The organism is Nocardia flavorosea, assembly GCF_015477805.1.
GTDB classification, from domain to species: domain Bacteria; phylum Actinomycetota; class Actinomycetes; order Mycobacteriales; family Mycobacteriaceae; genus Nocardia; species Nocardia flavorosea_A.
This window is the reverse complement of record NZ_JADLQL010000005.1, coordinates 284,826-340,266: the sequence shown is the minus strand read 5'-3', so window position 1 is coordinate 340,266 and position 55,441 is coordinate 284,826. Positions and strand designations below refer to the sequence as shown.

Here is a 55,441-nt window from a genome sequence, read left to right as displayed (position 1 = left end):
TAATTGCCATAATCGTTGGGTCCACGTGCCGGTACATCATCAGCAGCGTCGATCAGTTCATCCAGGTCGGTGTCGTCAGGGAAAGTGCTCTTTTGCCCGGTCGCAGCGCTTCCGCCTTCCACATGTTTTCCTCGGACGTATGTTTCGGATGCGTCGGTGAGTCCTCCGAGTGGAATCTCCGGGGCTGCCGGTAGATCTTCGTATCGGGTCTCACTGGTTTGGCCGCCGATCGGTTCGCCATCGATGTTCGCCCGACTGAGGATGATCGCAGCGAGGCTGGTGGTGATCTGGTTGAGGTCAGGAAGTGCATCGAAGGCAGTGATAGCGGTGGCCGCTGCCGCGAGGCCCAGCAGACTCCAGAGTCTGCTGGCACGGTAGATACGGCTGATCGCCAGGGCGGTATCACCGGCGAGCGCGACGACGCCGCCCGCGCCGGCTGCCAGGCTACCGCCGACGGTGAGCCAGGAAACAGCGACCGCGGCGGCGATGATGATGCCCGACTCGACCAGGAAGGTTGTGGTTTCGCTGCTTATCTGTCGACTGGTTGCCTCGGTGTTGGTGCGGTATTCACCGATGGGTGCGGCCATCACCTGTGCAGCGCCCGTGAGGCTCTCGGCGGCTGTTTTCATTATGGCGAAGTCGTTGGCGATGCCTTGCCTGGTCAGCGGTTCGTCTATGTTGGTGAGCAGGTCCGCGATGGCGGAGATGCGGGCGGCGGCGCCGGTAACGGCTTCATGGTTGCCGAATGTCTTCCATGCGGTTTCAGCGGCGGCGAGTTTGCCGAGGTCGCCGTTGGGAAGTTTCCCGAACTCGGCGGTCACCTTGTCGAGGAGACTGTCGAAGAATTCTGCGGCTCCGCCCTCGTGTCCCAGTCCGTTGCCGTTGTCGGCGACCGAACTGGGGATTCGCACCGAGTGGACCGTGACATCGGCGAGGTGGGGCCGGTCGGGGTTGCTTTTGTTGGCGATGCCGTGGTTGTAGCCGGTGGCGTAGAGCAGGTAGCCGAAGTTGGTGAGGGCGTCGGCGAGGTTGGTGCAGGTTTGCAGGACCGTGCGGGCGTGCTCGTCGTAGGTTTCGCCCCATTGTTTGCAGCCGGGGGCGTCGCCGGCCATGCCGGCGCATTGCCCTTTGATGGCATCGTGGACGGGTTTGTCGGCGGTTCGGAGTTCAGCGGCGAGGTCGTGGCATTTCTTGGCGGCGTCGTAGTAGGTCTGCCAGTTCACGTACACAGTGATCTCACCTGTTGCCGAACATCGTGCGGTTCAACTCGATCGCGCGGGTGTAACGGTCGTGGGCGGCGCGCGCCGCGTCGCTGATGTCGGCGAGTCCGGTGCCGAATTCGCGGGCGCCTACGGCCCAGAGTCGGTGGGCGTCGCGGTAGGCGTTCGCAGCTAGTGTTTCCCACGTTCCGTCGAGGGTGGCGACCTTGTCGTCGATGAGGTCGAGTTGTTCGGTGAGGTAGCCGGCCAGGTTCGACAGACGAGCGACCAGTTGGTCGAGGCGTTCGAGGTCTACGGTGAATTCGGGATTGTTCACAGGTTCAAGCTCGGGAACTGCTGGGAGTTGTTGTCGTCGGTGGTTTCGTAGGTGCCGGCCTGTACTCCGAGTTCGGCGGCCATGCCTTCGAGGGCTTGGAGGATTTTGATGCCACCGTCACGAAGTTCGGTCCAGCCGCCGCTGAATTCGTCGGAGGCGTCGCCGCGCCACCCGTCGCTGAGCAGGGCGTCGACTTCGCCGCTGGTCGAATCGAGACCTGATCGCAGGTTCCGAGCGATATCGGCTACGAACTGTCCGACCGCCCGGACTTCGTCGGGTATCACCGTGACGTTGGCTGGTTGGCTCGGATTTCCCCCGGAATCGACCATGCGTGGAAGATTACCAGCGCCGTCTGCCGTGCCCAACAGTCTCGGCTGACGCCTCCTGGCTCGACCACGAACGCAGCCAGTTCTTCTGGCTGATCCCCACGCGGAGTTGGTCCGGGTCGACATCGACCGGCCGGATACGCGCTGTACTGCCGAAGGGAGGGGCTGCCGCATGGATAGGTGACACTGTCACCCGACCGTGCAGCGGCCCCCTTGCGGACGGAGAGGGTGTGATGATCGACCAGAGTGGCATGACCGAGGCTAATGGGAACTGTAGTCCTGTGTACCACGTCTGCCTTCCGCTCAGCGACGGAAATCCTCTTTACCTGGGAAGGCTGCTCCATGTTTTGGCGATCGAGGGGTACTTGGGCCTTTTCGCTTCCAGTACCAGAGAACGTGCCGTCGACTTCCGAAACTGGGATACCTTCGGCCGAATTCCGATCCCTTATCCGTCTCTAACCGAGCAGAATGAGGTCGCGGAGTGGATCCGGCAGGTTCCGGGGGTAAAAGTGCGCACAGTGCGTTTCAATGACCTGGCGAACGAACGTCGCCAAGCCCTAATCACCGCTGCCGTTACCGGCCAGTTCGACGTCTCCACAGCTTCAGGCAGAAACACCACCCAGGGGGTATGACCACAATGAGCCCGGTCCACCACGAGAACGTCTTCGGCGACGCCATTGTCGCCTCCATGCTGGAATCCGGCTGGCGGCAGGGTAACCCGCACGAGTACCGCGCGGAGCTCGGCGTGGACGCGGGCGAATTGTTCGCCTTCATCGGCGCGACCCAGTTGCCGGCGTGGACGGATCTGTGCACCTATTACGGCGGGGACCTCAGCGTCGAATACGACGACGACAACCAGAGCGATGCCCAGCGCGGCTTCCTGAAGGTTCTCGAGCAGCAGCTCAACGGCAAGGGGCTCATCGAGGTGTTGCGGTCGGGCGTGAAGGATCACGGCGTTCGGATCCACCTCGCCTACTTTAAACCGAACCTGGTCACCTCCGAGGAAGCTCTCACCGACTACCGCGCCAACCGCCTCACCGTGGTCCGTGAACTCCCGTACGCCACCAAGCACACTGATCAGCGCCACCGTCTCGATCTTGCCCTGCTGCTCAACGGGATCCCCGTCGCCACCGCCGAACTCAAGAACCCGCTGACCGGCCAGACCGTCGAGCACGCCAAGAAGCAGTACCGCGAAGAACGCGACCCCACCGAACTCATCTTCCGTAACCGGGTGGTCGCCAATTTCGCCGTCGACCCGAATCTCGTCTTCGTCACCACCCAACTGCGCGGCAAGAACACCCGGTTCCTCCCGCTCAACACCGGTTCGGAAGGTCCGGGCCGGCCCGGCGGCGCCGGCAACCCGCCAGCCACCGGCGAGCACACCTACGCCACGTCCTACCTGTGGGAGCAGATCTGGCATCCGGACAACTGGCTGGACATGCTGGAACGCTTCATTCACACGAGCACAATCAAGGGTCCGTCGGGCAAATCCACCCGCAGCACGATCTTCCCCCGCTACCACCAGTGGGATGCCGTCAAGAAGCTCACGGCGCACGCCGCGACGCACGGCGCGGGCCACAACTATCTCGTAATGGCCTCGGCCGGTTCGGGTAAGTCGAACACCATCGGCTGGCTCGCGCACCGCCTCACCGATCTGCACACCCCCACCGACCCGGACGAACTCGACCCGGCCGCCCGCGAAGCGGGATTGCAGCCGGGAACACCGGTGTTCGACAAGGTCATCATCATCACCGACCGTCGCAACTTGAACTCCCAGCTCAGCGATACCGTCGGCGGTTTCGAGCGGGTGCACGGTCTGGTGGTGGATATCGACGAGAAGCGCGGTTCGAAATCCGCCCAGCTCGCCGAGGCCCTGTCCAAACACCAGGGCAAGATCATTCCGATCACCTTGCAGACCTTCCCGGCGCTCATCGACTTCCTGCGGAAGAACCCCGCCGAACTGCTGGGTGGCCGGTTCGCCATCATCGTCGACGAAGCGCATTCCTCACAGTCCGGCGATGCCGCGACCGCCGTCCGGGCGGTGCTGCGCGATTTCGGCCTGGACTCCGATGACGAGGAGGGCGGCGCGGTCGAACTCACCCTCGACCAGCGGCTCGAACGCAAAGCCGAGGCCCGGGGGCACGCGAAGAACCTCTCCTATTTCGCGTTCACCGCGACCCCGAAAGCGAAAACCCTGGAAGCGTTCGGTACCCGCGAAGGCGACCGCTACGTCCCCTTCCACACCTACTCCATGCGGCAGGCCATCGAGGAAGGCTTCATCCTCGACCCGCTGCGCAACTACGTCACCTACAAGACCTACTGGCGGCTCGTGAACGAGAACCCCGACGACCGGGAAGTTCCCGAAACGAAGGCCCGGGGGCTGCTCGCCCGGTTCGCGGTGACCCACCCCGCGACGGTCAAACAGCAAGCCGAGGTGATCACCGAGCATTTCGTCGGGCACACTCGTCCGCTGCTGGGTGGTCGTGCGAAAGCCATGGTCGTCACCGACTCCCGGCGCAGCGCCGTCGCCATGGCACGGGCCATCCGGGAACATCTCGAGATCAGCGGGTACGCCGACACGTATCCGGATGTCGGCGTGCTCGTGGCATTCTCGGGAACCCTCGACTACGAGGGCGAGGAGACCAGCGAGGAGAAGGAGAACGGGCTCAGCGAAGCCGAACTGCCCGCGGCCTTCGCCTATACCCGCGCCGACGATATCGCGACCCGCTCCGGCGGGAAGGGGCAGCGGGAGTACCGGATCCTGGTGGTCGCGGAGAAATACCAGACCGGGTTCGACCAGCCGCTGCTCACCACCATGTATGTGAACAAGAAGCTGAAGGGCATCGCCGCCGTCCAGACCCTGTCGCGGCTCAACCGCACCCATGAGCGCAAGGGGCAGGACGATCTGGTGGTTCTGGACTTCGTCAACGACGGCGAAGACATCCAGAACTCGTTCCGGCCGTACTACGAACTGGCCGAGGCGATGCCCACGGATCCCAACCTGCTTTACCTCGCCCAGGATCGGGTACTGGCCGCGCCGATCCTGCTCTCCCACGAAATGCGGTCCTTCGCCGACGCCTACACCCAGGCCGAGGAGAAAGCCGCCGGCTCCGCCACCGCCTGGCAGAAGCTGCACGCCGACCTCTACCGGCACCTCGAACCCGCCAAAACGCGGTTCGCCACGCTCCTGCACAGCGATAACCCCGACGACCACGACACCGCCGAGGAATTCCGCTCGAACCTGCGCGATTACGTGCGCAAATACGGGTTCCTCGCGCAGATCGTGCCGTACCGGGACGTCGAACTCGAAATGCTGCACCTGTTCGGCAAGCATCTGCTGAACGTGCTGCCGCGGCTGGCGGACGGCGGCGTCGATATCGGGGAGATCGACCTCAGCTTTCTGCGGGTGCAGAAAATGGGTGAACAGGACATCAGCCTGGCAGCCGAGGGCGCCCAGACCCTGCCCGGCTTCGGGGACGGCTCCGGCGGGGTGCAGGAACCCGAAAAATCGCTGCTGTCGGAACTCATCTCGGCGTTCAACGACCGGTTCGGCACCGAATTCACCGAAGCGGACGTGGCCAAACAGTTCCAGGAGACCGTCGAGGACGAGGGTGTTCAGCTGGCCGCCGTCGGGAACGAGAACCAGGAGGATTTCCAGGGAAAGTTCGCCGAGGTCTTCAAGAAGAAGATGATCGAGAACTACACCACCCAGCAGAAACTCGGCAACCGCTACTTCAGCAAATCCGATCCCGAGTTCAAGGAAACCTTGAACAAACAACTCGGCCGCGCTGCATGGCGGCTGCTGCGGAAGCAACATGGCATCGGCGGAGCAGCCTGAACCACGAACGGACCGCGCTCGCACAGTGCGGTGAACGACAGCAGGGGACGATATGGGGAAACTGATCGCCGAACGGTACGAGCTGACCCAGCCGATCAGCTCCGGCGGCATGGGTTCGGTCTGGCGCGGCTACGACAGCGTGCTCGACCGGCCGGTCGCGATCAAACGCATCCGGGTCGACCAGGTGGACACCGGCGAAGAAGCAGAAGAATTCGCCGAACGCTTCCGCCGGGAAGCCAGGGTAACCGCACGGATACGCCACCACGGGGTGCCGCAGGTATTCGACGCCGGACTCGACGCCTCATTCGAGCACGTCTTCCTCGTGATGGAACTGATCGACGGTGTTCCGCTGCTCGACTACATCGAGCCGGGATCCGGGCTGCCGATATCGTGGGTAGCCTCGGTCGCGGCCCAGATCGCGACCGTCCTCTCCCACGCGCACTCCCTCCCCGTGGTTCACCGCGACCTCAAACCCGCCAATGTGCTCATCACCCGCGACGGCTCGGTGAAAGTCATCGACTTCGGCATCGCCGCGATCCTCGACCGCAACGCCCGCAAGCTCACCCAAACCGGCGCGGCGATCGGCACCCTGCGCTACATGTCGCCGGAAGCGATGCACGGCCACGTGGTGACCCCGCGCGCCGACCTCTACGCCCTCGGCTGCCTGATCCACGAGATGATCAGTGGCACGCCGGTATTCGACAACGATTCGCCCTACCTCGTGCAACAGGCGCATATGGACGAGCCGCCCACTCCCCTGCGTGAACTCCGTCCCGAGGTGCCGCCCGAATTCGAGCGGCTGATCCTCGACCTGCTCGAGAAGGAGCCCCAGCGGCGGCCGGCCGACGCCTACACCGTGTACGAACGTCTCCTGCCGTTCCTGCCGCTTCCGGGAGCCGATCTCGAACCTGCCGCGACATACCTGCCGGGGCTACCCGATCCGACGCGGATATTCCGCCGCCCCAACGCCCCGTTGGAAACGGCGCAGGTCGAACCAACCCGGACCCATACGCTCGACGTTCCGCCCACCGCCCCGCTCACCGCGGCACACCTCGACACCGCGGTAGCCAAAGCCCGCAACCGCTACTCGGAGCTCTTCGAACTCCAACGCTTCGCCCAGGCCGCCGACGCGCTCGCCGCGGTCCTCGAACAGGCCGCCGAAGCGCGCGGTGTGGACAACGCCGATGTCCTGGAACTGCGCCGTCAAATGGCCGCCGCCTGGGCGCTCGGCGGCGAGTACCGGCGAGCCCGCACCGAACTGGAGGCGCTGGCCGAGGCATACCGCCGGGTCGAGGGCAGATTCAGCGAGTCGGCATGGGAGGCGCGGGCCGCGGCCGTGCAATGCCAGATGCAGCTCGGCGATATCGACGGCGGGCTCACCGCCATGCGTACCCTCATCGCCGAAGTCGCCGCAGCCGACAGCGACAGCAGCGAACTCGCCCTGGACCTCCGCTTCGACCTCGCCGAACTTCTCGCCGCCACCGGCGACGCTGCCGGCGCGCTCGAGCTCCTCGAACCGTTGTACTCCGACCTCTGCGTCCTCCGTGGCACAGACGACGAACTGACCAAGGGCGTCGCCGAACGGATCGGCGAGCTGCGGAACCCCTACCCGGATGATGGTCGCGCTGCAATAGCGGACTGACAGACACATCCCTACCGCGAACCTGCGGGCAGAAGGGCCCTGGAATCCAAGCGCAGTTCCGGGGCCCTTCCCATGCGCAGAGCGCTATTTCTCCTGTGGCTTCAATCTGCCGCTCGGAACGGGTGCTTCCTCCTCTTCGGCAACCACACGATCTCGATATCGAACAGCTTCGGAGCAGCGCCACAGCCAGCGATCAGTCTCCGTGCCTGCTCCTCGAGCTCTCGCTCGGTCTCCACGAACCGCGTCACACCGAATCCGGGAACGCCGATCATGAACGACGACTCACCGTAAGGCGTAACCCTGACTTCGAACAGCGTCATCGTGTGTCCCCTCGTTGCTGAGCCGCCCATACCTGGAGCGACGCGAGGTACCTGGTCAACAGCTCCAACGGCAACGGCTCAGCCTCCTCGGCGGTGGCGGCTGACAACGGGTTTGCGAGTAGCGCTGCCCCGGGCCTCCGCTTCTCCAGCTGCCCAGGTCCGAACCTGTGAACCCCCCCACTACATGTATGTCCGATCCGTTCGCGTGCATCTGAACCCCTGCTCCTGGTGAGGCTTGGCAAGCGCCCGGTGCAGGGTGTACGACCTGTGGCGTCAACAACCATGTCCGTTGGACTGAAAAGGTTTACGACCACCAGACCTCGGTTTCGGTCCGGCCTCGGTGCGCCTGGCCGGGGCTGTATGGTCGCTGATTCTCGCCGCCCGGTGCGTAGCCAGTGCTGGACCGAAACACGCCGCTCAGGCCGGGATGCCCAGTGAATCGGCGAGGAACGGCCAGGAGTGGTGGAGGTCGTCCTCCCAGTAACCCCAGGAGTGGGTGCCTACCGGCCGATCGTGCAGAATCACGGGGATGTTCAGTTCTTGCAGCCGGTTGGTGAGGTTCATCGTGCAGTGGTAGATCGCCGCTTCGATCGGCCCGCCGAAGGCGATCTGGACCGGCAGCGGGATGCGGCCCTCCTGGACCCGTTTGTCGGCGGGAGTGTCGTGGGGCGCCGCCGGGATACCGGTGCCCGTGCTCAGGTAGATGGCGGTGCCGCGCAGCCGCTCGGCGTTCACGAGTGGATCGTTGGCACGCCACAGCGGGCCGTTGCGCGGGCCCCACATGTTTTCGACGCTCTGGCCGCCGCCCCAGTTCTCGACGGTGATCCGGACGAATTCCTGGCCGATCGGGTCCGAGGTCTGTGCGCAGCCGCTGTAGGACGCCACACTTTTCCAGAAGCCGGGTTTCGCGATCGCGAGGTTCAGTACCGAGGTGCCGCTCATCGATACGCCTGCCAGGGCCCGGTTTCCGTCGGCGCCCAGGAATTCCTCGATCACCGGGGGCAGTTCTTCGTTGAGGAAGGTCTGCCATTTGTTGCGGCCCAGGGCGGCGTCGTCGCGGATCCAGTCGGTGTAGTACGAGCTGGCGCCGCCGAACGGGGTGACGACGTTGACGTTCTTGCCGCGCAGGAATTCGACGGCGTCGGTTTGCACATCCCAGCCGCTGCCGTTCGGCCCGCCCTGCGAACCGTTGAGCAGATAGAGCGTGGGCTGCGGGCGGGAGCCGTCCGCGGCGCGGATGACCTGCAACTGGATCGGCCGGTTCATCGCCGGGGAGAACACCGAAACCAGTTGCTGCCGGTCATTGACCTGCTGCACCGAGACCACGGCCGCCGCGGGGGCCGCTGTCGCGGTGCCGCCGGTGCCGATCAGGCAAGCGGTGGTCAGGGCGGCGGCGAGGGCGCAGCGGACGGCGGTGGTTCGGGGGGATCGCGGTGTTTTCAAGGTCGGCCTTTCGTCTGCCTCGCACGGTTACGGTCCGGACGACGCCGGGCGGCCGCCGTATTCGCCGGCGGTCCGGATCGGCATCGGAAGGGTTTCGTGTTGCCACGGCCGCCGGTTTGGTGCCGGGGGACAGCGAATGCGGTGATACGGCGAGAGCGCGGCGCAGCGGCACCGGCCGGTGCCGCCAGGCGACGGTAGCGTCGGCGAGGGCGGCCGGTGGTGATGCCGCGCCGCCTCAACGGCAACGGAGACAACGAGCAAACCCAACTCGCGCGGGCGTTGGCCGAGATCGCCCGGGGATATGCCGGGCTGTGCCACCCTATCGAAAGCACTGCTGCTGCAACCGGCTACAACGGTGCACCGAACAGCGCCTTCGAATCAGGTCCGGCCGCACTGCTGGACGGGTTCACTGAGCGGGCAGCGCGGGAATTCCCGCCGCACACGACCGCTGATCCGGCCGCACCGCCGGGCGGCGCGAGGCCGGTTCAGCGAAGAACGCGTGCTCATGGACGCAGGGCGGATCCGAACTCGCGGACGCAGATCGGCCGACAGGCATCCGGCGGACGCGGCACGGTGGCCGGCCGGCGCGGAAGTAATCCAGGCGAGCCGGGGGCGTTCACTCCCGGAAGAGCGCTATGGTCAATCCGACCAGCCCGGCGACGAGCCCGGCGAGGGCGAGATTCGCGGCCATGGCTACGCGGCCTCAGGCGGTGAGCCGGTGGCGCAGGAAATCACAGGCGACGCCGGCGGCTCGATCGAATTGTTCTTCGTAGACGGCGAAATGACCACCGGGTACCAGCGCTAGTTGTTTCGGTTCGAGGGCTTCGGCGTAACTGCGAAGGGCGACCTCGGTGGGAGTCAGGGTGTCCTGTTCGGCGACGATCATGAGCAGCGGAGTCGGGGATACCCGGGATACGAACGCTTCGGGCGCGTAGGACTGGAATTTGTCCACACTGGACAGAGTGACTTCGTTACGCCAGGTCCGTGCTTTCGGGCCGTTGGCCATCAGCCATTCGTAGACCTCGAGGCCGGGCATGGCCGCCAGTTCGGTGGGATCGTCGGAGGCGGCTTTGATCATCGTGTGCGGTTTTCCGGCCAGCCGGGCGGCGCGGTCCTCGGCGATGGCCGCGTGGAGAGTGGGCAGCATGACCGAGGGGACCAGGCGGGTGACCGTCGCCCAGCCGGCGGTCAACGGCACCTGGGATACGGCGGCGCGGACCCGCCGGTCGGTGGCGGCCACGACCAGGACGTGCGCGCCCGCGTAGCTCGTTCCCCAGACGGCTATCCGGTCCGGATCGATACCGTCCAAGGTCTGGGCGAAGGTTACCGCGTCGCGATATCCCTCGATCTGGGCGGTGGGGTCCACTTCGAACCGGGGGGCGCCGTCGGAGGTGCCGAATCCGGGATGGTCGTAGACCAGACAGGCCAGCCCGGCGGCCCGGAACACCTCGGCGAACGGCGCCACCCACTCCTTGACTCCGGCGAAACCGTGCGTCATCACCACCAGTGGGGCCGTATCGGTGGATACGTCGGGACGGTACAGCCAGCCGCGCAATGTGACGCCGTTACTGGCGAATTCGATATCGGTCCGCATGTCGACTCCTGGATTACGTTACAGAATGTAATCAATCTAGGGTGGTCTAAACGTGACGTCAACCATAAAAATTAGGGCGCGGTATAACTCGGTTCAATGCCCGCGGTAGCCCACGGCATCGAGTGCCGACCGAACCGTGAGCCGAACCAGCTCCGCATCGATCGGAGGCAGCGCGGGAACGAGCGCCCGCATCAACATGGGGCCCGTGATCAGATCGCAGAGCCACTCGGGGTCGGTGCCCGCAGCAATCTCCCCGCGGACCACCGCCCGCTCCAGAATGGAAGCAGTCGAACGTCGCCGCGGTTCGAGAAACTGTTCGTGGAACCGTTGCGCCACTTCCGGACTACGCGCCAGATCCGCGATCAGGCCGGGTAACGCCCTGCGCATGACCACATCGTTGAACAGCTCCCGCTGATGTTGCTGGATCGCCAGCAGTTCCGCTTCGATACCGCCCAGATCCTCGGCGCCGGGAGCGAGGCCGAAACGCTGCATCAGCATCGACACAACCAGATCGGCGAGATCGGAATACCGGCGGTACAGTGCGGGCCGGCTGGTTCCCGCGGCATCCGCCACCGCCTGCAGGGTGACTGCGGTGTAGCCGCGTTCGGCGATCAGATCCGCTGTCGCCGCCAGCAATGCGGAATCGAGGCGGGTATCGCGCGGGCGGCCGGCGGGAGTCGATGCTGTGCTCTCGGTCATCCGATCACCGTAGCGCCGGATCTGCCGCACCTGCCGGGTATCACCGGTGACGTCCCGGCCCCCTGTCGCGTACCGCAGTGGGGTTCACCGAAACCGCGGGGAGCCGCGGCGCAGGCCCGGCTGCGGCGTAGGGGAGTTCGCCGAGCATGGCCGCGAGTTCGGTCAGCAGCGGGCGGCGGTGGGTGGAACGCCAGATCAGCGCCATCCGCGATTCCTCGTCGAATCCGGTGACGCGGACGAAGCGCAGATCGGCGCGCTGGTTGCGTTCGGCCACCGGGCGGCAGGTGAGCATCGCGTACCGGCCGGTGGCGGCGAGGGTCATCCCTTCTTGGAGTGTCGCCACCCGGACCGTCGCGGTGATCGATCGGCCGAGCGGGGTGAAGCGCGGGAAGTGCACGTCGCGCCAATAGTCCGGCGCGGGCCCGTCCACCGAGACGAGGTCGACGGATGCCAGTGTTTCCGCATCGACGCACTCCACTGAGGCCAGCGGATGGCCGTGTCCGACCGCCAGCATCCTGGGTGCGGGTGGGAACACATAACCGACCGACAGCTCCGGCTCCCGAACCGGCAGCAAGGCGACGGCGGCATCGACCTGCCCGGACAACACGGCGCCGAAGGGATCGCCGAGCGGGATCTCCTGCAATGACAAGGTCACGTCGGGGTTGTCGCGGGCGAATCTGGTGAGGGTCCAGGTGACGGTTTCGTAAGCGATGCCCTGGAAGCCGATGCGGACCGGGCCCGGAAGTTCCTGCCGGGCCTCCCTGCGGGCGACACCGACCAGCTCGACCAGTTCGGTGTACACGGGCCGCACGCGTTCCACGAATTCGGCGCCGAACTCGGTGAGCGTCACCCGGCGGCTGGTGCGGTGCACGAGCTGCGTGCCGATGGTGCGTTCCAGTGCGGCGACGAGCTGGCTCACCCGGCTCTGCGACACCCGCAGACGCTGCGCCGTCCGGCCGAAATGCAGTTCCTCGGCCAGTATCAGCAGACACTCCAGCTCGCGGACGGGTAGGTCCGGCATACCGCTCCTCCCGGTGACCGCGATCGATCAGTTCAGCTGATCGAACAATGAGCTGATCGTTGTTGTTCCGCACCAGCGCGCAACATTGACTGGATTCATGTCCATTGTGAGTGAATCGCGGGCGACCGCGGCCGAACCCGCCGAACGCTGGCCGGCGATCGCCGTCCTGGCGCTGTCCACTTTTCTCGTCGTCACCGCGGAGATGCTGCCCGTCGGAATCCTCACCCCGATGTCCGAGGGGCTGGCCATCTCCGCCGGCACCGCGGGATTCAGCCTGGCCGTCACCGGTGTCGTGGCCGCGTTCGCCGCGCCGTTCGTCGCCCGGGTGATCGGTGCGCTCGACCGCCGCCGCGTTCTGGTGGCGGCCGCGCTGCTGCTCGCAGCCGGGAATCTGATCACCGCCGCCGCGCAGGGGTTCGCGGTGCTCGCCGCCGGCCGGGTGGTGGTCGGGCTCGCCATGGCCACCGTATGGGCGCTGGCGGTCGCGCTCGTCACCCGGCTGGTGAGCGCGCGCCGCGCCGGTTTCGCGGTGTCGATGGTGGTGAGCGGTGTCGCGGTCGCTTCCGTATTGGGCGTGCCCCTCGGGACCGTGCTCGGTGATATCGCGGGATGGCGTAGTGCTTTCGGGGCGCTCGCGCTGGCGGCCGTCGGGCTCGCCGCGGCATTGGCGGTGCTTTTGCCGCCCCTGCCCGCGCAGCCGGCGACGGACGCCGACGCGAAGGCCGCCTCGTTGCTGGCGATACCGGCGGTGCGCCGGGGGCTGGTCGCGGTGACTTTCCTGGTCACCGCGCATTTCGCGGCCTACACCTATGTGCGGCCCGCGTTGGAGGAGTTGTCGGGTGTCCACGGCATCGGTATCTCGCTGCTGCTCCTGCTCTACGGAATTTGCGGGATAGTCGCGAATTTCGCGGCGGGCGCGGCGGCCACGCGACGCGTCCGGACGACACTGCTCGTTCTGGCGATCGGTATCGCTGCCGCGTTGCCCGCTCTGCTCCTGCTGGGCACCACGCCGTTCGGTGCCGCCGCGGTGCTGGTGCTGTGGGGGTTGTCCTACGGAGGTGTCTCGGTGTGCAGCCAGATCTGGGCCGTGCACGCCGCACCGGACCGGCGGGAAGCCGTCTCCGGGCTGTACGTCGGCGCCTTCACCGGCAGTATCGCGCTGGGTTCGTTCGCGGGCGGCGTGGTACTCGACGGGGCAGGGTTGTCCGCTTTGCTGTGGGGGTCGGCCGCGGTGGCGGCGGTGGCGGCGCTGGCAACGGTTTCCGGCGGCGCCCTTCGCGCACCGGGAAAACCTTCTGTCGCCGGGGAAGCGGCTGCGGTCGGCACCGAATAGCGCAACCGATCGGGCACGGGGACAGGCGTAGGATTCGACAGTCGACCGGGCGGCGCTATGCCTGCTGTCGCAGCGAACGCGGCACCGGGGCCCACCCAGGACAGCACGCCGATGGAGGCAAGGGCAATGCTGAAAGTGCTACGTGCGCTCGGTGCGGTAATGGGCCTCGTCGTAGTTGCGGTAGCGCTCTCCCCGTTGGCGTACGCGACGCTGCGCCACGAGGAATGCGCCACGATCCCCGACTCGGTCGGGCCGTGCGACTACTGGGGCCGGCTGGTCTGGCTGATCGGGCCGCAACTGGCCTGGGCCGAGGTCGTGCTCGTACTCGCCATCATGGTGGTCGCGGTCGCTGTTTTCGCCCGCGGGTCGCGGCTCCGGCGGGACCGGATACGTCGAACCACGGCGTGATCGCAAGGTTCGGTCTGCGGTTCTACGGCTCTTCGCCCGGCTCGAGGTAATCACGGACCTCGAACGGCTGCCGGGCCTGCCGCACCGCCGCTCGTACCCAGACCGCGTAGCCGGCGAGGACGGCGACGAGCGCGGGGACAGCGACGAATCCGACTCCCCACCACACCGGGAACCAGACAATGCCGGAAAGCAGCAGTGCCGCGGTGAGCCACAGAATATGGCGGCGGGCCAGGCGGTCCGGCTCCAGGTGCGACAGCCACGGATATGTCAGCATGACGACCATGCCACAGGGCAGCAGCGCCGCCACGGCCGGCGGCGCGTTGTTCGCCGCGGTGACGGACACTGCCGCAATCGTGCCGGCCAGGCATACGAGCCAGTAGCAGCGCAGCACAAGCTGTTCGGTCGACCGGGCCGGGCTCACCTCGTGAGTCTATCGGCACGACGGTGGTGAGTCCGGCCCGTTCGATTCATCAGGAGACGATATCGGCGAGCCTGTCGACCTGACCGGCGTCGGTGCCGTAGCAGTACAGCATCACCTCGTCGGCACCCAGATCGCCGAATTGCCTTATAGCCGCGCGAATTTCGTCGGCGGAAGTGCGCAGGCCGGAGACCATGTTCGCGGCGTAGCCGGTGAACTCGTAGTAGGCGCCGAGAGCCGCCCGCACTTCGTCGACCAGCGACTGCGGGCCCAGCGCGACGTTCACCTGGGCGACGAGCCGGGGCTCCCCGGCCCGGCCGTGTTCGCGCCAGGACGTGCGGACCGAATCGAAGAGGTCACCGCACCATTGCGCCGGCGCGGCAGACAGGTACCCGTCGCCCCAGCGGGCCACGCGCTCGAGCGCGGCCGGTTTGAAACCGCCGAAAAGAATCGGCGGTCCGCCGGGCCGGACCGGGGCCGGACCGATCGGACCGCAGCCGGGGCCGAACGGTGCACCGGACCACAGGCTGCGTAGTTGGGCGAGTTGTTCGTTCATGCGACGGCCGCGGGCGCGCAGTTCGACTCCCGCCGCGAGATGGTCGTCGGCGCGGCCGCCGACACCGAGCCCGAGCACCAGCCTGCCGCCCGACATCCGGTCCAGGGTCGCGACCTGTTTGGCCAGGAGCGCGGTATCGCGTAACGGGGTGAGCAGAACCTCGGTCTGCACCCGCACGCGACCGGTGGCGCCGGCGATGGCGGCCAGCGCGACCAAGGGTTCGGGATTGTCGTAGACGAGGCGGTCGAGCAGGCCGAGTGCCGAGAACGGGCCGGCGTCGGCGCGGCGTGCCCAATCCAGCAGGGCCACGGGGTCGGCGATGGGCAATCCGAGTCCGATTTGCATCGGGTTTCCTCCAGGAAAATGGGTGGGCAGAACACGCCGCCCACTCCATCACCCGAAATGTTGGGCGCCGGGCTCTCGTTCTGCGGCTGTACTTCTGGAGAGCACCGATCGGATCGGGCCACTGTAGGCCAGGGCTCGATGATCGGCAACTGGCGAGCGCCGTGGGGTGTGGTCTACGGCCGGCGGCCGGGCCAGTTGGTGAGCGTGAAATCGAGCACCTCGAGGATGCGCGACCAACTGTCCGCGGCGGGGGGTTCGCTGTGGTCGAAGCCGCCGCTGAGTTCGAGCGCGGCGTAGCCGTGGAAGATGCTGCCCAGTAATCGCACCGCGTGCGTCTGTTCCGGTTCGTCGATGGCGTAGCCGCGCAGGATGGCGCGCATGAGGTTCGAATGCCGGATACCGGCGCTCGCCGCCGCGGCCTCCGCGGGCAGCCGGGTGCGGGCCGCGGCGTAGCGGCCGGGGTGCTGCCTGGCGTAGTCGCGGTAGACGTTCGCGAAAGCGGTCAGGGCATCGGGGCCCGCGCGGCCGGCGACAGCGTCGGCGGCCCGGTCGGCCATTTCTTCGAGGGCGAGCAGCGCGATCCTGGTTCGGAGATCCTGGGAGCTCTTCAGATGGGAGTACACACTGGCGACCTTGACGCCGAAACGGCGGGCGACCTCGGAGACGGTCACCTGGTCGAAACCGACCTCATCTGCCAGTTCCGCACCGGCGTGGGTCAGCCGTTGCGGGGTCAGTCCTGTCCGAGCCATACCCGCAACCATACCTTATTAACAATTTGCCTAAAAGATATAGGGAATCTACTATGACCTGTGATCGTAGCCGTGCACCCGATGCGGGCCGGCGAACCTTCGAGAATCGATCCACAGGGGAAATCCATGCACTGCCACGACGAGTGGACAATCACCGCGATCACCGAGGACATCGTCCGCGGTGCGCTCGAACTCGAACACACCGGACGCGGCACCCTCCCACATCGCCTACCGGCCTGGGCGCGCGCCCTGTGCACCGATGGGCAGCTCGCGATGGCCGAATCCCAGCCCTCCGGCGTCCGGCTGGTGTTCCGGACCGCGGCCACCACGATCGAACTCGACACCGTACCCACCCGGCTGGTGTACCTGGGTGCCCCGTCCCGCCCGGACGGTGTCTACGACCTGCGTATCGACGGACGCCCGGCCGGCCGGGCCACAGCCTCCGGTGGCGATACCGTGACGATCGATATGGCTACCGGGAACACCACCCGGCAGGCGGGACCCGCGGGCACCGTGCGTTTCGCCGAGCTGCCCGCCCGCCTCAAGCACGTCGAGATCTGGCTGCCGCACTACGAAACCACCGAACTGGTCCGCCTGCGCACCGACGCCGCCGTCGAACCCGTACCCGGCAACGACCGCCGGGTATGGCTGCAGTACGGCAGCTCGATCAGTCAGGGCTCCAATGCCGGTAGCCCGTCCACCATCTGGCCCGCGCTGGCGGCGGCCGGCGGCGATGTCGAACTGATCAATATGGGTTTCGGCGGCGGGGCCCTGCTCGACTCCTTCGCCGCCCGGGCCATCCGCGATACGCATGCCGACCTGATCAGCGTCAAGATCGGCATCAACCTGGTCAACGCCGATGCGATGCGGATGCGTGCCTTCGGGCCGGCCGTACACGGCTTCCTCAGCACGATCCGCGAGGGCCATCCCACGACACCGCTGCTGGTGGTCTCGCCCATCTACTGCGAAATCCACGAGAACACACCGGGGCCGGGCGCGTTCGACGTCGAAGCCCTGCGTGCGGGAGAAGTGCGGTTCATCGCCACCGGCGATCCCGCCGAACAGGCGAAAGGAAAGCTCACCCTCAGCAGCATTCGCGACGAACTGTCCCGCATCGTCACCCAGCGTGCGGTACAGGATCCGAACTTGTTCTACCTCGACGGGCGCGAACTGTACGGCGAAACCGACTACCTCGAACATCCCATGCCCGACCGGCTCCACCCGGACGCCGCGACCCATCACCTGATCGGTGAACGTTTCGTCGACCGCGTATTCGCCGCCGGCGGTGTGTTCGGCGCGCGCGGGCGGATGCGCCGCCCGGTCACCGCGGTACGGGCCTGAACAAACACCTCGCCGAGTAGGTCCACGCGAGCATCGCTACCCGTGCCCGACAGGTAATTTCACTCATCCTCGGGGCATATCCCGCCGATAGGGTCGGATCATGGTGCCGCACCTGGTCTTCGGAGTTCCCACGCACGGCTTTTTCGTCGCGCTGGGTGTCGCGGTGGCCGCGGTGGTGTTCGTCCTGGAATGCCGGCGGCGCGACGCCCTACGGGAAGAATCCCTGGTCGCCGTCACCGGTGCGCTGGTGGGCGGGGCGATCGGGATGCGCCTGTCGAGCCTGGCCGAAACCCTCGATCCGTACGAGAGCTGGATGTTCGGGGCGCGCAGTGTGCTCGGTGGACTGCTGGGCGCCTATCTCGGGGTGCTGGTGGCGAAGCGGATCATCGGCTACCGGGAACGCACCGGGGATCTGTTCGCGCCGGCGGTCGCGCTGGGAATGGCGGTCGGGCGCATCGGCTGCCATCTCACCGAGGCGCCGGGACGGCCGACGGAGCTGCCGTGGGGTGTCCACGCCCCGGGGACCGTCCCGTCCTGTCCCGGCTGTGCGAGTGGGTCGGCGATGCATCCGAGTTTCGTGTACGAAATCGTGTTCCAGCTGGCGGCCTTCCTGTGGTTGCGATGGGCGCGGGACCGGATCACCGCCCCGGGTGAACTGTTCACGCTGTACGTGAGTGCCTACGCGGTGTTCCGTTTCATGGTGGAGTTCACCCGGGCGAACGAGACCGTATGGCTGGATCTCACCCGGCCGCAATGGTTCCTGCTGCCGGGGTTGGCGCTCGTGGCCGTGCGGCTGGGTATCGGGTACCGGCGCGGTCATTACGACGAGATACTTCGACGAAAGGTTGCGCTGTGAACAATCCACCACCCCGGCCGCCCGGCGACCAGCCACCACGAGGTTCCGGATCTGAGATCGCGGGCTGGGCGGTGGCCGGCGCGTTCGTGTTCATCCTCGGCAATACGGTGTACGGATTCTTCGCTCTCGTGTTCGCCGGCGGCCAAGGCGAGAGGGGCTTTCCGGTCATCATCGGAATGGCCACGGCCCTCGGAATACTGGTGGCATTCGGCGGCGGCGCGTTGCTGATCCGCGGGGGAACGCCGGGAGAGAAGGGGTTCGGCATGGGGATGATGATCGGCTGGGCGCTGGTGACCATCTGCACGGTCGGTTTCTGCACCGGCGTGAACCCGGCTGTCTACGACCTTGCGGCGGGATCGATATGACGGCCGGGATGCCGTTGCGGGGCGACCGGATCCTGCGATATGTGAACGCCTTCTGCCCGCAATGTCATGGGGAGGACCCCGAACGTCCGCTCACGAAGGTCACCCGGCTCTCCGGGTGGCTGGCCGCCCGCGACGGGCAGGTGTATCTCGAGCGCGGGTGCCCGTCGCACGGGATGGTGCGCACGCTCTACGACGAGAATCCCGAAATCCTGGCCTACCTCGAAGAATGGACCGCGCCCACCAAAGCCCATCTGCCGGACGTAGCCGGGAATTTCGACCCGGTGCCGGCGGCGTATCTGCGCGGCCTGCCCGAAATGCAGACCCAGCACACCTGCATCCTGCTGGCCGACCTCCTGGACAGCTGTAACCTGCGCTGCCCCACCTGTTTCGCCGATTCGTCGCCCGACCTGCGGGGTGTGGTGCCGGTCGAGGATGTGCTGGCGAACGTGGACCAGCGGCTGGCCCGGGAGAACGGCAAACTCGATGTGCTGATGCTCAGCGGCGGCGAGCCGACGCTGTATCCCGAACTCGCGCGGCTGCTCGGGGAACTCGTGGCCCGGCCGGTGACCCGGATTCTGCTCAACACCAACGGTGTCCGGATCGCCCGTGATCCGGGGCTGGTCGAGCTGCTGGCACGATATCGCGAACGGGTGGAGGTATATCTCCAGTTCGACGGTGTCACCGCGGCGGCGTCCAGACATCATCGCGGCGGTGATCTGCGGGCACTGAAAGACCGAGCACTGCGACGGCTTTCGGACAACGAAATATTCACCACCCTGGTCATGACAGCGGCACTCGGGGTGAACGACGACGAAATCGGTGCGGTGGTGCGCACGGCGCTGGACACGCCGTTCGCCGGTGGTGTGTCGATCCAGCCGCAGTTCGGATCCGGGCGGTCGGGCAGTATCGACCCGATGCGGCGGCTCACCCACACCGGCGTGCTGGCGCGGCTCGGCCCGCAAACCGGCGGCTCGGTGACCTGGCGCGACCTCACCGCACTGCCCTGTTCCCATCCGCACTGCTGCTCGGTGGGATATCTGCTGCGCGACGACGGCGGACAGTGGCGTTCCCTGGTGAGCCTGATCGGGCACGACCGGCTGAAGGACCGGCTCGGGCTGGTCGCGAACCGGATCGCCGATCAGGAACTCCCGAAGGAGTTGCGGCTGGCGGTGCGCGAATCACTGCTCGGATTGCTGTCGGAACAATCGTCGCTGTCGCACCCGGATATCGGCAATGTCTGGCGGGATATCTGCGAGAACTGCGATCTGGGCATGACGACCTTGCTCACGCTGGCAACCTCGGCACTGCCCGGCCGCCGGGCGCGGTTGCGGCGGCTGCTGGGGGAGCGGATCGTCCGGATCACCGTGAAACCCTTCATGGATATGTCGACGATGATCGAGGAACGGCTCACCCAATGCTGCGTGCACGTGGGTACCCGCGCCGACGCCGACCAGTGCGCACCGTTCTGCGCGGTGCAGGCATGGCCGGCGCTGTCCCGGCAGCGTCTGCCGGCGTCGGCGTCGGCGGGGCGGCCACTGCTTCCGATAACGGTGCCGTGAACGGCGGCGAGACGGCCGAGGGCGGCGTGTACTACACGGAGGCTACGGCGCATCGGCAGCCGCCCGATCCGCTCAACCTGTGTATCTACGCGACAGTCGCACTGCTGACCTGGCTTCTCGGCCCGGTGGCGCTGGCCGGGTTCGCCGGCCTGGCGTTCGCCGGATACTGGCGGGCTCGCCGGCGGGGGTTGCGGCGCAGTCGCTGCTGGTTACGCGATACCCGCCTGGTGCTGTGCTATCTGGCGGTGCTGGTCGGGGTGGGAACAGGGGCGGTGCTGTGGTGAGCGGCCGGCCGCAGTGAGCAGGAGAAGCGATATCCGGCCCTGCGTGACGGCGGCCGATCGCTCGGCGCACACGGCACGTCGGTCCTGTCCTGGCGAGTGCCGAGCGGCCGTCGGCCGCCGCAGCTTCTAATGTCGGGTCGTGATCCGAAAACTGATCGATACGCCGCACCGGCTGCTCGGTGTGGTGGTGCTGCTGATTGTGGCGGGAGTGGGCGTGCTCTCGGTCTGGGCGGAAGGAAACCGCCGAGAGCCGGTAGCCGCCGCGGAAACGGCACAGTTCAGCGCCGAACGCGGTCGCGCGCATCTGGAACGATTCGCCACCGAACCACGGCCGCTGGGCAGCCCGGCCAGCGACCGGACACAGGATTACATCGCCGGGCAGCTGCGCGCGGCCGGGTTCGAGGTGGAGATCCAGCACGCGGTCGGGGCCAGTACGGCGCCGGGCCTGGCGGCCTTCGGCCGGGTCGACAATGTGATCGCGACCCTCCCGGGCCGGGACCCGACCGGGACAGTGCTGGTCGCCTCCCATTTCGACTCCGCCGCCACCGGCCCCGGTGCATCCGACGACGGAGCCGCGGTCGCGGCGATGCTGGAGGTGGGGCGGCTGATCGGTGCGCAGGGCGGGACGCGGAACAACCTGGTGCTGCTGTTCACCGACGGCGAGGAGGACGGGCTGCTGGGGGCGGAGGCGTTCGTCCGGGAGCATCCGCTGGGTCGCGCGGGAGGAGTGGTGCTCAACTGGGAGGCACGCGGGGTGAGCGGGCCCTCGCTGATGTTCGAAACGTCGCGGGGAAACGCGGAACTGTCGGCCCTGTTCGCCGAGACCGTGCCGGATCCGCGGGGCGATTCGTCGATGGTGGAGATCTACCGGAAGCTGCCCAACGACACCGATTTCACCGAGTTCCGGGAGGCGGGATTCGACGGGCTCAACTTCGCCTATATCGAACAGCCCGCGTACTACCACACGGCCGGCGATTCGCTGGCGAATCTGGACCCGCGCAGTCTGCAACACCACGGCGAGAACATGCTGGCCATGACCCGGACCCTGGCCGCCGCCGACCTGCCGGCCCTGCATACCGACCGGGACGCCACCTACTTCCGGATCGGCCCGCTCTCGATCCACTACCCGAGCGCGCTGGCCTGGCCGCTGGCGGCACTGGCCGCGGCGCTCGTGGTGGGTCTGGCCGTCGTGGCCCGGCGCCGGGAACTGGCCAGTACACCGCGAATGGTGCTGGCGGCGGTTTCCGTGCTGCTTCCGCTGGGGGCGGTGATCGGACTGGGACAGGCGTTGTGGTGGCTGCTGGTGGCGCTGCGGCCGGGCTACCACATGATGAACGGCCTGCTCTACCGGCCGGAATTCTACGAAGCCGCGCTCGCCGCACTGGCCGGCACCGCACTGCTGGTCTGGTATCTGCTGCTGCGGGTGCGGCTGGGCCCGGCCGCGCTCGCGATCGGGGCGCTCGCGTGGCCGGCCGTACTGGGACTGGTGTGCGCCGCGGTGGCGCCGGGCGCGGCTTTCCTGTTCACGCTGCCCGCCGGGCTCGCCGCGGCCGGTGCGCTGCTGGCGATGCTCCCGGTGCGCTGGGCCGGGTGGCCCGCGGTGACGCTGGTGGCCGGGCTGTCGATCTCGGCCGTATTCCTGCCGGTTCTCGCGCGCGGCGTATTCGACGCCGTCGGCCTGGCGTACGCCGGAGCCGGCGCGGCCTGCCTGGCACTGCTCGGACTCCTGCTGCTGCCCGCGATCGAACTGCTGCTTCCCGAACCCGAACCGTTCACCGGAAAGCCCTGGGCAGTACCCCCGACCAGGGCGTGGGCGGTACCCGCGACCGTGGCGGTACTGGGCATCGCCGCGGTGGGTGCCGGTCTCGTCGTCGATACGGCTGATCCGGCGCATCCGCAACGCAGCCATCTCGCCTACGTTCTCGACGCCGAAACCGGACAGGCGCACTGGGCGAGCGCCGAACTCCATCCCACCGATTGGACCGGCCAGTACGTCAGGGACCGGGACAACTCCGGCCTCCCGGCCGGTTACGCCCGCGAGACGATGTGGACCGGGCCGGCGGACCCGATCGATGTGCACGCACCGCGGGTCGAGCTGCGCCACCGCACCGGCGATACCGTCACGATGCATGTGTCGTCACCGCGCGGGGCGTCCTCGCTGATCCTGCGCTTCGATCGGCCGATCGATCTCGTCACCGCGGCGTCGCCCGGTGCCGCACCGGTCACCGTTCCGGTCACAGGCACCCGGCCGAAGGGGCAGCCGGGCGAGATCCGCTTCCGTGATCTGCCCCCGGAGGGCGCCGAACTCACGGTGCGCACGCCCGGCGCGGACCGGGTCCGCGTCACGGCGATCGACGAAAGCCACGGCCTCACCGATGCTCCCGGCTTCCGGCCGCGGCCGGCGGACACAATCGCTTCGATCCGTCCCGACGGCGATGTGATGGTGGTGGTGCGCAACTACCGGTTGTGAACCGCCGGCAGAGGTCGCACCGGCCCGTCCGTGCTTCCGCACCGGGCCGGTGCGCGGCGGCTGTCCACTGTTCGGCGGATCGGTTGCCGGCGGTCCTACTGTCCGCCCCACTGCCCCGGCGGAACGTACTGTTCCTGCGCGGACGGTGCCGTGCCGATCACGCTGGACATGCCCGGTGCCGATGGTTTTTCCTGCGACCGGCTGCGTTGTTTCCGGTGCGGCAGAGAAGTGCACTTTCCTGTCGGGAATTCGAAAAGACCCGGCCCGGCCGAGCAGCGGGTGATCGGTGCAGCGAGCGATGCCGGTCGGGCCGAACCTGGTGCAGGTGGGCCCATGCCCGCCCACAACACTGCCGGCACCTCAGTTGTTCGCGCGCTGGATCGATCGCTGGACCAGAGTGCGCAGACCCGGTAGTCCGATTGCGCGCAGCATGAGCTCACCGGCCAGGACATGGGCGCGTGTCGGGGGAGCGAACCTGCTCATCCCCCGGCGCGCCAGCGTTTGCCGTTTGCCGACTTCCCCGCGCAGCGACGCCTCCCACGTGCCGAGTGCGCCGGGGATGTTCTCGCCGTGGTCGGCGAGGGCCGAGCCGAGCCGGTCGGCGCCGTCGAGGGCCAGGGCCGCGCCGTAGCCGGCGAAAACGGTGACACACCAGGCGGCGTCGCCCAGCAGGACGATTCGGCCGTCGCTCCAGCGGTCCATGACCACCTGGCCGACGGAATCGAAGTAGGCGCCGGCCGGGTCGGCTTCGAGTTGGTGCAGGGCGTCGGCGACCCCGCCACCGAGATCCCCGAACGAGCGGGTGAGCGCGGCGGCGGCGCCGAGCTCCAGATCGGCTCGGGTATCGGCGCAGCGGTAGGCGAAGAACGTCGAGGACCGCCGCGGGCCCAGGTTCATCACCGCGGCGGTGCGGCCGGGGCCGATGAACGTGGTTCCGGCCCCTTCCGGTACGTGTTCCGGGGGTGCTTCCAGCGGGAACGCGCCCACCATATGACCCAGGTCCACCAGGTATCCGGTTTCGGGGCCGAATACGAGTTCACGAATCCGGGAGTGCACGCCGTCGGCGCCGATGAGCAGGTCGGCCCGGATATGGGTGCCGTCGCTGAGCGTGGCGTCCACCTCGTCGGCGTTCTGGGTCACCGTGTGCACGGTGGTGCCGAACCGGATCTCGGCGTGCCCGGCCACCGCGTCGTACAGCGCCGATTCGAGGTCGCCGCGGAAGATGCTCAACGCCCGGTCGCCGACGGCGGCCTCGGCGACGGCGGCCGGTAGCCGGAACTTCTCGCGGCCGTCGGCGTGGACCATGATCGAGGTGAAGAAGCCGATATCGCGCGGAGCCAAGGCGGGGACCAGCCCCAGCCGTTCGGCCGCGTCGTATCCGGGACCGTGCAGGTTCACCAGATAGCCGCTGCTGCGCCGGGCCGGGGCGCGTTCCACCAGCACGACATCCCAGCCCTGCCGGTGCAGCCGCAGGGCGGCGGCGAGTCCGGCGATGCCCGCGCCTACCACGAGCACTCGCTTCTTTTCGGTATCCGCCGCATCCGGCGCTTCGCTGGCCACCACTACCGCTCCCGTATCGGTCCTACGCCGGGTGTGGACCACACCGGCTATCGTCAACCTTAGGTTGACGATAGGACGTTCGTCAACGATTGGTTGACGCGCGGGGCGCCGGGCTCGGTGCCGCTGTGCGACTGCCGCGATCCCGCCGCCGATTCCATCGGGCGGGTCACGGCCGAGCCCGGTGCGGGCGACTGCCATCGGCGCGGGCGCGGTGATCCTCGGCGGTACCGCTCAGTTCCCGGTTGAACGGCGCCGACCTCGCCGACGTGGAGTGCGATCGGATTCGCCGACGTGGGGTGCGATCGGACTCGGAGCTCGGCGGACTCGGAGCTCGTCGGGCGCGGAGTCGGCTCAGCTGTGCGCGGTTCCGTGGGGGTATGGGGCGGATCGAACTCCCTGCTGAAAAGCCCTGTGGGGCCGCCCGATCCGGCGGCCCCACAGGGCTGTGAAACGAAATCTCCGCGGCGGCGGATCAGACGGAAGCGGTGGCCAGGGCCTCGCTCGTCTGCACGGACTGGCCGACACCGGCCACGATGGCTGCCGCGCGCAGGGCCTCGAAGATCACCTCGCGCGAGACACCGCCCTCCCGCAGCGTGTGCTCGTGGGCTTCCAGGCAGTGTTGGCAACCGTTGATCGAGGACACCGCGAACGACCACAGTTCGAAATCGTTCTTGTCCACGCCCGGCGAACCGATGATCTGCATCCGCAGCCCGGCCCGCAGATCGTCGTACTTACCGTCGAGGAAGGCCCGGCCCCGGTAGAACACATTGTTCATACCCATGATCGACGCCGCGCCCAGAGCCGCGTTGTACGCCTCGGCGGACAGGATATCGGCCGCTTCCTCCGCGATCTCGCGCAGCGTGGTGGCCGAACGGGTGGCCGCCGCGGTGGCCAGCAGGGTGCCCCACAGCTGCTGCTCGTTGAGCACCGTGGTGCGGGCCAGCGAGGAGAGGTTGAGCTTCAGATCCTTGGCGTACTCGGGTAGCGAGTTCTTCAGATTGTCGATGCTCATGGTGTTACCTCGTCTCTCAGACGCTCGCCGACAGCAATTCGCCGGCGTCGATGGTGGGATCGCCCTTCTTCCAGTTGCAGGCGCACAGCTCGTCGGACTGCAGCGCATCCAGCACCCGCAGCACCTCGTCGACATTGCGGCCCACGGAACCGGCGGTCACCGACACGAACTGGATCTCGTTGTTCGGGTCGATGATGAAGGTGGCGCGGTCGGCCACGCCGTCGGCGTTGAGAACGCCGGTGGCGGTGGCGAGTTCACGCTTGAGGTCCGACAGCATCGGGAACGGCAGGGTCTTCAGATCCTCGTGCTGGGCCCGCCACTGGAAGTGCACGAACTCGTTGTCCACCGAGGCGCCGAGCACCTGGGCGTCGCGGTCGGCGAACTCGTCGTTCAGCTTGCCGAAGGCGGCGATCTCGGTGGGGCAGACGAAGGTGAAATCCTTCGGCCAGAAGAAGACGATCCGCCACTTGCCGGCGTGGTCGTTGCTGGTGACCCGGGTGAAGTAGTCGTCGGGCTGCTGGGCGTTGACCTTCGACAGGTCACCGCCGATCACCGCGGTGAGGTCGTAGGCGGGGAACTGGTCGCCGATGGTCAACAGGGGCATGTCGGACTCCTTGTCGTATCGAATGGCCGGCAGGGTCGGCCGGCGCGTGGGCGTTCGGCTTCGATCTTGCCAACGAACCCGTAAAAGGCAAAACTGATAGGTCGCATTACACTGATAGGGATGTCCGATCAGTCTTATCAGCCGACCCTCTCACAGCTGCGTGCCTTCGTCGCCGTCGCCGAAAACCGCCATTTCGGCGCGGCCGCCACGCGTTTGGCTGTGAGTCAACCCACTCTCTCGCAGGCCCTTGCCGCGCTGGAAAACGGCCTCGGGCTGCAGCTGATCGAACGAAGCACCCGGCGGGTCCTGGTGACCGAGGCAGGCCGGCGCCTGCTGCCGCAGGCAATCGCGACCCTGGACGCGGCCGACCGATTCCTGTCCGCGGCCAACGGCGATACCTTCGGCGGTGTACTGCGGATGGGCATCATCCCGACCGTCGCACCGTATCTCCTACCCGCCCTGCTGCCCACTCTGCGTCGCCGCTTACCCGCGCTGACACCACGGATCGTCGAGGACCGAACCGCCCACCTCCTCGACGAGTTGCGGGCCGGCAGTCTGGACGTCGCGGTCCTCGCCCTTCCCGCCGAGGTGCCGGGCGTGGTGGAGATACCGCTGTATGCGGAGGATTTCGTACTGGTCGTACCGGCGGGACACGAACTGGCGGGCCGTACCGATCTCGCACCGTCGGCGCTGGATACGCTACCGATCCTGCTGCTCGACGAGGGGCACTGCCTGCGGGCCCAGACTCTGGAGCTGTGCCGTTCCGCGGAAGTCCGGCCGGGCGCGGTGGGGGATACCCGGGCGGCGTCGCTGTCGACGGTGGTGCAGTGTGTGGCCGGCGGACTCGGGGTGACCTTGATCCCGGAGATGGCGGTGGCGGCCGAAACCGGCCGCGGGGCCCTGGATACGGTGCGGTTCGCCGCGCCTGCCCCCGGTCGCACCCTCGGGCTGGTGTACCGGGCATCCACCGCACGCGCCGACGATTACGCCTACCTCGCCGAGGTGATCCGCACTCAGCGGCCGGTCTGAGGCGGGCCGGAGGTGCACGTCTCGAAAGCTGCGTGCACCGTGGGGATGTGGAGGTGCGCGCGCCCGGAACGCGCCGGGGGCGAATCGGCATCCGCACGCCGAGTACGCGGACGTGTTCGGTGCAGGCGGCGAGCACGCCTCGACCTGCAACCATCCGGCCTCCGCCGGGGGAACCGGCTACGGTCGCTGCGGGCCGGATCGCTGCGTCCGCGGCCCGGTCTGCCGCGCGCGCCGATCGGTGTGCCGGCGGCGGGTTCTGCGCGAGCGTCGGTGAGCGATACGCGCAGTAGTCGGTCTACAGCGACCGGTCGACAAGCCGGCCCGCAACCGGGGTGGGTTGCGGGCCGGAGGTGATCCGGGCGGCGACCACGGACCACAGGCGGTGAGGGCCGTTTCTCAGGCGATCGCGGCGACGGCTGGTTTGCGGTTCAGCACCGCCGCGACCGAGGCCGCCAGGCCGATCACCGCGACCGCGGTGACCAGGTACAACCCCGGCCGGTACCCGGCGATACCGTCGGCGGTGGCGCCGCTGATCAGTCCGGTGGCGATGGCCAGCACCACCGCGCCGCCGATCTGGAACGAGGTCTGCACCAGGCCGGAGGCCAGGCCCTGTTCGTGATCGGCGATACCTTCGGTGGCCTGCACCATCACCGCCGAGAAGCCCAGTGCGAAACCGAGGCCGAGCAGCAGGAACGCGGGCAGGTAGTCGACGGCGTAGGCCGGGTCGGGGTTGCCGCCGCGGGTCAGGAACCATACGTAGCCGGCCACGAAGGAGGCCAGTGCGGCGAGGATCATCGGGGTGGTGCCGAAGCGGTCGATGAGTTTGCCCGCGATCGGTGAGAGCACGGCCACGATGATGCCGGTGGGTGCCATGGCGAGGGCCATCTGCAGCGGCTCCCAGTGCAGTGTGTTCTGCAGATACAACGAGACGATGGTCTGGAAACTGAGGTAGGAGCCGAAAATCGCCAGCGCGGCCAGATTCGCCCGCACGATCGATTTCACCTTGAAGATGCTCAGGCGCACCAGCGGATGGCTCACCCGGTTCTCGACCACGAAGAAGCTGCCGAGCAGGCCGACCGCCAGGATGGTGGTGGCGATGACGGTGGCGGTGAAACCGGTCTCCGGGGCCGTGACGATGGTGTAGATCGCGGCGAGCGTGCCGCCGGTGAGCAGTGCGGCGCCGGCGAAATCGATCCGGCCTTCTTCTTTTTCGGTATTGCGCGGAACCACCAGGTAGGCGGCGAGCACGACCGCGGCGACCACGACTACGGGCAGGTAGAAGGTCAGCCGCCAGTCGATACCGGTGAGCAGGCCCGACACGATGAGCCCGGAGGCGTAGCCGGTGGCGCCGAAGATCGCGAAGATCGACAGCGCGCGGTTGCGGTCGGGTCCTTCCTTGAACGTGGTGGTGATGATCGAGAGTGCGGCCGGGGCGGTGAATGCGGCGGCGACGCCCTTGACGATCCGGGTGGCGATCAGTAGCCAGCCCTCGTCCACGAGCCCGCCCACCAGGGAGGCGATTCCGAAGACGACCAGGGCGGTCAGGAAAACCTGGCGTCGGCCGAGGAGGTCGGCGGCACGACCGCCGAGGAGTAGTAGACCGCCGTAACCGAGGATGTAGCCGTTCACGATCCACTGCAGTGCGGAGGTGTCGAGGCCGAGTTCCTGGCCGATGGAGGGGAGTGCCACGCCGACCATGGAGACGTCGAGGGCGTCGAGGAACATGGCGAGGCCGGCGACGAACAGGATCGCCCACAGTGTGGGGCTCCAGCGGCCGGGGGTGGATACGGGGGACGGTTCTGCCGGGGTGAGGTTCTGCGGTGCGGTTGCAGTCAGGTTCACGACGGCAAACTTAAATGCACGGACATTGAATGTCAACGCATGTAATGCGCGAGCATTTAATGACTTGACATGATAATCTCGGGTCATGTACCACGACACCGACAAAGATGTCTGCGCGAAGTGGTCGGAAACGCTCCGCCTGTACCACGGCACGTCCTGCGAGCTGGAGAACGCGCTGCAGGCACGGCATCAGCTCGGGCTCAGCGAGTTCGAACTCCTGCAGGTCCTCGGCGGACGCTGCGGTGCGGAGCAGACCGAAAAGGTCAAGATGAAGGACATCGAAGCGGAGATGTATCTCAGCCAGAGCGCTCTCTCGCGTACGGTGACGCGGCTCGAGAAGGCAGGTCTGCTGGAGCGCGCGGCCTGCGATTTCGACCGGCGCGCCAACTTCCTGAAACTCACCCCGGCCGGACGGTCCCGGCTCGACGACGCCAAACCGACTCATCTGGAAGTACTGCGTAAACATCTGAGCTGACACCGGCGTCGCCCGTAAGCCCCGCGACGCGCGGTATCGCCCATGCCTATGCCAGGGACGGGTGCCGAAATCGAGCCCGGCAGCGCCGGATACGGCGGAATATCGGCGTCGAAGACAGCGCGCGCCGCACCGGGCCGCACCTGCCGGGCCGCACCGCGCCGGGCCGTACCGTACCGGGCCGCGCTGCGCTGGGTAGGGCTGGGCCGGGTGGCCGGCCGGATGCCGCGGCTGTGGAGTCTCCGCCGGGCCGTACCGTGTGGTGGCGGTGTGTATACCGCCGAGTCCGAGCCGAGGAGGAAACCGATGAACGCCCACACCCCCGAAGGGCGCGTCCCGAGCAAATGGGAGGAGCTCGTCGCCGCCGACCCGCAGCATTCGCAGTGGTACGTGCAGCGCTTCCGCGACCTCGTCGCCGAAGGCCAGGACATCTTCGGGGAAGCTCGGCTCATCGACGCGATGCTCGGCCGCCGCGGCCGGGTGCTCGACGCGGGCTGCGGGCCCGGCCGGCTGGGCGGATTCCTGCACGATTCCGGGCACGCGGTGGTGGGTGTGGACGTGGACCCGGTGCTGATCGCCGCCGCCGAAACCGACTATCCCGGCCCCACCTGGCTCGTCGGCGACCTCGCCGAACTCGATCTCCCGGCCCGCGGCGTCGCCGCCGATTTCGATGTGATCGTCTGTGCGGGCAATGTGGTGACGTTCCTCGCACCGGCCACCCGCACGGCCGTGCTCGCCGCCTTCGCGCGGCATCTGGCGCCGGCGGGCCGGCTGGTCGTCGGCTTCGGCGCCGGCCGCGATTACGAATTCGCGCAGTTCCGCGCCGATGCCGCCGAACAGGGCTTCCGCGAAGACCTGCTGCTCTCGACCTGGGATCTGCGCCCGTTCACCGCCGATTCGGATTTCCTGGTGGCGGTGCTCTCCCGCTAACTCCGCGCCGCGCTACCCGATGGTGTCCCGTTCGGGATCGGTGTTCTGGTGCAGCGGAATATCGAGAACGGACAGGAACGCCGACGCGGCGGGAGTGCGGGTGTGGCTGCTCCAGACGATGTATTCGACCCGGGCCGGCGCATCGGAGACGGCGACCGTGACCAGGCCGGTGAGCCGGGGCACGTACGCGGAGGGCAGCATGGCCACGCCCAGGTCCTGGGCGACGAGCCGGGCGATGTACTCCGCCGAGGACACTTCCAAGGCGACCTCACGCTCGATTCCGGCGGCGGCGAACGCCTGATCGGACTGTGCGCGTCCGGCGGTCCCGGCCGGCAGGTCGACGAAGGTTTCACGCGACAGCCGGTGCAGATCGACCGATGATTCGCCCGCCAGCGGATGCTCGGGCGCGACCACGGCGACCAGCCGGTCGCGGGTGAGTTCATGGGCGGTGACGCCGTGCGGGTGTGCGGTGGTAGGCAGCCCGAGGAAAGCGATATCGAGGATCCCCTCGCGTACCTGCTCGGTGAGTTCCTCGCTCGCCCCCACTCGCAGGCTGATGCGGACATGCGGATAGCGGCCGCGGAAATCGTGGAGTGCGCCCGGGAGATCGACCGCGGTGACGGAGGGGATCAAACCCACGGCGAGGCGTCCGCGAACCTCGCCTACCGCCGCGGCGGCCTCGGCGGCGGCGCGGTCGGCGGCATCGAGACATTGGCGGGCGGCCGGTAGGAAGGCCGCGCCGGCAGGCGTCAACCGGACCCGGCGGCTGGTGCGTTCGAACAGTTTCGCCCCGAGTTCCCGTTCCAGGCGGGCGATCTGGTGGCTGAGCGCGGACTGGACGACCAGGCAGCGCTGGGCCGCGCGGGTGAAATTGTTCGTCTCGGCGACAGCCAGCACGTAGCGCAGTTGTTGAAGCTCCATGGATCAATCTTGTACCGCGATCGATGGAGTGACAAACATGTGTTGGACTCATCAATAGGTTCCGGATGAGACTTCGAGTGTGAAAAGCTCAGTCGCACACCGGGCTCTCGGCGGAACCGGTGAAACCGGCCCTGGCGGGTTGTCCCGTACCGCGCTCACCGCGCTCGCACCGGTCGCATGGGGCACGACCTATATCGTCACCACCGAACTCCTTCCCGCCGGGCACCCGCTGTTCGCGGGCGTGCTGCGGGCCCTGCCGGCCGGGCTGATCGCGATCGCGCTCACCCGGACCCTGCCGCGCGGCGCCTGGTGGGGTAAGGCCGCGGTGCTCGGGGTGCTCAATATCGGCCTGCTGTTCCCGCTGTTGTTCATCGCGGCCGAACGGTTGCCCGGCGGCGTCGCCGCAACCTTGGCCGCCGCGCAACCACTGGCGGTGGCGGTACTTGCGGTGGCCGTTCTGCACGAGCGGCCCTCCGCATGGCGGATGACCTGGGGCGCGGTCGGATTGGCCGGGGTCGGACTGGTGGTACTCGGACCCGCCGCGGTCTTCGACCCGGTCGGGATCGCCGCCGGGCTCGGCGCCGCGGCGTCGATGGCGCTGGGCCTGACGCTCACCAAACGCTGGGGCCGGCCCGCCGCAGCGACACCGACCGCCTTCGCCGGATGGCAGCTCGCGGCGGGCGGGCTGTTCCTGGTGCCGCTCACGATCTTCGTGGAAGGCACACCACCGGCGATCGACCTGCCGGCCGTCGCCGGTTACCTCTGGCTCGGACTCTTCGGCGGGCTGATCGCGTATGGCCTGTGGTTCCGCGGTGTCATCACGCTGCCGGTGAACTCGGTCGCGATCCTCGCGCTGTTCTCGCCCCTGGTCGCCGCCGTTCTGGGCGCCGTCCTGCTCAGGCAGACACTCGGCCCGATCCAGATCGTGGGATTCGGGCTCGCGCTGGCCGCGATCGTCGCGGGCCAGCTTCCCGCGCCGGCCCGCCGGCCCGCACTGTTTTCCGCTCTCGTATCGAAGGAGACCGCACCATGAAGATCGCCGTGGTGGGCGCCGCCGGAATGGCCGGCTCCCGTATCGTCGCCGAAGCCGCCCAGCGGGGCCACGACCCGGTGGCCGTGTTCCGGAACGGGCGGCCGGGTACCCTGCCGCCCGGTGTCGTCGCCGTCCGGGGCGACGCGAGCGACCGCTCACAGATGAGTGAGGTATTCGCCGGCGCGGATGCCGTTGTCGCCGCGACCCGCCCGGCACCCGGGCAGGAACGAACGGTGGCGGCAACTACGCGCGCGATGCTCGATGCGGCGGCCGGGCACGGGATCCGGATCCTGGTCGTCGGTGGCGCCGCGCCGCTGCGGTCTCCCGGCGATCCCGATCGGCTGGTTCTCGATGATCCCGAATACGTACCCGAATCGATCCGGACCATCGCAAGCGCCAGTGTCGTGCAACTGGAGGTCTGCCGCGATCATCCGGCCGATTGGGTTTATCTGAGTCCGCCTGCCCTACTGGAACCGGGAGCACGGACGGGAACCTACCGGCGCGCAACGACCACACTGCTGGTCGACGCCGCGGGCAGATCCCGGATCTCGGCCGAGGATCTCGCCGTCGCCGTGCTGGACGAGCTCGAGACTCCCGAGGTCGCGCGCCATTTCACAGTCGGCTACTAGGTCTGGAGGTTCGAGGGTACGGCTGCTGCTCGAGCTCACGGTCACCGACGCGACGCTCGGCGCCGTCCCTCGCCGTAACCGGATGTGGCGGGGACCGCCGCCTGTTTCCGGACGCGATCGCACTACCGGCCGGGTTTGCCCGGAAGGCAACGCGATCGGGGCCTGCGCCGATCGCCTACCTCGGCTCACGGTGGGACGGGACCGTCTATCGGGCGGATCTGCGAACCGGACGCGATTCGGTGCTGAGTCCGGCGATGGGCACACCGGCGCTCGGGCTCGATCCACGCGGCCGGCTGTTCGCCGCGGGCGGCGCCGGATGCGTTGCCCGCGTGTACCACCTGCCGTTCCACCGCTCGGGTGCACTGCCCCGGCACGATCAGGTGCTACAGCTACCGCTGAAACGGTGACGTCGGCCGATTCGGGCTGCCGGACCGGCCTGACTCCGCTGCTGATAGACACGACCCGTGAGTATCGAGATCGCCTTGGTGGATATCCGGGCGGGCCGGGTGGAGCTGTCGGATCGCCGGACCGAACACCGCTGGCCGGTGGAGCTGGCGGCGTTCCGCCTGGCGGCGCGGCCGGTGACTCGGGCGCAATATGCGGCGATCATGGGGGACGGGACCGGAGACGAGCTGCCGGTGGACAGCGTGTCCTGGGACGACGCCGTGCGCTTCTGTAACCGGTTGTCCGAGCGAGAAGGGCTGACCCCGGTGTATCGCGGCGCGGGGGCGGATACCGAGCGGGCGCTGTCCGCCGACGGGTATCGCTTGCCGGCCGAAGCGGAATGGGAATATGCCTGCCGGGCGGGGACCACGGGCCCCCGCTACGGCGAGCTCGACGAAATCGCGTGGTACCGAGGCAATTCCGGCGGTACCGCGCATCCCGTCGGCCGGAAGCGGCCCAACGCGTGGGGGTTGTCCGACATGCTCGGCAATGTCTGGGAATGGTGCTGGGACTTCTACGATCCGGCCGTCTACGGCGAATACCGGGTACTGCGCGGCGGCGGGTGGTTCGACGAACACTGGAGCTGCCGGGCGTCGGTGCGACGGCGCAGCCATCCGACGCTGCGACTCGACGATATCGGGTTCCGCGTCGCCCGCTCGGTCTTATAGCGCGCCGCGGGCGGCGAGTACTTCGAAGGCGGCGTCGGCGCTGCGCCACAGGATCTCGATCTCCGCCCGGACCGCCGGCGCGGTGACCGGATCCTGCAGGGCCAGGCCGTTACCGAAGATCACCACATTGGCGCCCGCATCGGCCAGGCGCAGCAGGGGGCCGGTGGCCACCCCCGCGCCGAGTACGGCATCGAGTCCCTCGCCCACGAAATAGAACCGCCACAGCGGGCCGAGGTCGCCACCGTAGACGGCTTTCGTGAGATCGACGATGCGGAAACCGTGGCGCGCGATCGCGTCGACGATGGTGAAATGGTCGTGCGCATTCGCCGGTGTCGCCTGCGTCGCCGCCACGGAATAGGCGAGGTCGACGGTGAGATGGGCGTTGTAGCCCGCCATCGCGACCCGCGCGGCGGACAGTTCGCACTGCCGGGTGAGCGCGAAATAGTGTGCCCACTGCGGTTCCGCCGGTGCGCCGGTGAATTCCGCATGCAGGTTGCGCAGGAAACGGGTCAGCAGTTCCAGGCTGATACGGTGCGCCCACTCCGGGTCGTCGAACACGCGGGGGTTGCGCTGCAACGGCATGACGGCGGCCCGCTCCACGGCATCCAGTCCCAGCGGCAGCAGGCCCCGCCGGTCCCGGTGAGCCACCAGGATCTCGGTGATCCGCCGATGCTGTTCCACCGCCCGTTCGAGCCGGGCCGGTGCGGTACCGGTGCTCTCGTCGAGCAGTTCGGACGTATCGGAGAGTTCGACGATCTCGGTGACGGCGGCCGGGGCCAGCGGTGCGCCACACGCGCTGTCGGCGACAACGGCCTCGGCGCGAGGTGGGACAACCAGGAAGATGGCCGCGAATACGAGCGCGAACGCGGTGATTCCGGGATATCTCCGTTCGCCGGCGCATACATCCGGCATGGTCGACCACCTTCCTTCGACGGACAACAACGGGGGCATACACGACCACGCGGTCACCGCGGCCGACGGCGTCGCCGAGTGCGGGATCGATCGCCGTGGCGGGCTCGGTCCGGCGGCCGTGCGCGCCCGGATGCGGTGCAACGGACTCAGTGGATCGGCCGGAAAGCTCGCCGAGCGCGGCTACAGACTAGTCCCGTACGCCGGGCGAAACCTTGCCCGCCACGCGGCAAACGCCCGCCCCGTGATTACGGCGTGGTCTGTGGTCATGGTCCGCGAGGTCGCCGAAGACGCCGCTGAACGCAAGCTCGATTCATTTCTCACCGGCTTCGCTCCTCATGAATGCGACACATCGCGATCAGGCCTGCGCGGTCGCTGCAGGTTTCATAGAAGTAGTGGGGACTCAGGTTGGCGAGGCGGGTGACCGCGCGCATGGTGACCGCCGCCGCAGCGCGCCGGTTCCGGAGCCCGTCGCCCGGCCGGCTGGCGAGGGCACGACTAATAACCCCTGGAGCGCAGGAATTCGGCGACGGTGACCACGGCCTGCGGGTTTCGCGGTCCCTCCACCAGCGCGGCATAGGGCAATGCGAGGAGATTGTTCTCCCGGACCGCCGTGGTACCCGCCATCAGCGGGTGCGTACGCAGCTGTTCGATCTTCGCCTGCACCGAATTCTCCGGTCCCGCCCCGTAGTCCACGATCAGAATCGCCTGCGGATCCCGTTGCGCCGCCGCTTCCCACGAGGCGGTGGTCCACGAATCGTTCAGATCGTCGAAGATATTGCTACCGCCCGCTTCCCGGATGATCTGCGAGGGCGCCGCATGCCGGCCCGAGGTGAACGGTTCGGCAGTTGCGCTGTCGAACAGGAACACCCGGGCCGGTTCCTGCCCGGCGGGGGCGCCGGCGGCGGCTTTCGCGACCTGGTCCCGGTATTGCGCGATGAGCTGATCGGCCCGCGCGCGCACACCGAAGATATCCCCGAGATTGGCCAGATCCGTGTAGAGCGCGTCCAGCGGTTCCATCACGCCGCGGCGGTCCGTTCCGGGTTGCCGGCACGCCTCGGTCAACTGGTACGGCACCGCGCCGATCGAACGGACCCAGTCCGGGGTGAGTCCGGTGGACTCCTTGAACCCGTAGTTCCACCCGGCGAAGACGAAATCGGGATCGGCCGCCTGGACGACCTCACGGGTGAACGCGTCACCGAGCAGCGGCGTCCGCTCGAAATCGGCCTTCCACGGCGACGAAGCGATATCGCGTTCCTTCCCGGGATAACTCGTGTGTCCCACCAGCCGGTCGGCGAGCCCGAGCGCGAACATCATCTCGGTGATACCGGTGTCGTTGGTGACCACCCGTTCGGGGACGCCCTCGACCGTCAGCGGCGCACCGCAGTTGGTGACCGTCACCGCCGCGCCGGTGGCCGCCCCGGCGGGCTGCTGCACCTCGGCGCCGCACGCCGTCGATCCGACTGCGGCCGTGACCGCCAGTGCCACGAGTATCCGGGGAAGCCTCATCTAAAAGTCCTTCTCGTCGAAGATGATCTGCGGAACACCGAGCCGGGGATGGGTGACGATATGGCCGCCGATCGAGAACCAGCGGACGATCACCTCCGCGGTGATCACCTCGTCCGGCGGTCCCGCGCAGACGAGCCGGCCCGCGTGCAGGACGAAGAGCCGGTCACAGTACTGGGCAGCCAGATTCAGGTCGTGCAATGCCGCGACCACGGTGATACCCAGGTCCCGCGCCGCGGACAGGACGCTGTACTGGTGGCGCACATCGAGGTGATTGGTCGGTTCGTCCAAGACCAGGACTCGCGGCTGCTGGGCCAGCGCCCGGGCGATCAGGACGCGCTGGCGTTCCCCGCCCGACAGCGACAGGAAACCGCGATCGGCGAGATGGGCGATATCGGCCGTCGCCATCGCCGCCGCGCAGATCTCGTCGTCGCGCCGGTGGGTGCCGCGCAGTAGGCCCGCATGCGGTAATCGGCCGGTGGCCACGATTTCGGCGGCGGTGAAATCGAACGGTGTGGTGGAGTCCTGGGTCAGCGCCGCCACCTGGCGGGCGTTCTCGCGCATCCCGATCGCGGTGATATCCCTACCGTCCACCAGTACCTGCCCAGAACTCGGGGATACGGCGCGGTACAGACAACGCAGCAGCGTGGATTTACCGCTGCCGTTCGGGCCCACGATGCCGATGAACTGCCCGGATTCGGCGGTCAGGGTCACCGCCTCGACGATCGTCGTACCGCCGATCGCCACGGTGACATCGACGTAGTCGACACGCATCAGCCGCCCCCGGTCATCGCGCCGCGCCGCCGCATCAGCAGCACGAATACGGGCACACCCACCGCGGCCGTGACGGCGCCCAGCGGTAACTCTTGCGGCGGCAGGAGAATCCGGGCCACGAGGTCGGCCGTCACCAGGAACACCGCGCCCAGCAGCGGGGTAACCACGATCAGCCGCCGGTGGTCGGCGCCGACCAGCAGCCGGGCGACGTGCGGCACCACCAGGCCGACGAAACCGACGGCCCCGCACACTGCGACGAAACAGCCCGTCATCGCGGCCGAAACGACGAAGAGCAGCAGACGGAACCGGGCAGCATTGAGACCGAGCGCGGCACTGACCTCATCACCCATCGACAGGGCATTCAACTGCCGCGCGCACACCGCGATGATCGCCAGGCCCACCACGGCGACGGTGACCACCAACGGGACCATCTGCCAGGTCGCCCCGGCGAGACTGCCGAGCAGCCAGAACATCACCGAACGAGCCGCATCACCATGGGGCGCCATGAACACCAGCACCGTCGTCGCCGCGGAAAAGCCGTAGCCGACGGCGGTACCCGTGAGCACCAGCCGCAACGGCACCAGCCCCGCACTCGACCGGGCCATCAGATAGACGAGGACAGTGGCGCCGAACGCTCCGGCGAAAGCCGCCGACGACAACGCGTACACCCCCAGCGCACCGAAAGCGCCGAACAGCACGACCGCGGTCGCGCCCACCGACGCACCCGACGAAATACCCAGAACATAGGGATCGGCGAGGGCGTTGCGCACCATGGCCTGAACCAGCAACCCCACGCCACCCAGTCCGGCGCCGACAGTCGCCGCCAGCACGACCCGCGGCAACCGGGAATCCACAACGATCCGGTACTCGGCGATATCCGTCGCCATGACGACACCGCCGGTGAGTTCGGCCCACAGGAAACCCACCGTGGCACGCCACGGAATATGCACCGCGCCGAACATCAACGCGAGAACGGAGACGACGGCCAGCGCCACGGTGAAACCGGCAATCAAAGCCGCCACGGGCAGCCGCCGGATCCCGGGTGCACTCATCGAACCGGAACCACTCGCCCGTTCCCGATGCCGATGCACGCAGACGTGCGTAAGCCACAACAACCCATCACTGGTCAACCGCTCCCTCGGAGTCGACACCGGACCACGCCGTCGGCGTGACCACGCGGGCAGGTCTTCGGACTCGTGAACGTGATACGGATTCCCGTATCGCCTACTGGCGGTCGCTTCCCAGGCATAGGGCCCAGTGCTGATGACCGCGGTCGTTTTCACATACCGCTGCGGGGCAGCTCCGGATTCCCACCGGATTCCCTCTTGCGAACCACCCGTCGTCGACGGGCGGTAACCAGCGCGCGGTCACGGTAGCACCCCGGATTTCCGGAATCGGCGCTCCGGGCGGGAATGTGCACCACCTCACTCGCGTGGATGTCGCGTACCGGTGCACGAACGGAATTCGGCGACCGATTCCCCCGGGGCCGCAGCCAGGAGTCCGGAGGCGATTTGGTCCCCCACTCCTGCGTGAGCTACGGTTACTCACGCAACGCGGGGTGGAGCAGCTCGGTAGCTCGCTGGGCTCATAACCCAGAGGTCGCAGGTTCAAATCCTGTCCCCGCTACCAGGAAAACGGTCTCGGAACCAAGGTTCCGAGGCCGTTTTGCGTTCGGGCCGGAGTCTGTTGAGTCGAACAGGCGCGGAAATGTCGATTCATTCGTTCGGCAAACGGGGCCGAGCCTATCGGGCCGTCTGCGCCGCGCCGGTTGCCGAACGGGCCGGAACAGTGGACGGCCGCGATCGCTGGGGCGGTCCGGCCGGGACTCAGTGCGGCCGGGACCGGCTTTCGGTGAGCCAGTCAACGAGAACAGCTGCCTGGCTGTGGTCGATATCCCGGCTTGCGGTCAGCAGTGTCACATCGGTGTCGGCGGCGATGCGGCGCAGGTGGTCGGCGGCGGTGCGGTGCGGTGGTGTGGTCAGCTCGGCCAGATAGCGGCGGCGGAACTCGGCGAACCGCGCCGGCTTGTGGTTGTACCAGTGCCGCAATTCGGTGGACGGTGCGATATCGCGTAACCATTCGGTGAGATCGAGGTCGTCTTTGCGTAGCCCGCGCGGCCAGACGCGGTCGACCAGGATTCGGGCGTTGCCGGCCGGTGAGATCGGATCGTAGACACGACAGTAGGTGATCTGTCCGCTCATGGTGTTCTCCTTTCGCGGCGTCCGCGGGCGGGTGGCGAAACCGCCGCCGGAGGCTCGGGCCGCCCCCGCTCTGCGGGCGCGCAGAGCGTCGACATATCCGGTGGGGAAGGTCACCCAGCGCTTAGTTTATACAATATTTGGATGTATAAATAGAGTTATGGCATACGTGATCGGCGAACCCTGTGTGGACGTGATGGATCGTGCGTGCGTGGAGGAATGTCCTGTCGACTGCATCTATGAAGGGGGGCGATCGTTGTATATCCACCCCGACGAGTGTGTGGACTGCGGTGCGTGCGTGCCGGTGTGCCCGGTGGATGCGATCTACTATGAACAGGACCTTCCCGCCGAACTCGAGCCCTATCTCGACGATAATGCCGCTTTTTTCACCGAAACCCTGCCCGGTCGCGAGCAGCCGCTCGGATTCCCCGGCGGCGCAGCGAAACTCGGCCCACTCGGGGTCGACACTCCGTTGGTCGCCGCGCTGCCCTCACGGAGTAAGGAGTAACGAGCCATGACACCCACTCGGGCCTCCGCCGCCACCCCGTCCCGCTCGCGCGCCGGCACGGCCGGAGCCGGTGGCGGGCGGCGCGGCGATGTGCTGGCGATATTGCGGGGGTCCCGTGATGCGCTGAGCATCGTCGATATCGCCACACGCCTGCAGTTGCACCCGAACACGGTGCGCTTCCATCTCGAGGCGCTGGTCGAGGCCGGACAAGCCGAGCGGACCGAACATCCCCGCACCGGCCCGGGTCGCCCGCCGCAGATGTTTCGCGCCCATCGTGGGATGGACCCGGCGGGGCCGCGCAACTACCGACTGCTCGCCGAGGTCCTCGCCACCCAGTTGGCCGCGGACCCCGACCCGCCGGCCCGCGCATCCGAGGCCGGACGCCGTTGGGGCCGTGCGCTGGCACGTGAGATGAACGCTGCGGCGCCGACAGTTCAGCAGGCCGTCGGTGCGCTGATACGGGTGCTCGGCGATGCCGGTTTCGACCCCGAACCCGACACCGTCGAGGGGCAGCCGCAGATCCGGTTGCGGCACTGCCCGTTTCTGGACCTGGCCGAAACCCGGGCGAGCGTGGTGTGCCCGGTCCATCTCGGCCTGATGCAGGGCGTGCTCGAGGGGCGCGCCGCACCGGTCGCAGTGCAGAGACTCGAGCCGTTCGTAACTCCTGATCTCTGCTTGGCCCACCTCACCACCGACACCTCGAATGTTTCGTCCGCATCGGCGTCGGCCGGATCCGTGGCATGATCCCCGCCCGGCCTGTTATCGTCACCGCCCTGTGTGTCCCGGTCGGATACGAGCATGACCACGCCGGCTGAATCGAGACCCGAACGCCCGCGGCGGTCCCGCGATCAGCATCTCGACGCGCCGGACGGAAGGACCACCCACCACCGCGATGACCGCGAACGGGCGGACGGCCCGCTCATTGTCGTCGGTGTCGATACGTCCGAGGCGTCCCCGCATGCGCTCGCTTACGCGGCCGGTGCCGCGCGTCGCATGCATGCCACCGTGCTGGTTGCCTATATCAGAAGTCTCGGGACGAGCGCCTATCTCACCGGCGTGGGGCCGATGGGCGTCGATATCACCGCCGAACTCGCCGACCGGCAGATCGCCGCCGCCCGTGAGTTGGCCACCGAGGTGCTTTGTGACCTGCCACTGCGCTGGTCGTTCACCGTTCGCTGCGGCGACCCCGCGGTCGAACTGGCGCGGCTTGCCGACGACAACAATGCCGACAGTATCGTCGTCGGCCGGTCGAGCAGCCGATTGCGGCGGTTGGCCGGATCTACCGCGGCCCGGTTGCTCCGCCGGACCCGCTGCCCTGTCACCGTGGTGCCATAACAGCGGAGTGACGTCGGTCGGGGCTTCTGTGCGCGCCGCCGGATTCATCCGCCCCGGATTTCCAGCGCTCCGGGGGCAATCCGGAGGAGTTGTCCACAGTGCGCTCATCGGCAGACAGGAGAGCTTTTCGCCGAAGCACCACAGTGACGACGCGGTCGGCGAGGTATGTCTCGCGGCCTGCTGGTGTGACGAGAGTGCGTCCGGCGACGATGACCATGCTGCACTCCTGTTCGGTCCATTCACCGATATAGACCGATCCTCGCCGCCCGATTCATCGGTGCGATGCTCTTCGGTGTTCACCGGCGACCGCATCCAGCTGTAACAGCGGTCCTCGGCCTCTGCCGGTGTCGCGTGGCGGCGTGCGGTCGCAGATCCTGCGAACCGACTCCGGGAACGTCGCGACCCGGCTCAGGCTCGCGACCCGAACCGTTCCAGGACAGCGCTTGCTTCCTGGGAGGCGGTGCCCTCCTCGGCGAGATGCGCCATGGTTTCCGGGATCGCGCGGCCGTGATGTGCCATGGCCTGGGCGTACAGCCGGCCGGCGCGGTAGGAGGAACGCACCAGCGGGCCCGCCATCACACCGGCGAAACCGATCTCCTCGGCGACCTTCGAATGTTCCACGAACTCTTCGGGTTTCACCCAGCGATCCACCGGATGGTGCCGCGGTGAGGGGCGCAGGTACTGGGTGATGGTGAGGATATCGCAGCCGGCTTCGTGCAGGTCACGCATGGCCTGGGTGACTTCCTCGGGGGTTTCGCCCATACCGAGGATCAGATTGGATTTGGTGACCAGGCCCTCGGCGCGGGCCGCGGTGAGCACCGCGAGGGAACGCTCGTAGCGGAACGCCGGGCGGATCCGCTTGAACACGCGGGGCACGGTTTCCAGATTGTGCGCCAGCACCTCCGGGCGGGTGGCGAACACCTCGGCGAGCTGGTCCGGTTTCGCGTTGAAATCCGGGATCAGCAGTTCCACACCGGTGTTCGGGTTGAGCTTCTTGATGGCGCGCACCGTTTCGGCGTACAGCCAGGCGCCGCCGTCGTCGAGATCGTCGCGGGCGACACCGGTGATGGTCGAATAACGCAAGCCCATGGCCTGCACGCTCTCGGCAACCCTGCGCGGTTCGTCCCGGTCCAGCGGGGACGGTTTACCGGTATCGATCTGGCAGAAATCGCAGCGCCGGGTGCACTGTTCGCCGCCGATGAGGAACGTGGCTTCGCGGTCCTCCCAGCATTCGAAGATGTTGGGGCAGCCCGCTTCCTCGCAGACGGTGTGCAGGCCCTCCCGTTTCACCAGGCCCTTGAGCTCGGTGTATTCGGGGCCCATGGTGGCGCGGGTGCGGATCCAGCCGGGTTTGCGTTCGATCGGGGTCTCGGCGTTGCGGGCCTCGATACGCAGCAGTTTACGGCCGGCGGGGGCTTGGGCGGAGGTCATGCGGCGGGGCCTTTCGGGTCGCATGCCGCGGTGGCGGCGGCGGATTCCGCGACGGCCAGGGTGGCGGCCCGCGGGATATCGTGCTCGGTAACCGGGAGCTCACCGCCGAGCGCGGCCGGGATCGCGGCGGCCAGCCGTGGCCGCACCTCGGCGACGGTGACCGTACGGCCGAGTTCCTGGCTGAGACTGGTGGAGCCCACATCCCGGATACCACAGGGGATGATGGCGCCGAACGCACCGAGATCGGGATCGCAGTTCAGTGCTATCCCGTGCAGGGTGACACCGCGCTGCACCCGGATGCCGATCGAGGCGATCTTCCGTTCGGGCAGCATCCCGGACGCGGCGAGCCACACTCCGGAACGGCCGGGCACCCGCCCGCATTCCACCCCGAGATCGGTGACCACCTGGATGAGCGCCTGTTCCAGTCGCCGGACGTAATCGACCACATCGATCGGCTCGGCGAGCCGGATGATGGGATAGCCCACCAACTGGCCGGGTCCGTGCCAGGTGATCTTGCCGCCGCGGTCGACGTCGATCACGGGGCTGCCGTCGGTGGGCCGGTCGGCTTCCTCGGTGCGGCGGCCCGCGGTGTAGACGGACGGATGTTCCAGCAGCAACAGGGTGTCGGCGCCCACGCCGTCGGCGCGTTCGGCGGCGAGCGCACGTTGCAGATCCCAGGCCTGCTGATACTCGATGAGTCCCAGATCGCGCACGTCGACGGGGGTGCTGTCGTAGCGTGCCGACCGGGTTGCGGTGCGGGTGTTGTTCACGATCACGACGTTACGCTCATCTCCACAGTGAGCTGCATCAGTGTCAGGTCCATCCAGCGGCCGAACTTGCGGCCCACTTCGGGCAGCTGCCCGACGATGCGGAAACCGAACCGTTCGTGCAGGGCGATGGAGGCGGTGTTCCGGGATTCGATCACCGCGATCATGGCGTGGATATCGCCCGCGCCGCGGGCGCGTTCGATCAGTTCGGCCAGCAGGGCGGCGCCGATCCCGCGCCGCTGGAAGTGGTCGGCGATGTAGATGGAGTTCTCGGCGGTGTGCCGGTACCCGGATTTGGGCCGCCACGGGCCGTAGCTGGCGTAACCGGCGAGTTCCCCGTCGACCTCGGCGACCAGGACCGGCCGGGCGTGCGCGGTGCGGTTGGCGAACCAGGCCTGCCTATCGGCCAGGTCGACGGGCTCGTCGTCCCAGATGGCGGTGGTCTCGGCGATCGCCCGGTTGTGGATCCGCAGGATCGCGGGCAGATCCGCGGCCCGCGCGTCGCGAACCAGGGTGACGGTGGCAGGGTTCACCGGCCCACCGCGGCGGTGAGCGCCGTCCCGACCGTGGGATGACGGAATTGGTAACCGGTCGCCTCGAGCACGCCCGGCAGGGCACGGGGACTGTGCAGGATCGCCTCGTCGGCGAATTCGCCGACCGCGAGTTTCAGCGCGAAACCCGGGACCAGCAGCGGGGTCGGCCGATGCAGGGCCCGGCCCAGGGCACGAGTGAATTCGGCATTGGTGACCGGCGCGGGACCCACCGCGTTGAGCGGGCCACTGACCGCCGGGGTGGTGAGCGCGTGCCGGATCGCGCCGATCTCGTCGTCGAGGGATATCCACGGCTGATACTGCCGGCCGTTGCCGAGCCGGCCACCCAGACCTAGCAGGAACAGGGCCTTCAGTTGCGGCAGCATCCCACCATCGCCGGCGAGTACGACCCCGCTGCGCAACAGCACGGTACGGGCGCCCGCGTCGGCGGCCGCGCGGGTGGCGGCCTCCCAGTCCACACACAGTGTGGGCAGGAAACCCGTACCGGGCGGGCCGGTTTCGTCGACCGCGCGGGCACCGGTGTCGCCGTAGTAGTGCACACCGCTGGCGTTCACCAGCGTCGGCACGCCGGCCCGCGCGACCGCCGTCGCCAGCACATCGGTGGGAGTGATCCGGCTGTCGCGCAGTTCCTGTTTGTACGCGCCCGACCAGCGTTTACCGCCGATCCCGGCGCCGCACAGGTTCACCACCGCGTCCGCCCCGGCGAAAACGGCGGGGTCGAGTTCGCTGCGGGCGGGATCCCAGTGGCGTTCGTCGGGCGCGGCGGCCGGCCGCCGGACCAACCGGAGCACCTGATCCCCGTCCCGGCGTAGCGCCGCGACGAGAGCAGTGCCGATCAGCCCGGACGAACCGGCCACCACAACCAGCATCTACGTGACCTTACAGGCCGAGATCGGCCTCGAACGCCGCCTCTTCGAGACGGTGCCGGATGGTGGTGAGGAACCGTCCGGCATCCGCGCCGTCGATCAGGCGGTGATCGTAGGTCAGCGGCAGGTAGCACATCGAGCGCACACCGATGAATTCGCTACCGGACTCGTCGGTGACCACGGTGGGCCGCTTGACGATCGCACCGGTTCCCAGCATCGCCGACTGCGGCGGCACCAGGATCGGGGTGTCGAACAGGGCGCCCTGGCTGCCGATATTGGTGATGGTGAAGGTGCCGCCGGCCAGTTCGTCCGGTTTCAGGCCGCCGGTACGGGCCCGGTTGGCGATATCGGCGATAGCGCGCGCCAGCCCGGCCAGCGAGAGATCGCTGGCATTGTGGATCACCGGCGAGAGCAGGCCCTGGTCGGTATCCACGGCGATCCCCAGATGCACCGACGCGTGGTAGGTGATCTCCTTGCTGTTCGCGTCGTAGCTGGCGTTGATGTTCGGGTGCGCCCCGAGCGCCTCCACCACGGCCTTGGCGAAGAACGGCAGGAAGGTCAGGTTCACGCCCTCGCGCTTGGCGAATTCGGCCTTGGCCTTCGACCGCAGGGTCGCGATCTTGGTGACATCGGCCTCGTGCACCTGGGTGAGCTGCGCGGTGGTCTGCAGCGATTCCAGGGTCTTGGTCGCGGTGATCTGCCGGATCCGGTTGGCCTTCTGCGTGGTACCGCGCAGCGCCGCCAGCGCGGGGCTGGGCGCGGGTGCGGCCGGAGCCTTCGCCGCGGGGGCGGCGGCCGGAGCCGCGGCCGGGGCGGCGGGCGCCTTCTTGGCCTCGGCGGCGGCGAGCACATCCTGCTTGCGGATCCGCCCGCCGACACCGGAACCGGTGAGGGTGGACAGGTCGACGCCGTTCTCCTCGGCCAGCTTGCGGACCAGCGGCGTCACGTACGGGGTGGCGCCATTACCGGACGAAGCCGGTGCCTGCGCCGCGGGGGCAGGTGCGGGCGCCGGGGCAGGAGCCGGGGCCGGTGCGGGAGCAGGTGCCGGTGCGGGAGCAGGTGCCGGGGCTGCGGCGGCGGGAGCCGGAGCAGGTTCGGGCGCCGGTGCAGGCTCGGGGGCGGGTGCGGGCGCAGGCTCCGGGGCGGAGCTCGCGGCGGGTGTGCCGGAGCCGATCACGCCGAGCTGACCGCCGACCTCCACCACATCGTCTTCGTTCGCGGTGATCTCGAGCAGCGTGCCGGCCACGGGCGAGGGGATCTCGGTATCGACCTTGTCGGTGGACACCTCGAGCAGCGGTTCGTCGACCGCGACCTCGTCACCGATCGCCTTGAGCCACCGGGTCACGGTGCCCTCGGTAACCGATTCGCCGAGTTCCGGCATCTTCACCGGGGTACCGGAGGCCCGACCGGACGCCGCCGCGGGCTGGGCGGCGGGTGCGGGTTCCGGTGCGGGCGCGGCTTCCTGCGCGGGCGCGGGCTCGGGTTCGGCGGCAGCCGGTTCCGGAGCCGGCGCGGGGGCGGCGGATTCGCCGGCCTCGCCGATAACACCCAGTTCGCCGCCCACCTCGACGACGTCGTCTTCCTGCGCGACGATCTTCGTCAACACACCCGCCGCGGGGGACGGGATCTCGGTGTCGACCTTATCGGTGGAGACCTCGAGCAGCGGCTCGTCGACCTCGACCGTGTCTCCTTCCTGTTTCAGCCACCGTGTCACCGTTCCCTCGGTAACGCTCTCACCAAGAGCGGGCATCTGGACGGAGAAGGCCATGTCCGTTGACTCCTCTAACTGCTCGACGGGTCTACAACAGTTCGTTCCGGTGGATCCCGTCGCGGGTCGCGACAGTGTTCCAGCCGGCGTTCATTCTGCGCGGCGCCGGAGATCTGTGTGGTTGTTGTTCCGGCCACCATCCTTGCACTCGTCGCCGCGGCCGGTTACCGGAGGGCATCCGATCCTGCCGTCCGGCACCATGGAATCACGGCCCTGTACGGCGGGTTCGGTGAACAACAGGAGGTCGGCCACGGTGGGCTTACTCGATCGTTTCCGTCGCGTCGCGCCTGGGCGGGACCGTGTTTCCCGTGGGCGTTCGGCCGAAACCGGGTACCTGGTGGAATGGATGCGCACACGCACCGGAGTGGAAGGTTTCGTCGAACCGAAGACCACTGTGACCGATGTCACGGTGGTGTTGGTTGCCGCGGATGGGGAGTGGACCCGGCGGATCGTCGGCGAACGCGGTGCCCGCCGCCTCGCGCGCGACCTCGGCATCCCGGTGTACGACGTCGGCAGAACCGGTTACCCGCAACGAATGCGCGACTACGACGCCCGCCGCCGTATCGAACGCAAACGTGCGATGGAGCAGGAACTCGGCGAGGGGTGAACGGGCGCGCAGCCTCGAGGACGCGCCGGCGCTGACCGGTGCCGTCGCGACGCCGGGGAACGCCGGGGTCCGCAGTGGCCCGGACGGGCCGCCAGTGGGCCCGGGACGCTGTTCGGCACGGGCTGCGCAGGTCGGCTCTGCCGGTTCGGGTTCACGGCCCGGGTGGCCGATGGGTCGCCGGTTCTGTTGCTCGGGTGGCGCCTACCGCGGCATCGCCCCGGTGCGTCCGGCGCTCGACCGCAACATCGGTGGACTGTCTGCCGACGTCGCAGGCCGGGCACCGGGACGTTCCGGCATATGGCGCTCGTCTCGCACTCGTCGTCGTCGCGGCCGACGCCCGGGCCGGTGTCCGGCGCCGACCGATGGTGGCGCCGGACCCGGTTGCGCTGCTCCCCGGTCGAACCGGCCCGCGGCCTATTCGGCGGCGATATCCTCGAGTACCGCGATGAGCGTGCGGACCGGGACGCCGGTCCCGCCCTTGCCGATATAGCCGAACGGCCCGCCGGTGTTGTACGCCGGGCCTGCGATATCGATATGCGCCCACTGGACGCCCTCGGGCACGAACTCCTTCAGGTAGGTGCCGGCGACCAGCATCCCGCCCCAGCGGTGCGAGGTCGCGTTGACCATATCGGCGACCTTGGAGTCCAGGTCGGCGCGCAATTCCTTGGGCAGCGGCATCGGCCAGCCGTGTTCGCCCACCTCGCGGGAGATCCGGGCGACGCGGTCGCGGAAATCGTCGGTGCCCATGACACCCGGGGTGCGGGTGCCCAGCGCGACCATCTGCGCGCCGGTGAGGGTGGCGACGTCGATCAGGTACTGCGGGTCGTCCTCACCGGCACGGACCATGGCGTCGGCCAGGATGAGCCGGCCCTCGGCGTCGGTATTGGTGACCTCGATCGTGGTGCCGCCGTACTGAGTGAGCACATCGCCGGGCCGCTGCGCCGTATCCGAAGGCATGTTCTCCGCCATCGGCACGGTCGCGATCACGGTGATGGGCAGGCTCAGCCGCGCCGCCAGCAGGGTCGCCGCCACGACCGCCGCCGCCCCGGCCATATCCGAGGTCATGTTCTCCATGTTCGCGGCCGGTTTGATGGAGATACCGCCGGTATCGAAGGTGATGCCCTTGCCCACCAGCGCGACCTTCTTGTCGCCGCCCCGGTAGGTGAGCCGCACCAGCCGCGGCGGTCGCGACGAACCCTTGCCGACACCCACGACGCCGCCGTAACCCCCGGCCTCCAGCGCCTTCTCGTCGAGTACCTCGACCTCGAGCCCGGCGCCCTCGGCGAGCAGTTCGGTACGGCGGGCGAATTCCGCCGGGTAGAGGTGGCTCGGTGGGGTGTTCACGAAATCGCGGGCGGTGGCCACGGCCTCGGCCGTCAACTGCGCGTGCAGCAGCGCGTCGCCGCCGAAATCCGGCTCGGGAACGAGCAGTTCCAGCCGGGCGAGCGGGGCCGCCTCCGGTTTCGGGGCGGATTTCGCGGACCGGAACGGGGTGAAGGAGTAGGCGCCGAGGTAGAAACCCTCCACGGCGGCGCCGATATCGAGGCCGGACAGGGTGGTGACGGCTCGTGCGACCCCGGTCAGCGAGCGGGCGGCGACTCCGGCGCTGCGGCGGATCTGCTCGGCGTCGAGGTCCTCGGCGCTGCCGAGTCCGACGGCCAGCACACTGGTGACATCGTCCAGTCCGGCCGGGGCCGGCACTCGCACCAACTGTTCGGCCTTACCGGTGCCGCCGACCGCGGTGATCTGGTCCAGCAGCCGGGCGCGCAGGTCGGTGCCGAGTACATCGCCGAAGAGATCCTCGGGCAGCAGGACGGGCCCGTCGTCGGTGGTGGCCACACCGACGACGAGGACGTCGGTGCCGGGCTCGATGGTCTGGGTACGTGCCAATTCCGGTCCGAGCGGACGATCTGCGACAGCTGTCATGGCTTTCAGGCTATTCGGTGGCGCTTCGCTGCCGTACCGCGACACCGTCGAGGAGCATGTCCACGCCGTAGGACAGCAGCGCGTCGAAGTCGAGTTCCGGCGGCGGTACCGCCGCCGGGTCGAAGACCCGGTACAGCGTGGGGCGCGCGGTCGCGTCGATGAGGTCGGCAAGATCCGGCGGAGCCGCCGCGCTGTCGTCCGCCCCGCCGAGCCGATCGGTGCGCTCCGAGGTCCACAGCAGGGCGAGGCCCTGGACCAGCGCCGAATAACTCAGATAGGCCGACATCAGCTCGGTGCGCGGCAGATCCACTTCGCCGAAGGCGGACAGCGCGCGTTCCAGAGTGTCCAGCAATCCGGGGCCGAGCGGTGGCCGCACGCGCGAGAGCACCGGCAGCACCCACGGGTGGTTCCGGTACAGCTGCCATTCTCGCTGTGCCTCGTAACGCAGGCGCGCCCGCCACCCGGACAGCTCGCCGGTCGGCGGTGGGGGATCGGCGAGCACCATCTCGACCATTGCGGCGAGCAACTGTTCGCGATCGTCGAAATACCGGTAGAGCGCCGCGGTCGCCACCCCCAGTTCCCCGGCCAGCCGGCGCATGGTGAGGCCGTCGAGACCGGTGCGGTCGGCGAGCTCCACGGCCGTCCGGGTGATCGCGACCGCCGACAGACGGCGCGGTGCGGGGCGTAAGCGGGCCGGGGCCGCGACGCGGCGGGCACGGTAGGCGCGCGCCTGGCAGGAGCGGGAGCAATAGTGCCGCCGCCGGCCCCGAGGCGGTTGCCGCAGTTCCGCGCCGCAGCGCACACAGTGGTTCACACCGTCGATTTCAACACACGAAATTCCGTGACGAAATAGTGGTTGTGCAGTGGTGAGACGCATAAGTTCGCCTACAGGAACACCATTCACCAGGAGGCGACGTGGGTACGGAACTGGATGTGCGGCGTGCGGACAAGAGCGATTTCGACGCGTTGATGACCGCGCTCTCGACAGCGGCCCCGGACGAGGCGGTGACGGAATGGATGATGCGCGGTCATCCGGCGAAGCAGTTTCTCGACGTGTATCTGCCCGAGATCATCGAGCGCGGGCTCGCCGAGGACGAGATCTGGGTCGCGGGCGCGGCGGGCGAGATCTGGGCGGTTTCGGTCTGGCAGGCCGTCGATTCCGTTGAACGGCTGCACGCGGAGGCGGCGACCGTCCGGGAACAGGCCGACCGCGCCCCGGACGTCGTACCGCTGCAGCGTTCGGCCTACGTCACCGAGCTGCTGGCGCGCGAGCATCCGCGGCGGTTTCCGCACCGCTACCTGGAGCTGATCGTCACCGTTCCGCAGTACCGGGGCCGGGGTGCCGGGGCGGCGATCCTCGGCCACCGCACCCGGGCGCTGGCCGCCGCGGGAATGCCGGCGTATCTGGAGGCCAGTACCGAGCGGTCGTCGCGCCTGTACGCCCGGCACGGTTTCGTGCGTATCGGTGAGCCTTTTTCACTGCCGGAGGACGGCCCGACCTTGATCCCCATGTGGTTCGAAGCCTGAGGGTTGCTTCCGGTCGTCGGGTCCACGGACAACCACCGAGACCTGCGGCCCGGGCCGAAACGGCGTCGGCGGCCACGGGCACCGCAACCTGAGAACGGTCCGGAGCGGTCGTCGGGACCACGGGCACCGGAGCCTGAACGCCCGGCGGGTCGATGGGGACCCCGCTACGGAGAAAACAGGCCGCGGCGCGGGGGCCGCCAGGTCCGCCCGGGGCCGGGATAAGCTCGCCGGGTGAGTGACGCCGGGCTGAAACAGGGACCTGTCCATGGAGTTCATGCCGAACTGGGGGCGAAGTTCGCGCCGTTCGGCGGCTGGGAGATGCCGGTCTCCTATACGGGCACCGTGGCCGAGCACACCGCCGTCCGGGAATCGGTGGGGCTGTTCGATGTGAGCCATCTCGGCAAAGCGACGGTACGCGGGGCCGGGGCGGCGGAGTTCGTGAACTCCGCGCTGACCAACGATCTGGACCGGATCGGCCCCGGTAAGGCCCAGTACACCTTGTGCTGCACCGCGGAGGGGGGAGTGGTCGACGATCTGATCGCCTACTTCGTCCGCGACGACGAGATCTTCCTGGTGCCGAACGCCGCGAACACCGCCACGGTGGTGGAGCTGCTGGCGGCCGCCGCGCCGCCGGCGATCACCGTGGCCGATGAGCATCGCGACTACGCGGTGTTCGCCGTGCAGGGACCGCAGTCGACGCAGGTCCTGGATGCGCTGAAACTCCCCACGGACCTGTCGTTCATGGCGTTCACCGATGCCGACTGGCACGGACAGCCCGTCCGGGTCTGCCGGACGGGCTACACCGGCGAACACGGATACGAACTGCTGCCCCGCTGGTCCGGAGCCGAGGAACTGTTCCGGGCCCTGGTCGAGCAGGTGCGGGCCGCCGGCGGCGCGGTGGCCGGGCTGGGCGCGCGCGATACGTTGCGCACCGAGATGGGCTATCCGCTGCACGGGCACGAACTCTCCACCGAGATCACCCCTGTCCAGGCCCGGGCGTCCTGGGCGGTCGGCTGGGCGAAGACGGATTTCTGGGGCAAGGCGGCGCTGGAGGCCGAACGCGCGGCCGGCGCACGGCGGATCCTGCTGGGCCTCGAGGCGCTCGACCGCGGGATCCCCCGGGAGAACCAGACGGTACGCCACGACGGCCGCGAGGCCGGGGTGACCACCTCGGGAACCTTCTCACCGACCAAGCAGGCCGGGATCGCCCTGGCCCTGCTCGACCCGGCGATAACCCCGGGCAGCGAGGTCGAGGTCGATGTGCGCGGGCGCGCGCTGCGCTGCGCTGTGGTGCGGCCGCCGTTCGTGAAACCGCGCACCAGCTGATCCGGGCCGGGCGGCCGGGCGAAACCGTGCCTCGGGATGCCGGACAACCGACCACCGCGTATTCTGCCGCGACCCAGGACATAGACTGCTGGTCATGACCGCTGCTGCACAGTTCGCCCGTATCCCTCATCCTGCGCCCACCCCGGCGCAGCGGGTACAGGAGATTCTGACGGCACCCGGTTTCGGTCGATTCTTCACCGACCATATGGTCACCATCGATTACACCGAAGCCGACGGCTGGACCAACGCGGTCGTCGAACCCTACGGCTCGCTGACCCTCGACCCGGCGACCATGGTGTTCCATTACGGGCAGGCCATCTTCGAGGGGCTCAAGGCCTATCGGCAGCCCGACGGACAGGTCGCGTGTTTCCGGATCGACGCGAACGCGGCCCGGTTCCGCCGTTCCGCGCGCCGGATGGCGATGGCCGAACTACCCGAGGAGCTGTTCATCGAATCGGTGCGCCAGCTGCTCGAGGTCGACGCGGCCTGGGTGCCCGCCGCCGGCGGCGAGGAATCGCTGTACCTGCGGCCGTTCATGTTCGCCACCGAATCGGGTCTGGGCGTGAAACCCGCCTCCTCGTACAAGTACCTGCTGCTCGGTTCGCCCGCCGGGGCCTACTTCCCGCGTGGCGTGAAACCGGTGCGGGTGTGGCTGTCCACCGAATACGTGCGCGCCGCACCCGGCGGCACCGGCGAGGCGAAGGTCGCGGGTAACTACGCGGCATCGCTGCTGGCTCAGGCCGAGGCCACGGCCAAGGGCTGCGATCAGGTGGTGTGGCTGGACGCCGTGGAACGCCGCTACGTCGAGGAGATGGGGACCAACAACCTGTTCTTCGTGTACGGCTCCGGCGCCGACGCGCAGTTGGTGACACCCGAACTGTCCGGGTCGCTGCTGCCGGGCATCACCCGCGATTCGCTGCTCACCCTGGCCGCCGATTCCGGTTACCCGGTCACCGAACGCAAGATCTCGGTGGCGGACTGGCGCGCGGGTGCGGAATCCGGCGAGATCACCGAGGTTTTCGCCTGCGGTACCGCGGCCGTGATCACGCCGGTCGGCTCCGTGTGCGGGCCGGACGGCGAATTCGTGATCGGCGGCGGCGAGCCCGGTGAGGTGACCATGGCGTTGCGGGAAACCCTGACCGGCATCCAGCGTGGCACCTTCGCCGATGTGCACCAGTGGATGCGGGTGCTCTGACCACATGTCGTAACCACCGGGTACCGGAACGGCCTCCGGTACCCGGGCGGCGGGTCAGCCCGGCATGAGCGCGTGCCATTCGGCCAGCGACTTCGGGCGCAGCACGTAATTGTTGTCGCGGATCGAATCCAGCGAGGCGTGCGGGTCGGCGGAATACCAGTGTCCCGGGTACACCTCCGGGTTGATCGGCATATCCGCCAGCGACCGCAGGCTGGCGAACATGGCCGCGGAATCGCCGCCCGGGAAATCGGTGCGACCGCAGCCGTCGATGAACAGGGTGTCCCCGGCGATGAGTTTGTCGTCCACCAGGAAGCACTGGCTCCCAGGCGTATGCCCGGGGGTATGCAGGAATTCGATATCGACGGCGCCGACACTCAGCTTGTCGCCGTGCCCGTGGCCGGTCAATTCGCTGGGTGCGATCCCGGTGACATTCGAAACCCAGGATTTCTCCTCGTCGTTCACATGAACCGGGACGGTGACCTCGTCGAGCAGTTCCTTCACGCCGCGCAGCGTGAAACCCATCATCGAGCCGCCGATATGGTCGGGATGGTGGTGGGTGACCAGTACCCCGGACAGTTTCAGCCCGTCGCTCTCGGCGATACCGGCCAGATCACCCGCCGCGTAGGCCGGATCCACGACGACGCATTCACCGGTGTCCCGGTCACCGATCAGGTAGGCGAAATTACGCATCTGCGTGGCGATCGGGTCGCCGATGGCGAAATCCCGGCCGGCGAGCAGTTGACGGAAGTAGAGGCGCTCGGCTGACATACCTTCCACCTTATGGGCAGCGCCGCGGTGGTGAGACGCTGCGTTCGCAATATTGAGCGAGGTGACAGCCGAGCGCTCCGGCGTTGTGGCGCGCAACGTGTCTGAGCCACCCCACCTCAGGCCGTGCAGGGCCGCCGAGTCGGTAACCGTGTGCTGCTCATCGGTCCGGCCGCCCTGTTCGGTCTCCAACTCGGCCGGACCGGGACAGCCGAGCGCTTGCCACACCGGGGGCACGACGCTCGGGTACCCAGCAGCCAGTGCCGGAGTCTCCGGTTCTCCCGGCGGGCCGGTGCAGCACGTGTCGGCCGGTGGCAACAACCGGGAATCGGCTTGTCAGGCGCCGTTCGCGGTGGCGAAACCCAGCGCGGCCAGCGTCGTAGCGAGTTCCACCGCGGCACCGAGCAGGTCGCCGGAAAGCCCGCCGATGCGGCGGCTACCGTGGTCGACCAGCCGCACAGATATCAGCAGAGCCAGTACCACGACCAGCGGCCCGGACCAGGGCAGCCCGGGTACCGCGAAAACCGCCGCCGCGGCGGCCGTGATTGCCCATGCCACGACCACGGCCGGTGCTTGTGTTCCCGCGACCAAGGCGCCGAATCGGGTATCGGGCGCAGGTTCGATACCGCGGCGGCACGCGGCCACGACCGCGACCCGGCCGAGGGCCACCGCCGCGATGACCGCGTACCAGTTCCCGGCACCGGCGAGGGCCGTGAAGGCACCGGCCTGGATACCGGCGGTCAGGACGATGGAAGCCACCCCGAACGGCCCGGCACCGCCACTTTTCATGACCGCACGCGCGCGCTCCGGCGGGCCGTACACACCGAGGCCGTCGAAGGTATCGGCCAGGCCGTCCAGATGCATCCCCCGAGTCAGCAGCGCCACCACCGCGACGGCGGCGAATCCGGCCGCAGCACCCGCCGGTTCCAGCAGCCACAGGACGGCCGTGGCCGCGAGCCCGAGCGTCAGACCCGCGACCGGGGCCAGTGCGATCGCGCGGGCGGCCACGCGGCGGTCCACCTCGTCCGGGCCGCGGACGGGTAGCACGGTGAGCCACGAGAAGGTGAGCCGGAGACTCAGCACGATGCAGTCTCCGGGACGGTCGCCGTCACTTCCGCATATCGATGGCCGCGGCGTCGGCTGTGCCGGAGGAGGACTCGGCTGTGCCGTCGGGATCGGCGGACGTGCTGACCCCGGCATCGGCGAAGGTCGCCATTTCGGCGAGCACGGCCACG

Annotated in this window: 56 protein-coding genes, 1 tRNA gene and 1 riboswitch (2 of these 58 only partly in view); of the genes, 26 read left to right on the top strand and 31 right to left on the bottom strand. The window is 68.2% G+C overall.

Annotation, left to right across the window (positions count from 1 at the left end; translation table 11 throughout):
- The 3 genes in view from IU448_RS23170 to IU448_RS23160 are tightly spaced (at most 13 nt apart) and all read right to left on the bottom strand, a layout consistent with a single transcriptional unit that may run on beyond the window.
- Window positions 1-1,223: the 5' portion of a hypothetical protein gene (locus IU448_RS23170; protein ID WP_195057761.1), read on the bottom strand. It extends 130 nt beyond the left edge of the window; 1,223 of the gene's 1,353 nt are visible here — the first part of the coding sequence; it begins with the start codon at window positions 1,221-1,223; its stop codon lies beyond the left edge, outside the window.
- A gap of 13 nt (window positions 1,224-1,236) precedes the next feature.
- Window positions 1,237-1,536: a WXG100 family type VII secretion target gene (locus IU448_RS23165; protein WP_195057760.1), complete on the bottom strand. Its 300-nt coding sequence runs from the start codon at window positions 1,534-1,536 to the stop codon at window positions 1,237-1,239.
- Window positions 1,533-1,865 carry a WXG100 family type VII secretion target gene (locus IU448_RS23160; RefSeq protein ID WP_228813940.1) on the bottom strand — a complete coding sequence of 111 codons (333 nt, stop codon included), beginning with the start codon at window positions 1,863-1,865 and terminating at the stop codon, window positions 1,533-1,535. The genes IU448_RS23165 and IU448_RS23160 overlap by 4 nt, the downstream gene beginning before the upstream one ends.
- Window positions 1,866-2,092: 227 nt before the next feature.
- On the opposite strand from IU448_RS23160, the gene IU448_RS23155 reads away from it, so the two are divergent.
- From IU448_RS23155 to IU448_RS23145, 3 genes are read left to right on the top strand one after another with little or no spacing between them, the layout of a single operon-like run.
- Entirely contained in the window at window positions 2,093-2,494 is a 402-nt protein-coding gene (locus IU448_RS23155) for a restriction endonuclease subunit S (RefSeq protein WP_195057975.1), read from the top strand.
- Entirely contained in the window at window positions 2,491-5,700 is a 3,210-nt protein-coding gene (locus IU448_RS23150; protein WP_228813938.1) for a type I restriction endonuclease subunit R, read from the top strand. Before IU448_RS23155 ends, IU448_RS23150 begins: the two co-directional genes overlap by 4 nt.
- Window positions 5,701-5,752: 52 nt before the next feature.
- Entirely contained in the window at window positions 5,753-7,342 is a 1,590-nt protein-coding gene (locus tag IU448_RS23145) for a serine/threonine-protein kinase (RefSeq protein ID WP_195057759.1), read from the top strand.
- Window positions 7,343-7,443: 101 nt separating this feature from the next.
- Here the strand turns inward: IU448_RS23145 and IU448_RS23140 are convergent, their stop codons facing one another.
- The 5 genes from IU448_RS23140 to IU448_RS23120 form a co-directional block, all read right to left on the bottom strand.
- The gene (locus IU448_RS23140; RefSeq protein WP_195057758.1) at window positions 7,444-7,662 is read right to left on the bottom strand and encodes a hypothetical protein; all 219 of its coding nucleotides are present in this window, start codon (window positions 7,660-7,662) and stop codon (window positions 7,444-7,446) included.
- A gap of 417 nt (window positions 7,663-8,079) precedes the next feature.
- The gene (locus tag IU448_RS23135; protein ID WP_195057757.1) at window positions 8,080-9,105 is read right to left on the bottom strand and encodes an alpha/beta hydrolase; all 1,026 of its coding nucleotides are present in this window, start codon (window positions 9,103-9,105) and stop codon (window positions 8,080-8,082) included.
- Window positions 9,106-9,808: 703 nt separating this feature from the next.
- Window positions 9,809-10,699 carry an alpha/beta hydrolase gene (locus IU448_RS23130; RefSeq protein ID WP_195057756.1) on the bottom strand — a complete coding sequence of 297 codons (891 nt, stop codon included), beginning with the start codon at window positions 10,697-10,699 and terminating at the stop codon, window positions 9,809-9,811.
- Window positions 10,700-10,792: 93 nt separating this feature from the next.
- Window positions 10,793-11,398, bottom strand: coding sequence for a TetR/AcrR family transcriptional regulator (locus IU448_RS23125; protein WP_195057755.1), 606 nt, complete (start codon window positions 11,396-11,398; stop codon window positions 10,793-10,795).
- 40 nt (window positions 11,399-11,438) lie between these two features.
- On the bottom strand, window positions 11,439-12,419 hold the full coding sequence (locus IU448_RS23120) for a LysR family transcriptional regulator (RefSeq protein ID WP_195057754.1): 981 nt from the start codon (window positions 12,417-12,419) through the stop codon (window positions 11,439-11,441).
- A gap of 97 nt (window positions 12,420-12,516) precedes the next feature.
- On the opposite strand from IU448_RS23120, the gene IU448_RS23115 reads away from it, so the two are divergent.
- Both IU448_RS23115 and IU448_RS23110 read left to right on the top strand, forming a co-directional pair.
- A complete protein-coding gene (locus IU448_RS23115) occupies window positions 12,517-13,752 on the top strand; it encodes an MFS transporter (protein ID WP_195057753.1) in 1,236 nt (411 codons plus the stop codon).
- A gap of 57 nt (window positions 13,753-13,809) precedes the next feature.
- Window positions 13,810-14,160 carry a hypothetical protein gene (locus IU448_RS23110; RefSeq protein WP_195057752.1) on the top strand — a complete coding sequence of 117 codons (351 nt, stop codon included), beginning with the start codon at window positions 13,810-13,812 and terminating at the stop codon, window positions 14,158-14,160.
- A gap of 22 nt (window positions 14,161-14,182) precedes the next feature.
- Here the strand turns inward: IU448_RS23110 and IU448_RS23105 are convergent, their stop codons facing one another.
- The 3 genes from IU448_RS23105 to IU448_RS23095 all read right to left on the bottom strand — a co-directional run bounded on the left by IU448_RS23105 (window position 14,183) and on the right by IU448_RS23095 (window position 16,228).
- Window positions 14,183-14,581: a hypothetical protein gene (locus IU448_RS23105; protein ID WP_195057751.1), complete on the bottom strand. Its 399-nt coding sequence runs from the start codon at window positions 14,579-14,581 to the stop codon at window positions 14,183-14,185.
- A gap of 49 nt (window positions 14,582-14,630) precedes the next feature.
- Window positions 14,631-15,479 (bottom strand): LLM class flavin-dependent oxidoreductase, encoded by an 849-nt coding sequence (locus IU448_RS23100; RefSeq protein WP_195057750.1) that lies wholly within the window; start codon window positions 15,477-15,479, stop codon window positions 14,631-14,633.
- Between the two features lie 173 nt (window positions 15,480-15,652).
- Entirely contained in the window at window positions 15,653-16,228 is a 576-nt protein-coding gene (locus IU448_RS23095; protein WP_195057749.1) for a TetR/AcrR family transcriptional regulator, read from the bottom strand.
- Between the two features lie 126 nt (window positions 16,229-16,354).
- Here IU448_RS23095 and IU448_RS23090 point away from each other — a divergent pair, with 126 nt between their 5' ends.
- The 6 genes from IU448_RS23090 (at window position 16,355) to IU448_RS23065 (ending at window position 23,103) form a co-directional block, all read left to right on the top strand.
- A complete protein-coding gene (locus IU448_RS23090; protein WP_195057952.1) occupies window positions 16,355-17,569 on the top strand; it encodes an SGNH/GDSL hydrolase family protein in 1,215 nt (404 codons plus the stop codon).
- Window positions 17,570-17,669: 100 nt separating this feature from the next.
- Window positions 17,670-18,425: a prolipoprotein diacylglyceryl transferase gene (locus tag IU448_RS23085; protein ID WP_195057748.1), complete on the top strand. Its 756-nt coding sequence runs from the start codon at window positions 17,670-17,672 to the stop codon at window positions 18,423-18,425.
- Window positions 18,422-18,790 (top strand): hypothetical protein, encoded by a 369-nt coding sequence (locus tag IU448_RS23080; protein ID WP_228813936.1) that lies wholly within the window; start codon window positions 18,422-18,424, stop codon window positions 18,788-18,790. Before IU448_RS23085 ends, IU448_RS23080 begins: the two co-directional genes overlap by 4 nt.
- Window positions 18,787-20,349 (top strand): radical SAM protein, encoded by a 1,563-nt coding sequence (locus IU448_RS23075; RefSeq protein WP_195057747.1) that lies wholly within the window; start codon window positions 18,787-18,789, stop codon window positions 20,347-20,349. The genes IU448_RS23080 and IU448_RS23075 overlap by 4 nt, the downstream gene beginning before the upstream one ends.
- Window positions 20,346-20,633, top strand: a complete 288-nt coding sequence (locus IU448_RS23070; protein ID WP_280456955.1) for a hypothetical protein — start codon at window positions 20,346-20,348, stop codon at window positions 20,631-20,633. Before IU448_RS23075 ends, IU448_RS23070 begins: the two co-directional genes overlap by 4 nt.
- A 139-nt stretch (window positions 20,634-20,772) precedes the next feature.
- On the top strand, window positions 20,773-23,103 hold the full coding sequence (locus IU448_RS23065) for a M28 family peptidase (protein ID WP_195057746.1): 2,331 nt from the start codon (window positions 20,773-20,775) through the stop codon (window positions 23,101-23,103).
- 360 nt (window positions 23,104-23,463) lie between these two features.
- On the opposite strand, the gene IU448_RS23060 is transcribed toward IU448_RS23065, so the two are convergent.
- The 3 genes from IU448_RS23060 to IU448_RS23050 all read right to left on the bottom strand — a co-directional run bounded on the left by IU448_RS23060 (window position 23,464) and on the right by IU448_RS23050 (window position 26,279).
- A complete protein-coding gene (locus IU448_RS23060) occupies window positions 23,464-24,663 on the bottom strand; it encodes an FAD-dependent oxidoreductase (protein ID WP_324188682.1) in 1,200 nt (399 codons plus the stop codon).
- Window positions 24,664-25,135: 472 nt separating this feature from the next.
- Window positions 25,136-25,675 (bottom strand): carboxymuconolactone decarboxylase family protein, encoded by a 540-nt coding sequence (locus IU448_RS23055; protein WP_195057744.1) that lies wholly within the window; start codon window positions 25,673-25,675, stop codon window positions 25,136-25,138.
- A gap of 16 nt (window positions 25,676-25,691) precedes the next feature.
- Window positions 25,692-26,279 carry a peroxiredoxin gene (locus IU448_RS23050; protein WP_195057743.1) on the bottom strand — a complete coding sequence of 196 codons (588 nt, stop codon included), beginning with the start codon at window positions 26,277-26,279 and terminating at the stop codon, window positions 25,692-25,694.
- A 120-nt stretch (window positions 26,280-26,399) separates the two neighbouring features.
- Here IU448_RS23050 and IU448_RS23045 point away from each other — a divergent pair, with 120 nt between their 5' ends.
- Window positions 26,400-27,308, top strand: a complete 909-nt coding sequence (locus IU448_RS23045) for a hydrogen peroxide-inducible genes activator (RefSeq protein ID WP_195057742.1) — start codon at window positions 26,400-26,402, stop codon at window positions 27,306-27,308.
- A 396-nt stretch (window positions 27,309-27,704) separates the two neighbouring features.
- On the opposite strand, the gene IU448_RS23040 is transcribed toward IU448_RS23045, so the two are convergent.
- Entirely contained in the window at window positions 27,705-29,150 is a 1,446-nt protein-coding gene (locus IU448_RS23040; RefSeq protein ID WP_324188681.1) for an MFS transporter, read from the bottom strand.
- An 85-nt stretch (window positions 29,151-29,235) separates the two neighbouring features.
- On the opposite strand from IU448_RS23040, the gene IU448_RS23035 reads away from it, so the two are divergent.
- Together IU448_RS23035 and IU448_RS23030 are read left to right on the top strand one after the other, a co-directional pair.
- Complete coding sequence (locus IU448_RS23035; RefSeq protein ID WP_195057741.1) at window positions 29,236-29,625, top strand: MarR family winged helix-turn-helix transcriptional regulator; 390 nt, start codon at window positions 29,236-29,238, stop codon at window positions 29,623-29,625.
- 303 nt (window positions 29,626-29,928) lie between these two features.
- The gene (locus IU448_RS23030) at window positions 29,929-30,552 is read left to right on the top strand and encodes a class I SAM-dependent methyltransferase (RefSeq protein ID WP_195057948.1); all 624 of its coding nucleotides are present in this window, start codon (window positions 29,929-29,931) and stop codon (window positions 30,550-30,552) included.
- Window positions 30,553-30,564: 12 nt separating this feature from the next.
- On the opposite strand, the gene IU448_RS23025 is transcribed toward IU448_RS23030, so the two are convergent.
- Window positions 30,565-31,473 (bottom strand): LysR family transcriptional regulator, encoded by a 909-nt coding sequence (locus tag IU448_RS23025; protein WP_195057740.1) that lies wholly within the window; start codon window positions 31,471-31,473, stop codon window positions 30,565-30,567.
- A 79-nt stretch (window positions 31,474-31,552) separates the two neighbouring features.
- Here IU448_RS23025 and IU448_RS23020 point away from each other — a divergent pair, with 79 nt between their 5' ends.
- The 4 genes from IU448_RS23020 to IU448_RS23005 all read left to right on the top strand — a co-directional run bounded on the left by IU448_RS23020 (window position 31,553) and on the right by IU448_RS23005 (window position 34,247).
- A complete protein-coding gene (locus tag IU448_RS23020) occupies window positions 31,553-32,506 on the top strand; it encodes an EamA family transporter (RefSeq protein WP_195057739.1) in 954 nt (317 codons plus the stop codon).
- On the top strand, window positions 32,503-33,135 hold the full coding sequence (locus IU448_RS23015) for an NAD(P)-dependent oxidoreductase (protein WP_195057738.1): 633 nt from the start codon (window positions 32,503-32,505) through the stop codon (window positions 33,133-33,135). The genes IU448_RS23020 and IU448_RS23015 overlap by 4 nt, the downstream gene beginning before the upstream one ends.
- A 254-nt stretch (window positions 33,136-33,389) precedes the next feature.
- Window positions 33,390-33,542: a hypothetical protein gene (locus IU448_RS23010; protein ID WP_195057737.1), complete on the top strand. Its 153-nt coding sequence runs from the start codon at window positions 33,390-33,392 to the stop codon at window positions 33,540-33,542.
- A 75-nt stretch (window positions 33,543-33,617) separates the two neighbouring features.
- The gene (locus tag IU448_RS23005) at window positions 33,618-34,247 is read left to right on the top strand and encodes a formylglycine-generating enzyme family protein (protein WP_195057947.1); all 630 of its coding nucleotides are present in this window, start codon (window positions 33,618-33,620) and stop codon (window positions 34,245-34,247) included.
- Here IU448_RS23005 and IU448_RS23000 read toward each other — a convergent pair.
- From IU448_RS23000 to IU448_RS22985, 4 genes are all read right to left on the bottom strand, one after another.
- Window positions 34,242-35,159: a DUF5995 family protein gene (locus tag IU448_RS23000; RefSeq protein WP_195057736.1), complete on the bottom strand. Its 918-nt coding sequence runs from the start codon at window positions 35,157-35,159 to the stop codon at window positions 34,242-34,244. The genes IU448_RS23005 and IU448_RS23000 overlap by 6 nt on opposite strands.
- Before the next feature lie 495 nt (window positions 35,160-35,654).
- Window positions 35,655-36,665 (bottom strand): ABC transporter substrate-binding protein, encoded by a 1,011-nt coding sequence (locus tag IU448_RS22995; RefSeq protein ID WP_195057735.1) that lies wholly within the window; start codon window positions 36,663-36,665, stop codon window positions 35,655-35,657.
- Window positions 36,666-37,436 carry an ABC transporter ATP-binding protein gene (locus IU448_RS22990; RefSeq protein WP_195057734.1) on the bottom strand — a complete coding sequence of 257 codons (771 nt, stop codon included), beginning with the start codon at window positions 37,434-37,436 and terminating at the stop codon, window positions 36,666-36,668.
- Complete coding sequence (locus IU448_RS22985) at window positions 37,436-38,488, bottom strand: FecCD family ABC transporter permease (protein WP_195057733.1); 1,053 nt, start codon at window positions 38,486-38,488, stop codon at window positions 37,436-37,438. The genes IU448_RS22990 and IU448_RS22985 overlap by 1 nt, the downstream gene beginning before the upstream one ends.
- Before the next feature lie 109 nt (window positions 38,489-38,597).
- Window positions 38,598-38,812: riboswitch (cobalamin riboswitch) on the bottom strand.
- A 176-nt stretch (window positions 38,813-38,988) separates the two neighbouring features.
- Here IU448_RS22985 and IU448_RS22980 point away from each other — a divergent pair.
- A tRNA-Met gene (locus IU448_RS22980) sits at window positions 38,989-39,065 on the top strand.
- Window positions 39,066-39,262: 197 nt separating this feature from the next.
- Here the strand turns inward: IU448_RS22980 and IU448_RS22975 are convergent.
- Window positions 39,263-39,637 carry a DUF488 domain-containing protein gene (locus IU448_RS22975; protein ID WP_195057732.1) on the bottom strand — a complete coding sequence of 125 codons (375 nt, stop codon included), beginning with the start codon at window positions 39,635-39,637 and terminating at the stop codon, window positions 39,263-39,265.
- A gap of 157 nt (window positions 39,638-39,794) precedes the next feature.
- On the opposite strand from IU448_RS22975, the gene fdxA reads away from it, so the two are divergent.
- Genes fdxA through IU448_RS22960 form a run of 3 tightly spaced genes read left to right on the top strand, consistent with a single transcriptional unit; the run spans window position 39,795 to window position 41,477 of the window.
- A complete protein-coding gene (fdxA, locus tag IU448_RS22970; RefSeq protein ID WP_195057731.1) occupies window positions 39,795-40,142 on the top strand; it encodes a ferredoxin in 348 nt (115 codons plus the stop codon).
- A gap of 6 nt (window positions 40,143-40,148) precedes the next feature.
- Window positions 40,149-40,886, top strand: coding sequence for a helix-turn-helix transcriptional regulator (locus IU448_RS22965; protein WP_195057730.1), 738 nt, complete (start codon window positions 40,149-40,151; stop codon window positions 40,884-40,886).
- A gap of 54 nt (window positions 40,887-40,940) precedes the next feature.
- A complete protein-coding gene (locus tag IU448_RS22960; RefSeq protein ID WP_195057729.1) occupies window positions 40,941-41,477 on the top strand; it encodes a universal stress protein in 537 nt (178 codons plus the stop codon).
- 408 nt (window positions 41,478-41,885) lie between these two features.
- Here the strand turns inward: IU448_RS22960 and lipA are convergent, their stop codons facing one another.
- Genes lipA through sucB form a run of 5 tightly spaced genes read right to left on the bottom strand, consistent with a single transcriptional unit; the run spans window position 41,886 to window position 46,860 of the window.
- Window positions 41,886-42,908 (bottom strand): lipoyl synthase, encoded by a 1,023-nt coding sequence (gene lipA, locus IU448_RS22955; RefSeq protein ID WP_195057728.1) that lies wholly within the window; start codon window positions 42,906-42,908, stop codon window positions 41,886-41,888.
- Entirely contained in the window at window positions 42,905-43,678 is a 774-nt protein-coding gene (gene lipB / locus IU448_RS22950) for a lipoyl(octanoyl) transferase LipB (protein WP_195057727.1), read from the bottom strand. Before lipB ends, lipA begins: the two co-directional genes overlap by 4 nt.
- A gap of 2 nt (window positions 43,679-43,680) precedes the next feature.
- Window positions 43,681-44,208, bottom strand: coding sequence for a GNAT family N-acetyltransferase (locus IU448_RS22945; protein ID WP_324188680.1), 528 nt, complete (start codon window positions 44,206-44,208; stop codon window positions 43,681-43,683).
- Window positions 44,205-45,095, bottom strand: coding sequence for a TIGR01777 family oxidoreductase (locus IU448_RS22940; RefSeq protein WP_195057726.1), 891 nt, complete (start codon window positions 45,093-45,095; stop codon window positions 44,205-44,207). The genes IU448_RS22945 and IU448_RS22940 overlap by 4 nt, the downstream gene beginning before the upstream one ends.
- Window positions 45,096-45,105: 10 nt before the next feature.
- Window positions 45,106-46,860 carry a 2-oxoglutarate dehydrogenase, E2 component, dihydrolipoamide succinyltransferase gene (sucB, locus tag IU448_RS22935; RefSeq protein ID WP_195057725.1) on the bottom strand — a complete coding sequence of 585 codons (1,755 nt, stop codon included), beginning with the start codon at window positions 46,858-46,860 and terminating at the stop codon, window positions 45,106-45,108.
- Between the two features lie 253 nt (window positions 46,861-47,113).
- Between sucB and IU448_RS22930 the strand changes: the two genes are divergently transcribed.
- On the top strand, window positions 47,114-47,467 hold the full coding sequence (locus tag IU448_RS22930; protein WP_195057724.1) for an oxidoreductase: 354 nt from the start codon (window positions 47,114-47,116) through the stop codon (window positions 47,465-47,467).
- A gap of 414 nt (window positions 47,468-47,881) precedes the next feature.
- On the opposite strand, the gene IU448_RS22925 is transcribed toward IU448_RS22930, so the two are convergent.
- Window positions 47,882-49,393, bottom strand: a complete 1,512-nt coding sequence (locus tag IU448_RS22925; RefSeq protein ID WP_195057723.1) for a leucyl aminopeptidase — start codon at window positions 49,391-49,393, stop codon at window positions 47,882-47,884.
- 10 nt (window positions 49,394-49,403) lie between these two features.
- On the bottom strand, window positions 49,404-50,207 hold the full coding sequence (locus IU448_RS22920; RefSeq protein ID WP_324188679.1) for a TetR/AcrR family transcriptional regulator: 804 nt from the start codon (window positions 50,205-50,207) through the stop codon (window positions 49,404-49,406).
- Between the two features lie 101 nt (window positions 50,208-50,308).
- On the opposite strand from IU448_RS22920, the gene IU448_RS22915 reads away from it, so the two are divergent.
- From IU448_RS22915 to IU448_RS22905, 3 genes are all read left to right on the top strand, one after another.
- On the top strand, window positions 50,309-50,920 hold the full coding sequence (locus tag IU448_RS22915) for a GNAT family N-acetyltransferase (protein ID WP_324188678.1): 612 nt from the start codon (window positions 50,309-50,311) through the stop codon (window positions 50,918-50,920).
- A gap of 231 nt (window positions 50,921-51,151) precedes the next feature.
- A complete protein-coding gene (gene gcvT / locus IU448_RS22910; RefSeq protein WP_195057721.1) occupies window positions 51,152-52,246 on the top strand; it encodes a glycine cleavage system aminomethyltransferase GcvT in 1,095 nt (364 codons plus the stop codon).
- Between the two features lie 94 nt (window positions 52,247-52,340).
- A complete protein-coding gene (locus IU448_RS22905; RefSeq protein ID WP_195057720.1) occupies window positions 52,341-53,441 on the top strand; it encodes a branched-chain amino acid aminotransferase in 1,101 nt (366 codons plus the stop codon).
- A 54-nt stretch (window positions 53,442-53,495) separates the two neighbouring features.
- Here IU448_RS22905 and IU448_RS22900 read toward each other — a convergent pair whose 3' ends face one another.
- The 3 genes from IU448_RS22900 to cobT all read right to left on the bottom strand — a co-directional run.
- A complete protein-coding gene (locus tag IU448_RS22900) occupies window positions 53,496-54,209 on the bottom strand; it encodes an MBL fold metallo-hydrolase (protein WP_195057719.1) in 714 nt (237 codons plus the stop codon).
- Between the two features lie 333 nt (window positions 54,210-54,542).
- Window positions 54,543-55,289, bottom strand: coding sequence for an adenosylcobinamide-GDP ribazoletransferase (locus tag IU448_RS22895; RefSeq protein WP_324188677.1), 747 nt, complete (start codon window positions 55,287-55,289; stop codon window positions 54,543-54,545).
- 25 nt (window positions 55,290-55,314) lie between these two features.
- A protein-coding gene (gene cobT, locus IU448_RS22890; protein WP_195057717.1) for a nicotinate-nucleotide--dimethylbenzimidazole phosphoribosyltransferase crosses the window boundary here: on the bottom strand, window positions 55,315-55,441 show its 3' portion. The gene runs 983 nt beyond the window's last position; the window shows 127 of its 1,110 coding nt (coding positions 984-1,110); the start codon falls outside the window, past its right edge — the gene reads right to left on this strand; the stop codon is at window positions 55,315-55,317.

What these genes read in the sequence shown, in the direction of transcription:
- fdxA (WP_195057731.1), top strand. Translation starts at nt 39,795, where the DNA reads ATGGCATACGTGATCGGCGAACCCTGTGTGGACGTGATGGATCGTGCG.
- IU448_RS23035 (WP_195057741.1), top strand. Translation starts at nt 29,236, where the DNA reads ATGTACCACGACACCGACAAAGATGTCTGCGCGAAGTGGTCGGAAACG.
- IU448_RS23015 (WP_195057738.1), top strand. Translation starts at nt 32,503, where the DNA reads ATGAAGATCGCCGTGGTGGGCGCCGCCGGAATGGCCGGCTCCCGTATC.
- IU448_RS22940 (WP_195057726.1), bottom strand. Translation starts at nt 45,095, where the DNA reads ATGCTGGTTGTGGTGGCCGGTTCGTCCGGGCTGATCGGCACTGCTCTC.
- IU448_RS22960 (WP_195057729.1), top strand. Translation starts at nt 40,941, where the DNA reads ATGACCACGCCGGCTGAATCGAGACCCGAACGCCCGCGGCGGTCCCGC.
- IU448_RS23030 (WP_195057948.1), top strand. Translation starts at nt 29,929, where the DNA reads ATGAACGCCCACACCCCCGAAGGGCGCGTCCCGAGCAAATGGGAGGAG.
- IU448_RS23010 (WP_195057737.1), top strand. Translation starts at nt 33,390, where the DNA reads ATGGGCACACCGGCGCTCGGGCTCGATCCACGCGGCCGGCTGTTCGCC.
- IU448_RS23100 (WP_195057750.1), bottom strand. Translation starts at nt 15,479, where the DNA reads ATGCAAATCGGACTCGGATTGCCCATCGCCGACCCCGTGGCCCTGCTG.
- IU448_RS23130 (WP_195057756.1), bottom strand. Translation starts at nt 10,699, where the DNA reads ATGCGGACCGATATCGAATTCGCCAGTAACGGCGTCACATTGCGCGGC.
- IU448_RS23075 (WP_195057747.1), top strand. Translation starts at nt 18,787, where the DNA reads ATGACGGCCGGGATGCCGTTGCGGGGCGACCGGATCCTGCGATATGTG.
- IU448_RS23140 (WP_195057758.1), bottom strand. Translation starts at nt 7,662, where the DNA reads ATGACGCTGTTCGAAGTCAGGGTTACGCCTTACGGTGAGTCGTCGTTC.
- IU448_RS22975 (WP_195057732.1), bottom strand. Translation starts at nt 39,637, where the DNA reads ATGAGCGGACAGATCACCTACTGTCGTGTCTACGATCCGATCTCACCG.
- IU448_RS23050 (WP_195057743.1), bottom strand. Translation starts at nt 26,279, where the DNA reads ATGCCCCTGTTGACCATCGGCGACCAGTTCCCCGCCTACGACCTCACC.
- IU448_RS23090 (WP_195057952.1), top strand. Translation starts at nt 16,355, where the DNA reads ATGCACTGCCACGACGAGTGGACAATCACCGCGATCACCGAGGACATC.
- IU448_RS23120 (WP_195057754.1), bottom strand. Translation starts at nt 12,419, where the DNA reads ATGCCGGACCTACCCGTCCGCGAGCTGGAGTGTCTGCTGATACTGGCC.
- IU448_RS23150 (WP_228813938.1), top strand. Translation starts at nt 2,491, where the DNA reads ATGACCACAATGAGCCCGGTCCACCACGAGAACGTCTTCGGCGACGCC.
- lipA (WP_195057728.1), bottom strand. Translation starts at nt 42,908, where the DNA reads ATGACCTCCGCCCAAGCCCCCGCCGGCCGTAAACTGCTGCGTATCGAG.
- IU448_RS23000 (WP_195057736.1), bottom strand. Translation starts at nt 35,159, where the DNA reads ATGCCGGATGTATGCGCCGGCGAACGGAGATATCCCGGAATCACCGCG.
- IU448_RS22995 (WP_195057735.1), bottom strand. Translation starts at nt 36,665, where the DNA reads ATGAGGCTTCCCCGGATACTCGTGGCACTGGCGGTCACGGCCGCAGTC.
- IU448_RS22990 (WP_195057734.1), bottom strand. Translation starts at nt 37,436, where the DNA reads ATGCGTGTCGACTACGTCGATGTCACCGTGGCGATCGGCGGTACGACG.
- IU448_RS23045 (WP_195057742.1), top strand. Translation starts at nt 26,400, where the DNA reads ATGTCCGATCAGTCTTATCAGCCGACCCTCTCACAGCTGCGTGCCTTC.
- IU448_RS22965 (WP_195057730.1), top strand. Translation starts at nt 40,149, where the DNA reads ATGACACCCACTCGGGCCTCCGCCGCCACCCCGTCCCGCTCGCGCGCC.
- IU448_RS23160 (WP_228813940.1), bottom strand. Translation starts at nt 1,865, where the DNA reads ATGGTCGATTCCGGGGGAAATCCGAGCCAACCAGCCAACGTCACGGTG.
- IU448_RS23095 (WP_195057749.1), bottom strand. Translation starts at nt 16,228, where the DNA reads ATGGCTCGGACAGGACTGACCCCGCAACGGCTGACCCACGCCGGTGCG.
- IU448_RS23110 (WP_195057752.1), top strand. Translation starts at nt 13,810, where the DNA reads ATGCCTGCTGTCGCAGCGAACGCGGCACCGGGGCCCACCCAGGACAGC.
- IU448_RS22905 (WP_195057720.1), top strand. Translation starts at nt 52,341, where the DNA reads ATGACCGCTGCTGCACAGTTCGCCCGTATCCCTCATCCTGCGCCCACC.
- IU448_RS23125 (WP_195057755.1), bottom strand. Translation starts at nt 11,398, where the DNA reads ATGACCGAGAGCACAGCATCGACTCCCGCCGGCCGCCCGCGCGATACC.
- IU448_RS22925 (WP_195057723.1), bottom strand. Translation starts at nt 49,393, where the DNA reads ATGACAGCTGTCGCAGATCGTCCGCTCGGACCGGAATTGGCACGTACC.
- IU448_RS22985 (WP_195057733.1), bottom strand. Translation starts at nt 38,488, where the DNA reads ATGAGTGCACCCGGGATCCGGCGGCTGCCCGTGGCGGCTTTGATTGCC.
- IU448_RS23025 (WP_195057740.1), bottom strand. Translation starts at nt 31,473, where the DNA reads ATGGAGCTTCAACAACTGCGCTACGTGCTGGCTGTCGCCGAGACGAAC.
- IU448_RS23085 (WP_195057748.1), top strand. Translation starts at nt 17,670, where the DNA reads ATGGTGCCGCACCTGGTCTTCGGAGTTCCCACGCACGGCTTTTTCGTC.
- IU448_RS22900 (WP_195057719.1), bottom strand. Translation starts at nt 54,209, where the DNA reads ATGTCAGCCGAGCGCCTCTACTTCCGTCAACTGCTCGCCGGCCGGGAT.
- IU448_RS23145 (WP_195057759.1), top strand. Translation starts at nt 5,753, where the DNA reads ATGGGGAAACTGATCGCCGAACGGTACGAGCTGACCCAGCCGATCAGC.
- IU448_RS23115 (WP_195057753.1), top strand. Translation starts at nt 12,517, where the DNA reads ATGTCCATTGTGAGTGAATCGCGGGCGACCGCGGCCGAACCCGCCGAA.
- sucB (WP_195057725.1), bottom strand. Translation starts at nt 46,860, where the DNA reads ATGGCCTTCTCCGTCCAGATGCCCGCTCTTGGTGAGAGCGTTACCGAG.
- IU448_RS23055 (WP_195057744.1), bottom strand. Translation starts at nt 25,675, where the DNA reads ATGAGCATCGACAATCTGAAGAACTCGCTACCCGAGTACGCCAAGGAT.